Source organism: Longimicrobium sp. (assembly GCF_035474595.1).
Taxonomy (GTDB): Bacteria; Gemmatimonadota; Gemmatimonadetes; order Longimicrobiales; family Longimicrobiaceae; genus Longimicrobium.
In genome coordinates this window covers 1-55,690 of record NZ_DATIND010000025.1, presented here as the reverse complement: position 1 = coordinate 55,690, position 55,690 = coordinate 1, and the positions used below count along the sequence as shown (strand labels likewise).

Sequence of the window (55,690 nt, the reverse complement as noted above, 5' to 3'; positions counted from 1 at the left end):
GAATCCTCTCGATCACCCGCCGCCCCCATGCGTCGGGAGCCGCATCCCTCAACGCGCCGAAAACTCCATCGAGCTTCGCCGTCTCCCTTACCGTGGACGAGATGGGTAGATGGTAGGGGTCCAGCGGCACCGCGTCGGTCCGCGCGCGATAGCTCCGCCCGTACACGAACCGCCCGACCGCACGCCCGGTCCGCGTAACCTCGCGCTCGAACCGGCCGCACGTGACCACCTCCAGCGTCCCCGGCATCTGGAGATAGACGAAGCACTCCGCGCGCTGCCGCATCAGAAGTCGTCGTCCAGCCGGGCGGGCCGGCGCGCGCGCTCCGGCAGCCGCGCGGACTCGAGCGCGATCCCCTCCGCGTCCCGCTCCGGCGCGGCGACGTCCTCGACATCGTGGTCGAGACCGAGCGCCCACAGCACGGCCACGTACGCGCCGATCCCCGTCCCCGTTCTGCCTTGCTCCACCGCGACGAGCGTGGGACGCGTGATGCCGGCCTTCTGCGCCACCTCGGCCTGCGTCATCCCGCGACGCAGCCGCGCGGTCGCGATGTGCGCGCCGAGGCGTGCCACCGCCTGCTCGACCGCCTTGGGAGCCGCGCCGGAACGCAGGGGAGTTCGGTTTGGAGATTTCATGCGCCTCCTTCTGTGTGTAAAAAATCCTATACATAATTCCCCTTTGTGGCAAGAATCATTTACATCATCCTGGAACGCGGAGAGGGCGGAGGGAGAAAACAAAAACCCCGCGCCGCTGCAATTGCAGCGGCGCGGGGTTTCCTTCAGTGCGCCCGACAGGATTCGAACCTGTGACCTTTGGCTCCGGAGGCCAACGCTCTATCCAGCTGAGCTACGGGCGCGCAATTCGGGCGGGAGGCGGAATAAGCCGAGTTCTGTCAGCCCGCGAACGGGCCGAGGATCATTTCTCTGGGACCGATGTTGCCACCGGCCTCGTGCGGCCTACCCGGAACTGTGAAGGACCGGAATCCTTCGCGGCGCGGGCAGCGCCTCGTTCCTGTTCGGCCTTGCTCCGGGTGGGGTTTGCCCTGCCCCCGACGTTGCCGGCGGGGCGGTGCGCTCTTACCGCACCGTTTCACCCTTGCCTGTGCTCCCGGCGGGAGCCATCGGCGGTCTGTTCTCTGTGGCACTTTCCGTCGCCTTGCGACGCCCGGCCGTTAGCCGGCACCCTGCCCTGCGGAGCTCGGACTTTCCTCGACGCCCTCAAGGAGCGCCGCGATCCTCACTCGCCTCCCGACCCGTGTTTTCAAATCCGGCAGTGCCCAGGAGAGGACTCGAACCTCCACGCCGGTTAAGGCACCAGATCCTTAGTCTGGCCTGTCTACCAGTTTCAGCACCTGGGCAAACCAACCACCGGTGCGTGTGCCGCGGACAGTGCTCCCGAGAGGACTCGAACCTCCACGGGCTTGCGCCCACTGGATCCTGAATCCAGCGCGTCTACCAATTCCGCCACAGGAGCATGGCTGTCCACAACAGGCACCGACTGCAAGCGGCGAGCGGGTGGCTCGCCGCAACGATGCTCCGAAAGCGCTTCCAGCTCCCGGCCTTCGAGCCCCGCGACCGGCAGGCCCGCATCGACGAAGGCCGTAAGTATAACGAATCGGCCGATGTTGCGGAAGGGTCCGCGCGAATTTTCCCGCGGCAACGCCGGATTCCGCCGCCCTCCCCCGCCGGAAGCTCCTCCATCCCATCCGCATGCTCCCACCCGCGATTCTGCGGACCGCTCCGGGAGGAGGAGATCGCATCCCGCACTTCCGCACTTCCGCACTTCCGCACTCACGCACTTCCGCACTCCGCCAGGACGTCCGCCGCGACCGCGCGGAGAAGCGTGTCGCGGTCGTCGTTCAGCGCCACGCGCGCGGCGCGGAAGCGCAGCCCCGAGCGCTGGCAGGCCAGGTCGCACAGGCGCAGCACCCGCGCGACCGAGTCCCCGTCGAGCGGCATCTCGCTGCTGGTGAGCGGCGGCGCCACGGTCTCTCCGGCGTCGTGCGCGTCCAGCAGCGCCTGCGTGCGGCTGAGGGTGGCGGCGCGCACGTACAGCTCGATGGCCATGTCGGCCAGCCGCGCCACCACGAACTGCCGCTCCACCACCCCCGCGCCGTGCGTGCGGATCACCCGCTCGGTGGCGGCGCGCAGGTCGCGGGTGTGGTCGGCCAGGTAGTCGAAGTGGCGGCGCAACGCCGGGTGCACGTCGCGGTCGATGCTGGGCTCGCCGCGGCCCAGCGCCATCCGCACCCGGCCGGTGGCGAACTCGCCCAGCAGCCCCAGGCCCTCGATCGGATGCTTCAGCGCCTCGCCGATGCGGCGCAGGTACTCGCCCGGGCCCTGGATCCCCGACAAGCCCACGAACAGGCGCAGCACCTCGTTGGTCCCCTCGAAGATGCGGGTGATGCGCGCGTCGCGGTACATCCGCTCGTACGGGTAGCCCTTCACGAACCCGCGCCCGCCGGCGATCTGCACCGTCTCGTCCACCGCGCGGTCCAGGGCCTCGCTGTTCCACACCTTGGCGGCGGCGCTCTCCAGCGCGTAGTCCACGTCGCCGCGGTCGGCCAGCCCGGTGGTGAAGTACGCCACGCTCTCGGCCGTGAAGGCGTCGGCCGCCATGGCCGCCAGCTTCCCCTGGATCAGCTCGAACTCCGCGATCGGCCGCTTGAACTGGCGCCGGCCGGCGGCGAAGGTGGACGCCATCTCCAGGCACCGCTTCACCCCGCCCGCCGCGCCGGCGGAAAGGCCCTGCCGCCCGGAGTTCAGGATGCGCATGGCCAGCTTGAAGCCCTCGCCCACCTCGCCCAGCACGTTCTCCGGCGGCACGCGCACGCCGCGGAAGTGCAGCTCGGCCTGGTTGCTCCCCCGCGCGCCCATCTTGCGCAGCGGCTCGCCCCGCTCGAAGCCGGGCATGCCGGGGCGCAGGATGAAGGTGGTCACGCGGTCCACCATGCGCCCGTCGCGCTCCACCGGCGTCTGCGCGAAGGTGACCACGATCTCGCTGAACGAGCCGTTGCCGATCCAGATCTTGTCGCCGTTCAGCACCCACTCGCCGGTGTCCGGGTCCAGCTCCGCGCGGCTCTCGATCCCCTGCGCGTCGCTCCCCGCGTTGGGCTCGGTGAGCGCGAACGAGGCGAACCACTCGCCCGCGGCCGCTTTCGGCAGATAGAGCCGCTTCTGCTCGTCCGTTCCCGCGAGCACGATCCCCTTGGTGCCGATGGAAAGGTGCACGCCCAGGATGATCCCCAGCCCCACGTCGTACGCGGTGACCGCTTCGAAGATGCGGCAGTAGGCGCTCTGGCTGAGCCCCATCCCCCCGTACTCGGCGGGGATGGCGATGCCGAACAGCCCCATCCGCGCCAGCTCGGCGACGACGTGCGGGGGCACCTGCTCGTGCTCGTCCACCCACTCGCGGTCCAGCTCGCGCTCCAGGTAGCCCGTCACCCCGGAGAGGAACGCGGTGACGCGCGCGGCCTCGTCGTCCGGGAGGCGCGGGTAGGGGAAGAGGATGGAATCGTCGATGGACCCCGCGAAGAACCCGCGGGTGAGCGACTGCATCTCGTTCGCCATGGTCCGTCCGTGGAGGAGTTGGCCCGCCTGCCGGGCGCCGGAGGGGAGAGCGCCCGTGTCCGCAATAAACCGTCCGGCGGCAACGACGAAGCCCCGACAGCGTGACCGCTGCCGGGGCTTCGTCGGAAAGGTGCGCCCGGAGAGATTCGAACTCCCGACCTTCTGATCCGTAGTCAGACGCTCTATCCAGCTGAGCTACGGGCGCACAAGCCTGCTATCTACGCACTCCAGCTTCGAGTGCACCGGGAAGGAATCGAACCTTCAACCTTGGGATTAAGAGTCCCCTGCTCTGCCAATTGAGCTACCGGTGCGTTTTCAGCACAGGCCGGGAAATCTATCCAAACCCAGCCGCACTGTCAACCCGCCCCAAACCGTGGTCCGGCCGGGCCGGGAGCGCGGCGAGAGGCGCACCGCACGCGGTCGAAGATAGCGAAATCCTCGTGTTGGTTCGACAGGACAACGGGCAAGGCGGGAGATCAAACCGGGCAAAGAAGGATGCAGATGGATCGGCGCACACCCGGAACCTCCGGGAGTCCTCATGAGACATAACGCACCCCAGTGAGACTGGCCAAACAATGCGCATGAGGTCTTGGCGGTCGCTCGTAACGGATCTCCTCCCGTACGTCAGGCGTTTGCCAATTCATGCGAATTTACGCACACTTTAGTTCAGGTCCCGCGACACCGGCAGCGGAGGGGCTCCGCGTGCCGCGCGGTCGTTTTCCCCGTGAACGGAGCGTTGTCATGCGAAAGATCAGTCTCAACGTGGACGCGCTGACGGTGGAGTCGTTCGAGGCCACCGCGGCGAACGCGGAGAAGAGTGGAACGGTGCACGCGCGCGGGTTCACCCGCTACTGGGAGCAGAGCTGCTATCAGAGCTGCACCAACATCGCCGACTGCCTCTGCCTGTCCGAGCTCGGCCAGTGCGGCTGAGCGCGCCACAGCGGGCGGGAGCCGCGCCTGCGTGAGGGATGCGCGCCCGAAGGGCCGGGACACCGCCGCGCCCGGATCGATGCCGGGGATTCGCATCGAGTTGCGGCGCGGCGGGGGCCCGGCGCGGTTGGCAACGGTCGTATCGTTGCCTACCGCGCGCGCAGCCCGGTTTGGCGCCCCGGCGCCAAACACGCCCGAAGCCCGGCCGTTCAACATCGTGGCCCCCGCGCCGCGAGCGCGTTATCGTGCGTCGGTTCGTGCGATGATGATGCAAACCTTCCGAGCGGAGCAGAGCATGGGACGCGAGAAACTGAAGCTGGATTCGATCTGCGTGGAGTCGTTCACGACGTCGGCCACCGAGCAGCCGAAGGGGACGGTGCTGGCGTACGCCTCGAACGAGGCCACCTGCGACACCTGCGTGGGCGACAACTGCACCCACGGCTGCCCCGCCTGACCCTGTCCGGAACGCATGAAAAAGCGAACGTGCGCGGGATCCGGATCCCGCGCACGTTCGGTTTTTTGTTCCGCGGCCGAATCAGAACGCCGCGAAGCCGGTGATGTCGTTGCCCAGGATCAGGCCGTGCACGTCGTGCGTGCCCTCGTAGGTGTAGACCGACTCGAGGTTGGCCATGTGGCGCATGGCCTGGTACTCGACCAGGATGCCGTTGCCGCCCAGCAGCCGGCGCGCCTCGCGGGCGATCTCGCAGGCGATGTTCACGTTGTTGCGCTTGGCGAGCGAGACCTGCTCGGGGCGCAGCGTGCCCGCGTCCTTCAGGTTCCCCAGGCGCCAGCAGAGGAGCTGCGCCTTGGTGATCTCGGTCAGCATCTCGGCCAGCCGCGTCTGCTGGATCTGCGTGGCGGCGATGGGCTTGTTGTCGAACTGGATGCGGTTCTTCGCGTACGACAGCGCCTCGTCGTAGCAGGCCATGGCCGCGCCCACCGCCCCCCACGCGATGCCGTAGCGCGCCTGGGTGAGGCACATCAGCGGGCTCTTCAGGCCGCCGGACTTCGGCAGCAGCGCGGTGTCGGGGACGTGCACGTCCTGCAGCACCAGCTCGCTGGTGTCCGAGGCCAGGAGCGAGAGCTTCCCCTTCTGGTCGCGCGCGGTGAAGCCCGGCGTGTCGGTGGGGACGATGAAGCCGCGGATGGCCTTCGTATCGTCCATCTCGCCCGTCTTGGCCCAGACGATGGCGATGTTGGCGGTGGAGCCGTTGGTGATCCACATCTTGGCGCCGTTCAGCACCCACCCGTCGTCGGTCTTCCGCGCCCGCGTGACCATTCCCCCGGGATTGGAGCCGAAGTCGGGCTCGGTGAGGCCGAAGCAGCCGATGACCTCGCCGGCGGCCATGCGCGGCAGGTACTCGCGCTTCTGCTCCTCGCTGCCGAAGGCGTAGATGGGGTACATGCAGAGCGCGCCCTGCACGCTGGCGAAGGAGCGGATGCCGCTGTCGCCGCGCTCCAGCTCCTGCATGATCAGGCCGTAGCTCACGTTGTCGAGCCCCGCGCAGCCGTACTCCTCCGGCAGGTTGGCGCCGAACACCCCCAGCTCGGCCATCCCGGGGATGAGCTGCTTGGGGAGATAGCGGCCGATGTACGCGTCGTTGATCACCGGCAGCAGGTTGTCGTCCACCCACTCGCGCACGGTGTCGCGGATCATGCGCTGCTCTTCGCTGAGCAGCCCGTCGATGTCGTAGTAGTCAACGCCCTGGAACTTCGCCATTTCAGCGGCTCGTTTCGTCTGGTCGTGAAAGGTCGGAAAGAAGCCGGGGAATATAGGCCGGGGGCGGGTCGGGGCAAGGAAACGGGTGGGGGATCGGCGGAGCAGATTCGGAAGGACCCCACCTCCGCCGCGAACGGTGAATGGAATTCACCGGCTGGAACGGCACAAAGTCCCTGCGGGACTGCGGCCCAGCCATCCTGCAGCTCCGGCCGACGCCCAGCCCGCCGGAGGCTGAGACGGGATCGGAGCCGCGACAGAGGCCGAGGCCGCAGTCCCGCAGGGACTTTGTGCTTTTGTAGCCCGGGGATTCATCCCCGGGAAGCGGACGGTGGCCTCCGGCGCGGAGGCTACTCGATCGTGTGCCCGTGCGTCTCGCTCTCGGGGGTGTCGCGGCGGGATTTGCGGCGGTCGGAGACGGCGTACCAGAGGACGAGGAGGCCCACCAGCGCCGTCGCTCCGGGGACGACGGACGGGTGGTGGACGAAGCGGCCGATGCCGAAGCCCAGCATGATGCCGCCCAGGATGGCGGCCAGCACGTTCAGCCAGGGAGAGGCGAAAAAGCCGGGCACGTCGCTGCGGGGGTGAAGGTCAGGACGCGGGCGGCTTCACGCCGCGGGCGCGGATCACGTCGAAGAACACGCGCCGGGCCACCTTGAAGGCCACGTACGCCAGCGCCAGCCCCAGCGCCATGAACACGATCAGGAAGGTGGAGTTCCACAGCTCGAAGTAGTCCAGCATCCACAGGTACAGGGCGAGTACCACGAACGCGGGAAACATCGCCAGCCACCCGGAGCGGCGCACCAGCGCCTTGCGGCAGGCCTTGCACCAGCCGATGTGGTCGGCCGCCTCGCCGGTCACGCGGTGGCCGCAGTTGCTGCAGTCGAAGCTTTCCGAGCCTGTCAATGCACCCCTCCACCTGATACTTCGGATCCTGTGCCGTCACCAGCCGTTGCTGCAGCCGCAGGCGGTGAACCCGGCTTCGGCAGCAATGCCGCGAAGATTCCGTACAGGATAGCCAGCACGACTCCGTACAGGAAGTAAGCGTCCTGCTTCATCCCGTGCTCGTGCGCCACCGGAGAAATCTCCAAGCCGACACGAGCGAGGATTTCATGCCACCGGGCGGTGGTATCAACAACGCCTTTTGCGAGCGAATCAGCGTACAGCTTGAGCGTGCCGGCGGCGGAGGCCGTGCTTGCCTGAGCTCCCGCGGCTTCCAGACCGCGCGCAAGGGCACCGATGTGCTTCGTTCCGGCAGAGATCGATACGCAGAATGCGATCCAAGACGCGGCAAGAAGCAAGGCGGCCACAGGGTGTACGCGCTTCAGCAGGTCCTTGGTGAACGAAATCGTGATTCCAATGAAGGCTGTAGCGAGCGTGATTTCCTGTTTCGCCAGTTCGAGCGCGAACTGGTTCGCCGTGATGAATTCCGGTGCGATCATCTTTCGCCCTCGCTCTTTGGAGATCTAACGCATTCTATGGACGCGGCTGAGGCTTGGGTGGAGGCGGAGGGATCGGCGGACACTTCGGCGGCGGATTAGGATACGAATCGAGGCAGCCCTTCAGGTCTTCGAAGGTCTGGAGGTTGATCTCCGGAGTGGAGTACCGGTTCTGATACGCGTCGGCTCTCGCGAACATCACCGCCGCGTTCAGAACGTACAGCTCTTCCCTGATCTTCTGCGGTTCCGTTTGCTCCACGGATGAATCACTGGACTGCCGCGACTCGATCAACTCCGCAAGGCTGTCCGTTGCAGCCGGAGTAACAAATACTCCCCGATCGCGAAGCTCTGACCCCACAATCCGGGCGAGCGAGTCCGTCTGTGCGGTGTCGGGGGCAGCCGAGGTCAGGCCCTGGGCATGAGAGAGTGAAGGCACACCGAGAGAAAGCCCGACGATGATTGCACATCCGTGAATGTGTACGCGCATATCGTCCTCCCGTGGGCGGGGAAAAGAGGACTGCTCAGCTCGAGCCCAGCCGGCGCACGACGGCGTCGGTGAAGGTCTGCGTGGTCCCGCTTCCCTTCAGGTCGGGCGTCAGGCTGTCGTTCTCGCGGATGGTGGCCTCCAGCGCGGTGCGGATGCGCTGGGCGGGCTCCTTCTGGCCCAGGTGGTCCAGCATCATCACGGCCGCCATCAGCAGGGCCGACGGGTTCGCCACGCCCTTGCCGGCGATGTCGGGGGCGGAGCCGTGCACCGCCTCGAAGATGGCCGCGTTCTCGCCGATGTTGGCGCCCGGCGCAAGCCCCAGGCCGCCGACCAGCCCCGCGATCTGGTCCGACAGGATGTCGCCGAACATGTTCTCGCAGACGATCACGTCGAAGCGGTAGGGGTCCATCACCAGCAGCATGGCGGTCGCGTCGATGATGCGGTCCTCGAACTCGACCTTCCCCTCGTACTCCTTGGCGATCTCGCGCCCCATGTCCAGGAACAGCCCCTGGGTGTACTTGAGGATGTTGGCCTTGTGCGCCAGCGTCACCTTCTTCCGCCCGTGCTTCACCGCGTACTCGAAGGCGTAGCGGAGGATGCGGTTCACGCCGAAGCGGGTGACCAGCATCACGCTCTCGGCCGCGGCACGCGGGTCGCTGCCGATGCCGATGTAGTGCTCCACCCCGCTGTACAGCCCCTCCGTGTTCTCGCGCACCAGCACCAGGTCGATGTCCTCGTAGCGCCCGCCGACGACCAGCGTGCGCACCGGGCGGACGTTGGCGTACAGCTCGAACTCCTGCCGCAGCGCCACGTTGATGGAGCGGAAGCCGGTGCCGCTGGGCGTGCTGAGCGGGCCCTTCAGCGCCAGGCGGTTCTTCTTGATGGAGTCGATGGTCGCCTTGGGAAGCGGGTCGCCCACCTGCTTCAGCGCGGTCTCGCCGGCGATCTGCTCCTCCCACTGCAGCTGGGCGCCGGCGGCCTCCAGGATGCGCACCACCGATGCGGTGATCTCGGGCCCGATCCCGTCGCCGGGGATCAGCGTGACTGTCTCTGGCATTCCCGTCTCTCTATTTCGTGGCGATGGGCGGTTCCGTGCGCCCCGTGTTCTCGTCCCGATCCCCGTCCGCGCGATGCGGACCCGCGATGCAAACACCGCGCGCGGCGGCGGACATCGCGTCTCGCGGGCGATCGAGCCCGGGAAAATGCGACTGAAGTCGCGGCTACGACGGCACGCAGTCCGCCTGCGCGCCGCCTGCGCGGACTTCTCGCGGGGGTGGGCTCCGGCGCGGGGCGGAACATACGCGGTGCGGGGGGAGATGCAAAACCCCTCGCGTCTGCGCGGCGCGAGGGGCGAGAGGTGATGCGGATGGAAGCCGGCTCGATGTGCTTCCCGGCGGACGTGCTGGACCGGCTCCATAGCCGGTCCTTCGGCCTGCAACGTTCTGCGCGGAAACCGCTTCCTGCGTGGCCGGCCTGAATGGAAAGTTCCGCGCGCAACCGGTCACCGGCGACTAAAGTCGCAGCAACAACTACGGGAAGCCTCGCAAACTGCGCGAGGCTGTTCGGCTCGGCAGCCGGTTCCGCTCGGGAGGACGCCTCCCCCTTTCATCCATCGCGGTCGCGCGAAGCGCGGTGTTCGACTCAGGATGACGTCAGGCGGGTGGGCGCGGAACGGCTGCGATCCGGTCTGTCGCGGAGCGGGAATCAGTACGAGCGCGAGGCGAGCGCGGGGAGATAGCTCCACCAGCCGGACCACTTCAGCACGTCGACTTCCAGGGTCTGCGCGTACGAGCGCTGGCGGTAGAAGGCGAAGGTGTTCCCCTTCTTTACCCCTACGACCTGGGTGACCTTGCTGCGCGAGGCCTCGTACATCGACTGCACCATGATGTAGTTCTGCGGCGTGCGACCGGTGGCGGCCACGACCTTGCTCGCCTCCTGCTTCAGCCATGCGTTCTTGTAGGCACTCTTGAAGAACGCATCGCCGGTGACCCACTTCGTGTAGCCGCCCAGCCCCATCACCTTCTTCCCCAGCCAGTTGAACTGCTCGTCCTCGCTGGGCTGGAGGTGCACCATCGAATACAGGCTCTGCCCCCAGTCCAGGATGAGCACGGTGCAGCCGTTCTGCATCTCCGTGACCCACAGGTCGGCGGGGGTGGCGCCGGCGTCGACTCGCGCGGTGGTTTCGTGGCGCTGCCCCGAGCCCGTGCCCTGCGCCAGCTCCGACCCGCGCATCCGCGAGACGATCATCTTCTTCTGGATGGCGCCGTGGGGGAGGAACTTGGCCCCGGCATCGGTCCACGCCCGGTCGGCCGAGGTGTCGATGGAGATGGTGCGCCCCACGGCGGCGAACCACATGTCCGCCAGGGTGCCGTCGGCCACGGTGGGAAGCTGGTTCACGTGGATGAGCACCTGCTTCAGCAGCGGGACCGTGTGGTTCACCAGCTGGCCGTACCGCTCCAGGCAGGTGTCCCGCGCCCTCCGCAGGTCTTCTTCCAGCTTTTCGTCATCGTCGTCGACGGCGACGGGGGAGAGGTCGCTCATTTCGCGGCTCCGGTGCGGGTTCCTGGCGATCCCCGGGATCTCTCGTGTGAATCTTCCGGCGCAGGGCAGACTGGCTTCCTCACCGGCGACTGAAGTCGCAGCAACAACCACGGGAAGCCTCGCAAACTGCGCGAGGCTGATCCGCGCACTCCGCGGCATTGGCGCTCACGACCGAGTCTCCTTCGGTCACTGGCCGGGGACGAGCATCCGGCCGGCGAGCGCGGAGGCGGCGCTGGCGAGGGCGGCGGCGTCGGGCTCGGGGCGGTTGGCGCCGTCGGCCTCGCCGTACCAGACGACGTTGCCGGTGCGGGTGTCGACGACCACCGCGGCCATGCGCACCGCGCCGCCGCCCGCCGCGGCCGGAAGCCACTCGGCGGACTGGAGGATGAGCGCCATGCGCGTATCCATCAGCGCGGAGTAGCGGCGCAGCAGCCCGCCCAGCGGCTCGACGACGTAGCGCTCGTGGTGGTGCCGGAAGGCATCGGACGGGAGGAAGTCTGGATCGTCGGCGTAGCCGGGCGAGCGGCGGAGCGCGGAGCGGAGCATGTCGGGATCGACCCAGCGGACGCGGGCGTTGCGCTCGGCGAGCGCGAACAGGGCCTCGCGGGTGGCGTCGGCGCGGGTCTGCGGGATGCCGCTGACCGACTGCACCGGGAGCACCAGCACCTTCTGCCCGGAAATGTCCATCGGGCCGACGGTGGGGGCGAGCCTGGGCGTGGGCGCCTGCGCGGCGGCCGGCGGCGCCTGCCCGCCGCACGCCGTGGCCAGCGCGGCGAGCGCGAGGAGCAGCGCGCGCGGGGCGAGCCGCGTGCGGCGCGTGGGACGGCGAGTCGGGCGGGAGAGAGCGTGAGACATTCGGGATTGCGGAAGATTCGGGTGTCGGCGATGGATCCGCGGGGCTCGCCGCGCGCGAGGGCCCTCATTCCCCCGGCCCCTTCTCCCGACAGCAGGAGAAGGGGGAGAACTCAACGTAAGGCTCGCATCTGCGTGAGGGATGCGCGCCCGAAGGGCCGGGACGCCGCCGCGCCGCGGATGCGGCGGACCGGCGGCGATGCTCGTGCGCGGGGGTGGCCCGGCGCGGTTGGCAACAGTCGTATCGTTGCCTACCGCGCGCGCAGCCCGGTTTGGCGCCTCGGCGCCAAACACGCCCGAACCCCGCCGTTCAAAGATAGCGAGAATCAGAGCAGATGGCCGCCGTCGACCGGGATCACGGCGCCGGTGATGTGGCGCGCGTACTCGGAGCAGAGGAACACCACCACGTTGGCCACGTCCTGCGGATCGCCCAGGCGCCCCAGCACGGCGCGCTCGCGGGCGGTGTCGAGGATCTCGGCGGGAACGCCGCTGGTGAGCCGCGTGGTGCGGATGTAGCCGGGCGCCACGGCGTTCACGTTCACGTTGCTGGGGCCCAGCTCCAGCGCCGCCGAGCGCGTGAGCCCCAGCAGCCCCGCCTTGGACGCGCTGTAGTTGGCCAGCCCGAACTCGCTGCGGATGCCGTGGACGGAGCTGACGTTCACGATCTTGCCGTCGTGCTGGCGGCGGTAGATGGGGCTGACGGCGCGGATCAGGTGGAAGGCGCCGGTGAGGTTGGTGTCGAGCACCGAGCGCCACTGCTCGTCGGTGAGCCGCCAGAGCGCGCGGTCGCGGGCGATGCCGGCGTTGTTCACCAGGATGTTCACGCCGCCCAGCTTCTCCACCGTCTCGCCCACGAAGCGGTCGACGGCGCGGGCGTCGCGGACGTCGCACTCCTCGTGGTGGACGCCCACCTCCAGGCTCTTGATCTCGCGGGCGGTCTGCTCGGCCTCTTCGCCCACGTCGCCGCGGGTGTCGTACTGGAACCAGTTGAAGGCCACGTGCACGCCGTGGCGCGCGAACTCCAGCGCGATGGCCTTGCCGATCCCCGTGGCGCCGCCGGTGACGATGGCCACGCGGCCGCGCATGGCCGAGCCGTAGTTCAGCGACTGCGGCTGCGTCTCCTCGGTCACTTCCTCGAGGAGCTGCTCCACGGGGTCGGCCACGCGCAGCCCCTCCATCTGGAGCGGATGGTACTGGGCCGACGGCTTTTGGGGTTCGGGGTCGCGTCCGGGCTCGGATGAGGGCATCAGCGACCTGGCGTGGGGTTCGTGGCTTGTGGGGATTGGACTGCATTGTACTGCGTCGGCGGCGGGGAAGGCAACTTCCGCGCCGGGGACAGGGTGCGAAAGTGCGGGAGTGCGGGAGTGCGGAAGTGCGGAAGTGCGGAAGTGCGGGAGTGCGGGAGTGCGGGAGTGCGGGAGTGCGGGAGTGCGGGAGTGCGGGAGTGCGGGAGTGCGGGAGTGCGTTGGCGGGATGGGGAAGCATCGCGGGATCTCTCGCGGAGACGCGGAGACGCGGAGGACTGATGTGGGCGTCCCTGCGGGAAGCGCGGAGGGGGAGTTGGGGAGGGCTCGGCGTGCGATGAGTTATCGCGGATTTTCGGGTGGGGATGGACTGCGGGGAAAGCGCAGGAGATGGGGATTGCACCATCTCCCCTGATCGATCGGTTTAGATGGGTTCCCATGCGTTACAGGTGACACTCCGGATGGAGGATCGGAGGCCTTAACCTCGCGCGGGGCTTGGGGTTCGTGCTTTCCATGGCGGGGGAGCAAGGTTGGGCATTCCTTGTGCGCAACCGGCGCTTCCCGCCCGGCGAGAGGCCGGTGGGGACGTGCTGCCTGGGTGAAGGAAAGGGATGGCTTCGTTTCGATATTTCAACGCAGCGGCTGCGGCGGCCGCGCTGGCGCTGATGGCTGCCTGCGCGCCGCCGCAGCCGCGCATCTACGGCGGTCCGGCGGCTCCGGCGGGGCCCGGCACGCTGTGGCCGGTGCCCGCGCCCGCGCGCACCCCGCCGCCGGCCGACACCGCGCCCGCCTCGCCCGAGGCGGCGCGGGCGCTGGCGGCGGACGCGGAGACGGCGGGCGGGGTGCGCGAGCTGGCGCTGACGGAGGTGGTGGAGCTGGCGCTGCGCAACAACCCCGCGACGCGCGAGTCGTACGCCACCGCGCGCGCCGCCGCCGACGTCTATGGCTCCGCGCGGGGGCAGCTGTACCCCACCATCGACGCGGACGTGGACCTGACGCGCTCCGTCACCCGGACGTCTGGCGGAGCGAGCGGGGGATCGACGGGCGGTGGATCGACGGGCGGCGATTCGACGGGGACGGGCGGCGGATCCGGCGGCGGGGGATCGGGCGGCGGGGGCGGATCGACCACGGTGCGGCGGCTGACGCTGACGCCTTCCGTCTCCCTGTCGTACCTGGTCTTCGACTTCGGAGGGCGGGCGGGGTCGATCGAGGCGGCACGGGAGCGGGCGATCGAGGCCAGCCTGGAGCACAACGCCACCGTGCGCGACGTGGTGCTGCAGGTGGAATCGGCCCTCTTCTCCTTCCTGGCCACGCGCGCGCTGCGCGACGCCCAGCAGGTGGCGGTCACCGAGGCGCAGGCGGACCTGGCCGCGGCCGAGGAGCGCCATCGCGTGGGGGTGTCGTCCATCCAGGAGGTGCTGCAGACGCGGACGGCGCTGTCGCAGGCGCGGCTGCAGCTGCAGACGCTGGAGGCGGACTACTTCAGCGCGCGCGGCAACCTGGCGGTGGCGATGGGGCTGCAGGCGAACACCCGCTTCACCATCCCCGAGGTGACGGCGGACGAGTCGGTTGCCAACGTGGCCGCGAACGTGGACGCGCTGATCGCGCGGGCGACCGCCGAGCGCCCGGAGCTGGCGCTGGCCCGCGCCGAGGCGCGCGCGCTGGCGGCGGAGGTGCGCGTGGCGCGCTCGGCCGGCTACCCCGCCCTCTTCCTGCGCTCCAACGCCACCGCGACGCGCACCTTTCAGCCGCAGACGGCCACCTCGCGCGGCTACACCATCTCGCTGGGGGTGCAGATCCCCATCTTCGACGGCTTCTCGCGGCAGTTCGACGTGCGCGCGGCCCGCGAGCGCTACGACGCGCAGCTGGCGCGGGTGACCGGCGTGCGGCAGCAGATCTCGCTGCAGGTGTTCACCGACTACTACGCGCTGCAGGCGGCCACGCAGCGCGTCCACACCTCCACCTCCCTCGTCGCCGACGCGGCGCAATCGGCCACCGTCGCGGCGGGGCGGTACCGCTCCGGCGTGGGGACGATCGTGGACGTGCTGCTGGCGCGGAGCGCGCTGGCCACGGCGCGGGCCGAGGCCATCCAGGCGCGCTGGGAGTGGCGCACCGCGCTGGTCCAGCTCGGGCACGATACCGGCTCGCTGGACCTGGCGGGCCGGCCCAACCTGCTGATCGGCACCGACACCACGGGAACGGCACCATGAAGGGATACAGGGGAATGCGCTGGACGGTGCTCGCGCTGCTCGTCGGGTGGTCGGCAGCGTCGGCCGCGTGCGGGAAGAAGGGCGAGGGCCAGGCTGGCGCGGGGGGACGCGGGCGCGGCGGGCCGCCGACGGCGGTGCGCGTGGCGGTGGCGCGCATCATCGACGCGCCGGTGACGGTGACGGCGAGCGGCGTGGTGGACCCGATGCAGACCGTCGCCGTCCAGTCGCAGGTGAGCGGCACGCTGCAGTCGGTGGAGTTCACCGAGGGGTCGTTCGTGCGGCCGGGGCAGGTGCTGTTCCGCATCGACCCGCGTCCGCTGATGGCGGCCGCGGCGCAGGCGCGCGCGGCGCTGGCCCGCGACGAGGCGCAGGCCGAGGCCGCGCGCCGCAACGACACGCGCTACCAGACGCTGGTGCGGCAGGACTACGTGGCCCGCGAGGAGGCCGACCAGGTGCACGCCGCCGCGCTGGCCGCCTCGGCCACGGTGGAGGCGGACCGCGCGGCGCTGGCGGCCGCCGAGGTGAACCTGTCTTACGCGACCATCCGCGCGCCGATCGCCGGGAAGACGGGGGCCATGCTGGTGCGCGCGGGGAACCTGGTCGGCCCGTCGACCGGGCCGCTGGTGGTGATCAACCAGCTGAGCCCGGTGCAGGTGCGCTTTCCCGTGCTCTCGCAGGACCTCCCGCTCCTGCAGTCCGCGGTCGCCCAGCGGGCGCTGGAGGTGACGGCGGTGCGCAGCGACAGCGGCGCGGTGACGGAGACGGGGACGCTCTCGTTCCTGGACAACAGCGTGGATTCGCTGACCGGGACGGTGACCGGGAAGGCCATCTTCCAGAACCGCGGCGGCTTCTTCTGGCCCGGCCAGCTCGTGTTCCTCACCGTGAACGTGGGGGTGCAGCGCGGCGTCCTGGCCATCCCCTCGGCCGCGATCCTCACCGGGCAGCAGGGGAGCTACGTCTACGTCGTCAATCCGCAGACGAAGACGGTGGCGTCGCGCAACGTGGTCGCGGGACGCACCGTGGGCGAGCTGGCGATCATCTCCGCGGGGCTGGGGGATGGGGAGATGGTGGTGACCGACGGGCAGGCGCGATTGAAGCCCGGCGGAAAGGTGGCGATCGTCACCGGCGACGGCTCGGAGAACGGGCCGGGGAGCGTAGCGGGGGGCGGCCCGCCGGGGACGTCGGACGGGCCGGACGGGGCGGTGGCCGCGGGGAGCACCGGCGGCGGAGCGCGCGGCGGCGGGGAGGCGGCCGGCGGCGCGCCCGCGGGCGGCGGCGGACAGCCGGGCTCGGTGACGGCCGGCGTGCAGGGCGCGCGCACCAACGGCGCGGCGGGGCAGACCGGCGTGGCGCGGACGGGCGGCGGCGCCTCGGTCGCGAACGCGGGCGCGCCGGCGACGACGCCCACGGGCGCGCGCTCGGGGACGGGGAACGGCAGCGCACCGGTCGCCTCGCCCCTTCCCGCCCCCGTGCGCGGGGTCACGGGCGGAGCGCGGCCGGCGGGCGGCGCATCGAGCGGGGTGACGGGGGGGACGGCGGGCGGAGGGGCGGCGGGAACGCCGGCGGGGGGAGGCGCGCGGCCATGAGCTTCTCCGGGCTGTTCATCCGGCGGCCGGTGATGACCATGCTGGTGATGGTGGCCATCGCCGTGTTCGGCATCGCCGCGTACCAGACGCTGCCGATCAGCGACCTGCCGACGGTCGACTATCCCACCGTCTCCGTCAGCGCCTCCCTTCCCGGCGCCAGCCCGCAGACGATGGCCTCGGCCGTCGCCACGCCGCTGGAGAAGGCGTTCAGCACCATCCCCGGCATCGACAACATGACGTCGACCAGCACGCTGGGGTCGACCAACGTCACCATCCAGTTCTCGCTGAACCGCGACGTGGACGCGGCCGCGCAGGACGTGCAGTCGGCCATCTCCAAGACGCTGCGCCAGCTTCCGCCCGACATCCAGCCGCCCTCGTACCGGAAGGCGAACCCCGCGGACGCGCCCATCATCTACTACGCGCTGACCTCGCCCACCGTCTCGCTGCAGCAGATGGACGAGATCGCGGAGACGACGATCGGCCAGCGGTTGTCGACGGTGGAGGGGGTGGCGCAGGTCTCCGTCTATGGCTCGCAGAAGTACGCCGTGCGCGTGCAGCTGGACCCGACCGCCCTGGCCTACCGCAACCTCAGCATCGACGAGGTGGTGAGCGCCATCGGCCAGCAGAACGCCAACCTGCCCACGGGCGTCATCGCCGGGCGGACGACGTCGCTGACGGTGCAGGCCAACGGGCAGCTGCACGACGCGGCGGGGTTCCGCACGGTGACCGTCGTCCACCGCAACGGCGCGGCGGTGCAGCTGGGCGCGCTGGGGCGGGTGCTGGACGACGTGCAGGACAACAGAACGGCGAGCTGGTTCAACGGCACGCGCGCCATCGTCCTCGCGGTCCAGCGCCAGCCCGGCTCCAACACGGTGGACGTGGCGGAGAAGGTGCGCGCGGAGGTCGATTCGCTGCGCTCGCAGGTGCCGGGGAACGTGCAGCTGAACCTGCTGTTCGACCGCTCGGTCAGCATCCAGGAATCGGTCCACGACGTGAAGCTGACGCTGCTGCTGACGCTGTTCCTGGTCGTGGCCGTCATCTTCCTCTTCCTGCGCAACCTGTCGGCGACGGTGATCCCCGCGCTGGCGCTGCCCATGTCGATCCTGGGCACCTTCGCGGTGATGAAGTTCCTGGGCTACTCGCTGGACAACCTGTCGCTGATGGCGCTGACGCTGGCGGTGGGCTTCGTGGTGGACGACGCCATCGTGATGCTGGAGAACGTCGTCCGGCACCTGGAGATGGGAAAGCCGCCGATGCGGGCGGCCATCGACGGCGCGAAGGAGGTGGGCTTCACCATCGTGTCGATGACGGTGTCGCTCGTGGCCGTCTTCATCCCCCTTCTCTTCCTCTCGGGGATCATCGGCCGCCTCTTCCGCGAGTTCGCGGTGACCATCGCCGTCGCGATCCTGGTCTCCGGGCTCGTCTCGCTGACGCTGACGCCGATGCTGGGGAGCCGCTTCCTGCGCTCGCACGCGGGGGAGACGCACGGGAAATTCTATCAGAAGACGGAGGCCGCGTACGACTGGGCGCTGGCGAAGTACCAGTCGTCGCTCGACTGGGCGATGCGGCGGCGCGGGGTGGTGATGCTCTTCTCGCTGCTGGTACTGGTGGGCACGGTGGTGCTCTTCCGGCTGGTGCCCAAGGGCTTCATCCCCGACCAGGACACGGGGCAGCTGAACGTGAGCACGCAGGCGGCGCAGGGGATCAGCTTCACCGAGATGGTGAAGCACCAGCGGCAGATCGCGGCCATCGCGCAGCGCGACCCGAACATCGCCGGGGTGATGTCGTCCGTCGGCGGCGGAGGCGGGGGCGGCGGGGGATCGAACTCGGGGCGGCTGCTGCTGACGCTGAAGCCGCGCGGCGAGCGGCTGCCGGCGCAGGAGATCGCGAACGAGCTGCGGCGCAAGCTGGGGCGGACGCCGGGGATCAACGCCTTCGTGCAGCTGCCGCCGGCCATCCAGATCGGCGGCCGCAGCTCGCGCAGCGCCTACCAGTTCACGCTGCAGGGCTCCGACATCGAGTCGCTGTACCCGGCCGCGGCGAAGCTGGAGGGCGAGCTGCGGCAGAGCGACCTGATCCAGGACGTGAACAGCGACCTGGAGGTCAGCAACCCGCAAGTGACGGTGCAGATCGACCCGCTGCGCGCCGCGGCGTACGGGGTGACCAGCGAGCAGATCCAGAGCACGCTGTACGATGCCTACGGCAGCCGCCAGGTGAGCACCATCTACGCGCCCGAGGACGAGTACTGGGTGGTGCTGGAGCTGCTGCCGCAGTACCAGCAGGACATCTCGGCGCTGGGCTTCCTCTACATCCGCTCGCAGACGGGGGCGCTGGTGCCGCTGAACGCGGTGGCGTCGCTCAGCCGCACGGCGGGGCCGGTGGCGGTGAGCCACTCGGGGCAGATCCCCTCCGTGACCCTGTCGTTCAACCTGAAGCCCGGGGTGGCGCTGGGCGCGGCGACGGCCGAGGTGGAGCGGCTGGCGGCGGCGAACCTGCCGGCGGGGGTCACCACGCAGTTCTCGGGAACGGCGCAGGTGTTCCAGAGCACGCAGGCGGGGCTGCTGGTGCTGGTGTGGATCGCCATCTTCGTGATCTACATCATCCTGGGGATCCTGTACGAGAGCGTGATCCACCCGCTGACCATCCTCTCGGGGCTCCCCTTCGCGGCCTTCGGGGCGCTGCTGGCGCTGCTCATCTGCCGCGCGGAGCTGTCCGTCTACGCCTTCGTGGGGATCATCCTGCTGATCGGGATCGTGAAGAAGAACGCGATCATGATGATCGACTTCGCGGTCGAGGCCGAGCGCGACCAGGGGATGAGCGCCGAGCACGCCATCGTGCACGCGGCGCACGTGCGCTTCCGGCCCATCATGATGACGACCGTCGCCGCGCTGGCGGGCACGCTGCCGATCGCGCTGGCGCTGGGCGCGGGCGCCGAGACGCGGCGGCCGCTGGGGATCGCGGTGGTGGGCGGGCTGGCGTTCAGCCAGATCATCACGCTGTACGTGACGCCGGTGATCTACACCTACATGGACGGCTTCAACCGCTGGATCGAGACCAAGGTGCGCCGCAGGAGCCGCGAGCAGGCGGGCGCCGGCGGCCAGCAGCTGGAGCTGCCCGTGCGCGGCACCCGCGACGGCAGCGGCGATGGCGATTCGGCGCAGGCGGCGGATTGAGGCGATTGTGCATCCGTCAATGAGCCGCGGGGGTTCGCCTCCGCGGCTTTCCTGTTTTCAGTTCGCAACGCGATGGCGATCGGATGATGACGAATGCAGATTGGCTCCAATCCACGCGACCGCTACTGATCGGAGTCATGGACTCACCGCCGAATCGTCCGCTGCGACTGAGGTTTCCCGACGCCGAGTTCCGGTTGGAGGCAAACGAGCGGGGAAAGATCATTCGGGGATTCGACGCCGATGCGCTGGAGCGCCTGCTCGCATCCGTCACCCCGGATTTTCGCGCAGACATCCTGAGCCACTTCCAGATGCCCGCCGGGGCATCCGCTCGCAAGGGAGCGCTGACGGAATTCTTCGATCCCGTCCTGCAATCGATTCTAGAAGAAGTCTGGGCGCCGATGTGGCACGACGCGTCCGACGAGGCGCTCGATGCACCGGACGCGGAAAGCCATTCTCCCGGCCGCAGGCTCGCCCGCGAGCGGCGGGAGGCCTCGCGGGCACGGCACGCCGAATTGGAATAGAGCGCGATTGCGGCTGACCTCTGCGGTTTGGATGCATGGAAACGCGGGGCCGCTGGGATCACGTGCTACGCGGGCTGGCGTTCAGCGCGCGCCATGCGCACGACTAGTTTTGCTGTTCGGCGCACCCGCGGCACTCCACCTGCCCGGCTCTGCAGGCTGGGGCATTCCTGCGGAAGCGTGAACCTCGCGGCGTGCACCCGTGCCGTCACCCGCGGCGGCATCCCTCCCGTGGCCCGCCCCGCGCTACCAGTAGCACTCGGCTCCGTCGCCGTCGGTCCAGCTGCAGTCCTGGCACGTCTCGGTTTCGCGCGGGCACCATACACATGACGCGACGCCGCTGTTCTGGCATCCCCACGCGCCCGGTTCCATGGTCGGGCACTCCCGGCCCACCGTGTACTCGCGGCCGTGCACAGTGCCCGCCTTCCCGCTCGCGTGGTCGGTGGCGAACGACTCGACCTGCAGGTTCTCCACGTCCAGCCTGATCTTGCGCATGACGTCCTCTGCCGGGTCAGGGGGAGGAAGAACGCGGATCGCGCTCTTCCGTACAGAAGATCATACTCAACAGCAAAAACAGGCGCAATCCGGGACGAAGCGCATCCTTCCCGCCGGGCGTGAGAACCTGAGGCGGCCCGGGAAAGATCGGGATCCGGTTCACGCAGATGGCAGAGGAACTCTACTTCGGCTCGGAGTCCCGTCACCGGTCCATGATTGGGAGGTAGGCGCGCCAGGGGCCTACCGCCTCGCGGTACTGCCTGGCCATGACGCGGGCCGTCTGCGCGATGTTGCCGAGGTCGTGCGCCACCCAGGCCAGCAGTTGGCGCAGCGTGACCGCGCCGAACGCGGGATGCTCTCCTTCCCAGCCGCGCGACAATGGGCATCGGTCAGGCGCCAGCCGGCGCGTGCGGCCAAGAGCCCGGCTCAGCGGCACGCGAAGACGTGCGCGACTGAAAGCGTGAGAACGGAACCGGCGCCAGCCCGGCCGCTGGGAGATCGACCTCACCCGCGCGCCGTCGGCCGCCGCCAGCCGGGCACCGGCCGCGGCGGACGGACCCGCCGGCCCGGCGATGCTGGCGGGCGTGGAATACCTCCGCGCGCCGAGCGCCGCGGCGGCGGCGTACCACGTGGACCTGATCCTGACGCTGCCGGAGGATTCGACGCTCGCCAACTTCACCCTCCAGCTGGCCGTGGACTACCGCGCGCCGGCGAACGTGGTGGCGGGCGCGGCCGCCGTGCCGCCGGCCTCGCGCTCGCGGGTGAAGAGCGGGACCATCAACCTGCTGGACGACGGCGTGCCGCGGGCGCTGTCGTTCGCGCTGAGCTGGGGCGCCGACGTGGACGTGGACCTGCACGTGGTGACCGCCGGCGGCACCCGCATCGGCTTCGACCACCCGCAGGCCGACGGCGGCCGGCTGTCGGTGGACGCCAACGCGGGGTGCGGCGCCAACCACGACCGCGCCGAGAAGATCGAATGGGGCACCGCGTCCGCGCCGCGGATGGGCATCTACCGCGCGGGGCCCAACTACTACGAGGCGTGCGGCGGCTTCGCGCAGGAGGTGGCCGTCACCCTGGTCATCAACAACGGCCGCTTCTTCCAGCGCTGCTACCGCTTCGCGCTCTCCCCCGCGGACGAGAACCAGGACGCGCGGCTGGACGAGCCGCTCAGCATCTACACCGGCGTGCTCCCGCCGCGCGGCACGGACCTGGGGCTGCTGGCGCGGCTGCTGGTGAACGAGAACCCGCCGCCCGGCACCGTGCCGCGCGACCAGCTGAAGAAGGGGATGCAGGCCGTGCAGGCGGTGGTGTTCAACCGCCTGGCGTCGAAGGAGCAGCGGATCACGAATGCGCCGCCCACGGCCACCCTGGGGCAGGTGATCACGGCGTCGGGCCAGTTCCAGGGGTTCAGCGGGGGGATGGAGAAGGCAACGGAAAGGCGGGTGGACGAGCGGATGACGGTGCTGGTGCCGCTGCAGGCCGTCTCCCGCCCGTACTGGGAAGACCTGTTCGCGGTCCTGAACGGCGACGCCAGCGACCCGTTCGCCGCGCTGGACAAGATCGGCGCCGTCTCCGTGCGCAAGGGGGCATGGGCCCTCTACACCTTCAGCGAGCTCCGGAACACCCCGCGGGGGCCGGGCGGAAGCTACGTCCCCATTCCCGCGGCCCAGGACGGGGTGATCGCGGGGAACCAGTTCTACACGCTCCCCGCGGACTACTGACGGGCCTGGTTGGAGATGCAAGCGCCGCGGGGCGAACGAGCCCCGCGGCGCCTTCGTTCGGACCCGCGATAGGGATCGTCTCTTACCGGATTCGGAGATCGATCGTGCAATCCGGAAGCGCACGTGCGACCTCGCCCATGGATCCTTCGGCCTGCAATCGCTCGTGCAGGGGCAACGAAGGTATGGCCGGCCTGAATAGAAAGTCCGCGGCGCGGCCGGTCACCGGCGACTGAAGTCGCAGCAACAACTACGGGAAGCCTCGCAAACTGCGCGAGGCTGATCCGCTCATTCTGTGGCATCAGCGCTCACCACCAATCTCCTTTCATCCTCCGTGGTCGCGCGCAGCGCGGTGTTCGACTCAGGATGACGTCTCTCTGTGCGTTTGTAATGCACAGATGATAGCCAGATCCGGTATCACCGGTCCATGACGGGGAGATAGGCGCGCCAAGGGCCTACCGCCTCGCGGTACTGCTTGGCCATGACGCGGGCCGTCTGCGCGATGTGGCCGAGGTCGTGCGCGACCCAGGTGGCCAGCAGCTGGCGCAGCGTGACCGCGCCGAACGCGGGATGCTCGCCCTCCAGCGCGAGCTGGGCATCGGTCAGGTGCCAGCCGGCGAGGGTGGCCAGGCTCCCGGCGCGGAGGCGCGCGAACTCGTCGAGCAGCTCGGCTAGCGACTTCCCCTCGCTTTCGCGGAACTGGGCGAGGCGGTCGAAGGGGGCGAAGCGGCGGTCGGGTCCCCGCGCCAGGATGATCTGCGCGCGCGGGATCCAGTCGGCGCGCTCGGCGTGGATCAGGTGGCCCACGATGACATACGGGCTCCACGTCTCGGGGCCCTCGGTGGCGTCGAGCCACGCGCTCGGGAGGTCGGCGAGCATCGCGCGCAGAGTGCCGGGCGTGCGCTCCAGGATCGCGGTACCGGTCGCCAGATCGAAGTCCATGTGCTTCCCATATCACGAGTTATCACCCGCCGTCGGCGCTTCCGGTCGAAACGCCATCGGCGGCACGTTTCGCAGGTCGGCATCATCCGCCAGACGAGATCGCCTCGGTGAGGCGGCGCCCGAATCTACGGCTGCTCGACGGCGCCTGCATCCCGCGCGAACGCGATTCATCCCCCACCCTGCCGTTCGCCTCACCCTCCGTGCGAACAACCCCACGCACCTCCGCACGAAAATTAATGAAAACGGTGTTTGACAGACGGCGGGCGGGTGACTACAATCCGTTGTACACAACCACAGCCGTGGACTGCGCTTGACCCGTCGGCCACAGCAGGCCGATCCCCCCGGGGCCGCGCAGCGAGATCCAAACCAATCCAGCCCACCCGGGCGCGGGCGGCCACGCCGTGCGCTCCGGTACACGCGAGAAGCAGCGATGCGATCTCCCAACCTGCTTGCGCTCGTCGCCGCCGGCATCGTCGTCGGCGCGGGCATCGGCCAGGCGCGCGGAACCGTCCCGGGGGGACTGGCGCGCACCGCCGTCGCGAACGAGGCCGCAGTGCCCGTGACCGCGCCCGCCGCCGACCTGGCCCCGCGCCCCACCGCCCGCCCCACGCTGGCGCCCGCGCGCGCCCACCCCGACACCGCGCCGCGCAGACGCGGGAGCACGAGCCGGTCGTCGTCCAGCGGGCGCGCCGCGGCGGTGCTGCGGACCTCGCGCGCGGTGCTCGCGGCCGCGCGGGTGGAGACGGGGCCGCAGGGGCTGCGCGTGCAGCGGGCGCTGGCGCGGCTGGGCCCGCGGGTGAACACCAGCGACCGCGACGCGCTGCGGATGGCGTTCCGCGCGTACTACGCGTACAAGGCGGCGCACCCGGAGCACGTGCGCAAGCCGTACCTGTACTTCGTGGACTACGGGCTGGATGCCGAGACGCCGCGCGGCTACGTGTTCGACATGCGCGAGCTGCGCATCGTGGAGGGGCCGTTCCCGGTAGCGCACGGGCGCGGGAGCGCGCCGCGCGGCGGGGTGCCGCGGCGCTTCAGCAACCGCCATGGCAGCGAGGCCACGTCGCTGGGGCTGTTCGTGGCCCAGGAGACGTACCGCTTCAGCGGCCACGCCAACGGGCGGCTGTACAGCTCCATCGGGCTGCGGCTGCGCGGCGTGTCGGGGCGCTTCAACGCCCGGGCGCGCGAGCGCGGCGTGGTGGTGCACGGCGCGCCGTACGTCACGCGCGAGGGCGCGGGCCGCAGCGAGGGGTGCCCGGCCGTGTCGCCGGCGCGCGCCCGCACGCTGATCCCGCGCATCCGCAACGGCGGCCTGGTCTTCCTCTACTCGCCGCACGACCGCACGTGGAAGAGCGAGGATCCCTGGGCGAACCGCGGGCGGGGGTGAAGGAGAAGAAGTGCTGAGTGCGCAGTGCGAAAAGAATGTGGGCCGCGGGATGATGCGCGAGCCGCGGGATGATGCGCGAGCCCGCTTTCTTTTTGACTCAGAGGAACCGGAGGACCAGGAGGAAGCGGATGCGGCTCTGGTGCCCTTGTCCTCTTATGATTCCTCGAGTGACTTCGGTAGTAGTTGCGGCAGGAGATGGGGCAAAGAGGGGAGGGGAACGGGTACCTATTCAATAGAGCCACGCCGACGCGGACAACGATCATACGTTCTTTCGACGGAACGACTTCGCACCGCGGTTTCGCCTTTGGCGAAGATGCCCACTGTGCCGAAGTCACCGGTCCCGGAGTGATAATCGTGAAGAAGAGCGAAGGCCGCGAGGTACGCAGCGTCGCGACCGCGCCGCAACCTGTCGCGCCGCCACCTGCTGGGGTTCGCGGCCGCCAAGGCGGCGGAGGGCGGTTACGACTGCGCCTTCATCCTCGGTGTGAACGTCCGGCAAGCTTGTGCGAGAGGCTTACTCCCATAGGAGAGCGGAGGAAACGGTTTCAGGACGCGCTAACCGTAAGAACTCGTATCCGATTCCGGTGCAGCCCTGAAAGAATGTAGGATTGAAGAATGGCAAGGAACCACAACGATATGCACCCGAAGATCGCCCCAGCGCGAGAACCTCCGCAGCAGTAGCGTGCGCATGCTGAAGCAATTGCGGTCGTTGAAGGACCAAGCCTGATGTTAACAGGAACTCGACGCGGCCCATGTTTCCGCAGCAGACGTGGTCGCTATCGCCCAAGTCACTGATCATGCAGGTGCGGACCGCACTGTCGATGTCGTGACGAATAGAAGGAGTGTCGAGAATTTTCAGACCTCCCAACCGTGCGAGGCCTATTCCAGGGGCTCCGTTACACCATCCCTGCGCATAGGCCTCATCCTCATCTTCTTCCGGACATCTGAGGTCCAGCCAATTCCCCTGCTCGGGAACAAACATAGAATCTTCGAACGCTACGGCGTTTGTAGCCGCTTCGAGGTACTGGTCCGCAGACGTAGCTCGGTATAAGCGCAGAAGGGCATAGGCGATCCCGGCAGCACCATGGGAGAATCCAGTTTGCAGGTTTGACCCTACACTTGGCCAACCCCAGCCGCCTCCCGGGTGTCTGCGGGCGTTCTGGAGAAGGTGGTCGCCGCAGCGGCGGAGCTTTGATAAAAGCCATCCGTCAGGAGCGTCCTCACAGAAGGTCAATAGCCCCAAAATTGCCCCTGCCGCTCCGGACAACACGTCGTATTTAACGTCTGCCGCAATTGCTTCGTCCGTTATGTGCAAGGCGACGCGCCTCGCGTCCTCGATTACTCCCTGGCTATCGATCAGTCGTCCGATTTTGGCGAGGGAGTATAGAATCGATCCGTAGCCTATTCCACCTCCGATAGGAGTTCCAAGGACAGGAAGGTGACGTATCGCACCATGCAAGGGCTGCAGTGCTCGAAGGGCTAAGTCTCCATATCGCTCTACACCACTTACGACAGCAAGATAAGACAAGAAAACTGCCACACCGCAAGACCCATCAAAGAAGTTTGGGCCTAACGTTGTATATTGTGCGTAGTTATTCTTGGGGCTATACCGCGGGTGTATCCACACGGACCCGCCGAATAGTGGGATCGCAGTGCGGGAAAGCATTTCGCCGATATCTATGGCAGCATCGACAAACTGGTCAAGTTCTGTTCCGCCATTCGCGGTAGCATGGATAGGTTCGCTTGTGATCCATGGCACGCGATGCAATAGATAGCCTCGCTTCGCGAAAAGAGCTCCAACAATCAATCCGATCTGCTCCTGCAAATCTCGTTCACTCAGCCCGGCGAGCCTCTGCTTTACCCGATCATATGCGGAGTCTCGAAAAAGCGAGGGAACATCGCGTTCCTCCAGTAACGAAAGGTCTGTTGTCGCGGGCGTGACCTGAAATAGTGGGATGTCGAGGCAGGCCAGGGTGTTCCGCTCAGCTTGCACCAGAGGCCAGAAAGATGGTCTCTTATCGAAACAAAGCCCAGCATGAGCTAAAGCTTCGAGGGTGATAGAAAAATCGATTCCATCCCGCAGCGATTGAGGTGCCGTGGCTCTTTTCAGAATCCTTGCATATGCGGCCGTAGCACGGAAAACGAGCCGTAGAATCGTTTGCGAGAGCGGAAAGATCGGACCTTGGTCGGATAGTAAGATGGATTTGTTTGCAACAAGGAAGCGGTAGCTAGCGTCAAAGCCCTTCAGTATGCTGGCACAATCGCACGAAATGATTCCGACGTCCGGTATGCCTGAGCAAACGTGAGAAGCATCCCAGAACCGGGAAAACCCGCTGAGATCGCGCTCATCTGCAAGTCCAATGTTCCAAAGCGGCAGCAAGCCCGTGCGAAGCACCGAATCGTAGGCAGCACCTGGTTCCGCAGAGCCAGAGAAAGACGGAGCATGGGGGCCAGTGCCGATCTCGGGATGCATGATCGTCTCCAGATCGACGATCAAAGGATGATCACCCGATGATATCAGGTTCTCGCCGTGCAGATCAACAGCACCGAGAACGTAGGCGAGGCATAGAAGAGCACCCAAACGCTCAGCATAAGACGACCGGTCCTCACAATTGCGGGTGTCAACGAACGAAGTCCAGCCATAGCTACCTCGGTCAATGACTTCGAAGGTCTGTAGTTTCACCGGAAATCTGTTTGCGTCGAGCCATGAAAGCAGATTGTTAAATGCCTTCTCCACCCCCACGTGCTTGGGCTTGTAAACAAACCGCGACCCGGACGAACACTCGACTTCGATGACTGACCGTCCTCCATTGTGTCGGTCCGAGAGGCGGCATTGCAGATGCTTGATAATTCCGAGAGCACCACCGGTGTGGCCTACCATGCACTCAATCGCAGACCGGTCCTGCTTGAATCGTAAGAAAAACTCCACGACAGTGTCGATCCACTGAACGGCGACAGTACCAGCCAAACGCATTAGCACAGGATACTCTTGCAGAACCTTTGCTAGCAGACCACGAGGCATCTCGGTGAGATAGCTTGACAGAGCAGTTGAGGCGTCATGCTGCGAAGCACGAAGCGCGGCGGAATGGGTGCACGCCACGAATACCTCGAACTCCAATTGGAGCGTTGCATGGCCAAGTTCGGATAATGTGTCGAGCAGCCACTCCTGAAGCGAGACATATGCTTCGGATGTAATTAGATCTGCCAAATCAGGCACTTCCGACCGGAGTCTGGCGTCTGCTACCGCTACCAGAGGTTCCCACGCACTCGAAAATAGTCGGGTCGGGTTGGACAGATCTGCAGGACGCTCACGGAATTCCCTCTTCTTTGCCACCTCACTGCTCGTGTCAAAAAGCGCTGATCGTACGATGCGAGCCCAGTCAGGCACATCCGCGCAGGATTCCGCAGGAACGCGACAGATAATTTCCGTGACTTCCTCCAAACTTAGTCCATCGAAGTTCAGGATTGTACGGAACTTGGCCCAGTCTCCTTCCGCGACGATCTGGCACCACCGCGACAGGCGATCGTCGGCTGTGCGCGGGTCCGCACCATCAGCGAAAGTGATCGCGAGCTGAAGTCTTTCACAGAGAGATCTCGCGCGATACGAAATGCGCTGAAGCTCGTCCTCGGACCAAGCCAAGGTATTCATGTCGCTAATCTCGCGTGGAGGCGATGAAACCTATTGGAGAGTGGCTTTGCAGTAGGTACACGCAGCTTGGAAGCACCACCAATCGCGCTGCGTCCCAGGTTTATCGGCACACAGCGGTCCGTATATTGTACGGTCGTCCACGGGAACACCCGATTGCAGTACCTCTACGAAAACGGGATCGATATTCACCCGGGCCCAAGCAGCGTCGGTACCCACCGGGTCCCAACTGCGGCTTCGCTCCGGGAGGATGATGTAGACCGTATCAGATTTCTCGACCAAAGTCTCGATGCTCAACTCAGCAGGAAGATTCAGACCCAACCACTGCTCGATGGTTTCTCTCGGATTACTGACGAGCGCTCCAGCGAACGCGTTATCGGTCCAAGCCTTCGTGATGAGTTGCACACACTGATCTTCATTCAGCAGAGTACTCCGATGCCATGTCAGAAGCCATTCCATTCTTTCTCGAGTCGCCGGCATTTCTTCGTTGCTGTGCCACGGATCGTGAGGGATGACCAGATATACGTTAGCTCCACTTTCTTCAAGCACATGAATGCTAATGTCTTCGGGAATGATCAGCCCGGTTGTTTCTTGAATCAGACTGCGGGCGTCCTCGAGAAGCCGCTGTCGGTAGCGCTGATCCCGAATGGCATTTGCTACCAGCATTATCTCGAGATCCTTTCGCCGCATCAGCCCAATTCTGCCGTGCGGCGGCTCGATGGGAATTCCCCAGAGGTAGAGACCATCATACGCCGCGGCGAGGTACTGCGTGAAATCGGACATTTGTCCTCCGTTTTTTCCCCAAGGTCCGAAATTTGAACACTAACAGGCAGTGAACAATCGGTTCGTTTGGGAATATACTCGTGAAGAGGAGTGAAGACATGGGCAAGTTCTACCTACGGGGCAACGCGGAGGGATTCAGGAGCGAGGCACTTCAGGTTGCGTGTATGCCACCCAATCAAACGCCTGAGGGGGGTACATTACGTCTCTTGATTCGAGTCCTCGAAGCATGCGAAAGGGACTGCATGCTGTTGGCCGGAAACGGCTCGGTCCTTTGGATGAGCCAAGGGCTGAATCTAGGAAGGTCGGGGCTTCTCGAAACGATACTCGAACACCTAACCGGCAACGGGTATCCGCCAAGCTCCAACGGCCACGATAAGTCCACGGGGACCGGCTTCTGGATTTATGACATCGCGGAAGGAATGGGGAATATCGGTCGTATATTCCTGGTTGTATTTAAGCGGATCCATTCCGGTTTCATGGTTTGGCCAGAGATGCAACGCAGGTTTGGCCTCACCCAGCGGGAATCCCAAGTGGCCGAACTACTTCTGGTCCGAAAGAGTAATTGGGAAATCGCGCATGAACTGGGAATTAGCGAACATACAGCAAAACATCACACGGAAAAAATACTGGCTAAGTTCGGAGTTAATTCTCGGCGTGCTGTCGAAGCGATCGTACGCAAGTCCCTCTTGCCTGTATTTGTGAGCGACGGATAACCCGAAACGAATATTCGCGGGGCGATCGACCTAAAGAAGCACCTTCCCTCGCACAAACTGGCTGGACATTCAGGAGGCGTCGAGGCGCAGCCCGTGCTTGATGTTGCGGCCCTCGACCAGGAAGACCACGTCCTCGGCGATGTTCGTCGCCAGGTCGGCGATGCGCTCCAGGTTGCGGCTGACCAGGAAGAGCGAGAGCGAGGGGCCGATGCGCCGCGGGTCCTCCATCATGTGCGTGAGCAGGATACGGAAGAGCGAGTCCTGCATCTGGTCCACGCGGTCGTCGCGCTCGATCACCTCCAGCGCCCCCGGGGCGTCGGCGCGCACGAAGCAGTCGAGCGCGTCGGAGAGCATCTCCCTGGCCATCCGCGCCATCTCCTCGATCTCCGGCAGGTCGCTGAACATCGGCGCGTCGGCCAGGTGCGGCACGCCCTCGGCGATGTTCACCGCGTGGTCGCCCACGCGCTCCAGGTCGTTGCTGATCTTCATCGCCATGGTGATCAGCCGGAGGTCGCGCGCCATGGGCTGCTGCAGGGCCAGGAGATGGATGCACAGGTCGTCCATCTCCGTCTCCATCAGGTCCAGGTCGCGGTCGCGGGCGATGACCATGGCCGCCTTCCCCCCGTCGCGCTCCTGCAGCGCCTCGACCGCCGCGCCCACCAGCTCCTCGGCCAGCGCGCTCATCTCCAGCAGCCGCGACTTGAGCCGCGCCAATTCCTCGTGGAAGTGGCGGACACCGGGCACCGGGCTCATCCGAACCTCCCGGTGACGTACGCCTCGGTGCGCTCCTCGCGCGGGTTGGTGAAGATCTGCTGCGTCTTTCCCACCTCCACCAGCCGGCCCATGTAGAAGAAGGCGGTGAGGTCGGACACGCGCGCCGCCTGCTGCATGTTGTGGGTCACGATCACGATGGTGTACTCGTCCTTCAGCTCGTAGATCAGCTCCTCGATCTTCTGCGTGGCGATGGGGTCCAGCGCGCTGGCCGGCTCGTCCATCAGCAGCACCTCGGGGCGCACCGCCAGCGCCCGGGCGATGCACAGCCGCTGCTGCTGCCCGCCCGAAAGCCCCAGCGCGCTCTTCCCCAGCCGGTCGCGCACCTCGTCCCAGAGCGCGGCGCGCTTCAGCGACTGCTCCACGATCGCGTCCAGGTCGCCGCGCTTCCGGGCGAGCCCGTTCACCCGCACGCCGTACGCGACGTTGTCGTAGATCGACTTGGGGAACGGGTTGGACTTCTGGAACACCATCCCCACCCGCCGGCGGAGATGGACGACGTCTTCCCCCCTGTCGTACACGCTGCGCCCGTCCAGGCGGATGTCGCCCTGGTGGCGCACGCCGGGGATCAGGTCGTTCATGCGGTTGATGGAGCGCAGGAAGGTGCTCTTCCCGCACCCCGACGGCCCGATCAGCGCCGTCACCCTGCGGTCGGGGATGGCGAGGTCGATGCCGTGCAGCGCCTGCGTGGCGCCGTACCAGAAGGAGAAGCCGCTCGCCTCCACCGCGGGGACGGACTTCGTGTCGCCGGAGCGGAACACGGCGTCGCGCGCCTGCGGCGCCGGGCGGACGGGCGCGGCGGCGGGCGCCGGAGCGGCGGGCCTCGACTGCAGAGGCTGAGCATCCATGGTCTTCATCGTCTCGTTCATGCGTTCTTGTGCGCGCGGCCCAGCACCAGCCGCGCGCCCAGGCTCAGGCCCAGCACCAGGAGGATCAGCACCAGCGCGCCGGCCCAGGCCTGCCGGTGCCAGTCCTCGTACGGCGAGATGGCGTAGGAGAAGATCTGCAGCGGCAGCGCGGCGGTGGGGTGCCGCGGGTCCAGCTGCCAGAACTGGTTCCCCAGCGCGGTGAACAGCAGCGGCGCCGTCTCCCCCGCGATGCGGGCGACGCCCACCAGCGCGCCGGTCAGGATCCCCCCGCGCGCGGCGGGAAGGACCACGCCCAGCATGGTGCGCCAGCGCGGCATCCCCAGCGCCAGCCCGCCCTCGGTGAGCTCGCGGGGAACCAGGCGCACCATCTCCTCCGTGGTCCGCGTCACCATCGGCACCAGCATCGTCGCCAGCGCCACCGAGCCCGCCAGCGCGCTGAAGCCGCCCGTGGGGACGACGATCAGCAGGTAGACGAAGATGCCCACGGCGATGGAGGGGACGCCGTTCAGCACGTCCGCCGTGAAGCGCACCACGGTGGCCAGCCGGCTCCCCTCGGCCTCGGCCAGGTAGACGCCCGCCAGCACGGCGACGGGGAGGCCGATCAGCGCCGCGAGCCCCACCATCTCCAGCGTGCCCACGATGGCATTCCCCATCCCCCCGCCCGCTTCCCCCGTCGGCCGCGGCGTGTGGATGAAGAAGGAGAGGTCGAGCGACGACGCGCCCTCGCGGAGCAGGTAGCCGAAGATGAGGACGAGCGGGACCACGGTGAGCACCGCGGCCACGCCGGTGAGCGCGAGCATCACCGCGCTGGTGGCGCGCCGGCGCCGGTCGCGCAGGGTGACCGTGCTCACGCGGCCCTCCCTTCGCTGCCTCGCCCCCGCGGGCCCTCTCCCTGGCGCTGTCCGGCGCGACTCCCGTCGCGTCCGGGCAGCGCCTGTCCCTCCCCCAAAACCGCCTGGGGGAGGGACGGCTCGTGCGCCCTGCGGCCGGCGGCGCATGCGTCGGGCTGCACGGTGGCCGGATGGTTTGTGAGCCCGTGAATCCTCACGCGGCCCTCCGCGTTCCCGCGTTCACGCGCCACACCAGCGCGCGCGCCATCGCGTTCACGACCAGCGTCACGCCCAGCAGCAGCAGGGCGACCAGCATCAGCGCGGAACGGTGCACGTCGCCGCTGGCCTCGGCGAACTCGTTGGCCAGGACGCTGGCCATGGTGTACGCGGGGGCGAAGAGCGAATGGGGGATCTGCGGCGTGTTCCCGATCACCATCGTCACCGCCATGGTCTCGCCGATCGCGCGGCCGAGGCCCAGCATCACCGCGCCGATGAGCCCGGCGCGCGCGGCGGGGAGCACCACCTGCCAGGTCGACTCCCACCGCGTGGCCCCCAGCGCCAGCGCCGCCTCGCGCTGCGCCGGCGGCACCGCGGCGATCACCTCGCGCGACACGGCGGAGATGAAGGGGATGATCATGATGGCCAGGATCACCCCGCCCGCGAGGAGCGACGGGCCGTACGCGGGACCGGCGAAGATGCCGAGCGTGCCGCCGATCCCTTCGGACAGCGGCGTCTGCACGTGGTCGCGGAGGAAGGGAACGAGCACGAACACCGCCCACAGCCCGTAGACCACGGACGGGATGGCCGCCAGCAGCTCGGTGGCGAAGGCGATGGGCGCGGCCAGCCAGCGGGGCGCCAGCTCGGTGAGGAAGAGCGCCAGGCCGATGGAGAGCGGCACCGCGATGGCCACGGCGATCACCGACGAGCCGATGGTGCCGAAGATGAACGGCAGCCCGCCGAACTTGTCGCTCACCGGGTCCCACTCGCTGCTGCCGACGAAGCCGCCGCCGAAGCGGGAGATGGCGGGCATGGCCCCGCGCCACAGCAGCAGCGTGATCCCCAGCAGCAGCAGGGGAATGCTGAGGCCGAACGCCACCAGCACCCCGCGCCATGCCAGGTCCGACGCGCTGCTGCGGTGCCACCCCAGCGCGAACCGCCCCCGCGCGGGCGGCGGCAGCGCGGCTTCTACGACGTTCGCCATTCCTCTCCTCGTTGAGAGCTGTTCCGCGAGGCCATCCCGGCCTTCGCTCGATGCATCCCGAGACAGCACGGAAGTGCATGAGTGCGTGAGTGCTCAGCACTTGAAACTTGGCACTTGGCACTTGGCACTAGGCACTTGGCACTAGGCACTTGGCACTCAGCACCTCCGCGCGGTCAGTGGATCAGCCGGATCTTCGCCTCGTCCGCGGCCACGATCGCCGCGGGAAGGGGCGCGTAGTCCAGCGCCGGGCCGAAGCGCTGCCCCTCGTGCACCGCCCAGGTCAGGAAGTCGCGGATCTGCCGCGCCTTCGCGTTGTCGCGCACGTCGGCGTAGGTGATGATCCAGGTGAACGAGGAGATGGGGTACGCGTTCGCCCCCGGCCCGTTTACGATGGAGATCCGCAGGTCGCTGTTCGCGGGGACCGCGACCCCGGCGGCGGCGGCCGTGGTGGACTCGGTGGTGGGCATCACGAACTGCCCCGCGCGGTTGCGGATGGCCGCCACCGGCAGGCGGTTCTGGTTGGCGTACGCAAGCTCCACGTAGCCGATGCTTCCCGGCGTCTGCTTCACGATCCCCGCGACTCCCTCGTTCCCGCGGCCGCCCAGCCCCACCGGCCAGCTCACGCTCTTTCCCGTGCCGATGGTGCGCCGCCACATGGCCGAGGCGGAGGAGAGGAAGTCGGTGAAGATGTAGGTGGTGCCGGAGCCGTCGGAGCGGTGCGCCACCAGCACCGGGCGGTGCGGCAGCGCCACGCCGGGGTTCAGCGCGCGGATGCGCGCGTCGTCCCAGCCGCGCAGCGTGCCGTTGAAGATCGACGCGATCACCTCGGGGGTCAGCTTCAGCCCGCCGGCCACGCCGGGAACGTTGTAGGTCACCGCCACCGCGCCCAGCGTGGTGGGGATGTGCAGGACCTGGCCGCCGCGCGCCGCGGCCATCTCGGCGTCGCTCATGGGGCCGTCGGTGGCGCCGAAGTCCACCGTCATCTCCTGCAGGTTCTTGATCCCGCCGCCCGAGCCGATGGCCTGGTAGTTCACGGCCACCCCGTGCGCCGCGCGGTACTCGGCGAACCAGCGGGTGTAGAGCGGCGCGGGAAAGGTGGCCCCCGCCGCCGTCAGCGTCTGCGCCCGGGCGGCCGCGGGAAGGAGCGTGGCGGCCAGCGCGGCCGCGGTGAGGATGCGCTTCATGGACCCTGTCTCTCGTCGTGGTGGGTGGGAGTTCAGAACCAGATGCGGAGCATGGACTTGAAGGAGTGCACGCTTTCGCCCGCGCCGCGCCCCAGGTCCAGCCCGTCGCCCGGGCTCACCACGTCGTAGTTGAACATCAGCCAGGTGCGGGGCGAGAAGTACACGTTCAGCCCCGGCGTCAGCAGGGTGGACGAGATCTCCGTGTTGCGGGTGTCGGGGTTGGTGCGGTCGAAGCGGAAGACGGGGCCCACCGCCCACAGGTAGCCGTTCTCGGGAAGGAGGAACCGGTACTCGCCCACCACGTGGAAGGTGGTGAACCGCGGCTCCAGGGTGCTTCCCGCCGGCACCGGCACCGGGCGCAGGCCGGCGATGGCCGGGGTGAGCGCTCCCACGCGCCCCTCCCTGCCGAACGCCGCGTCGGCCATCACGTGCAGCCCGCGGTCCAGGTTGCCCCACTCGCCGTCCACCCCGAAGGCGGTGGAGCGGCCCGCGCTGTCCACCGCGAGCTTGCCGCCCACGGTGATGGGGTCGTCGTGGCTCATGAACGACGCGCCCAGAGAGAGCCGGTTGCGGATGGGGCTCACCACCAGCCGCCCGCCGAAGGTCTTGGCGTCGTTGACCTCGCTCACGTCCTTCCCCGCCCCGTTCCACACGCCCAGGCGCAGGGAAACGGGGATGCGCGCGTCGGCCGCGCCGTGCAGCTCCAGCGAGGTGCCCACGTCGTGGCTGGCGAACCCGGCGGCCACCAGGAAGTTGTTCTGCGAAACCAGGTTCGGGTTCTTCAGGCCGTTGATCTGCGCCCCCCGCTCCACCGTGAGGTACGAGTTCGAGGAGTTCAGCTCCTGGCGCTCCATGGGCTTCTTCTCCTGCCCCACGCGCCAGCTCAGGAACCGCCCCAGCCCCACGTCCACGTAGGCGTCTTCCAGGTTCACCGTGCGGCGGGTGAAGTTCACCTCCAGCTTGCCGGTGATGTTCGACGCGAGCTGGGCGCCGAACTCCAGGTAGGCGCGGCGGATGAAGAACTCGTTCCCCACCACCTGGTTCAGCGCGGCGTCGGTGCCGTCGGCGTTCTGGGTGTGGATGTCGGACGTCCGGAACTCGCCCTGCAGCCGGCCGTGCAGCGAGCCCGTGGGGTACTGCGCCAGCAGCGTGGCCGGTGCGCCCAGGGCCAGGGCCGCGGCGGCGCAGAGCAGGCGGGGGATTCGCACGTTGCGAAGGTTCATCCGGCAGATCCTCTCAGGTCTGTCGTGCGTAGCAAGGGTTTCCGGGGGATCTCCCCGGCGGGACAGGGGGAAGATGCGCCCCGCCCTTCACGCTCTTCCCCTCGACGCGTCACGGCTCCGTAACGCCGTCGCCCGCCCTCGCCGCCGTCCGCCACCGGCCGGGCCGGGCCGGGCCGGACATCCAAAGTTTCCGTGCTCACCACCGCGCCTGGATCACTCTTTCGTCACGGTGATGTAACGATGGCGGAGGGCCGGCTTCTTCCCGCATCCGGGCTGAGCGGTGAATGGAATTCACCGGCAACAACAGCACAAAGTCCCTGCGGGACTGCCGTCCAGCATTTCGGCAATGAGCTGACATTGGTGCTGCGCTGCGTTCTCCCCTCCCCGCGGAGCGGGCGGAGGGGCCGGGGGAGGGGGCCAGCCAGGCGGGCAGGATGTCCCCGCTCCACCCCGAAAGCCTCTCCTCACGGTGAGGTCTCCCCCTTCTCCTGCTGTCGGGAGAAGGGGGCGGGGGGGATGAGGGCTCTCGGCGCGAAGCGCCCCGCTGTCGCATGGCATCCGGAGATGTCGTGGGTGATGTCCCCGATAATCGCCCTGGGATGCGAAACGACGGGGCGGAGGATTCGCTCCCCCGCCCCGCCGCTCATCCCCATCTCGTCGATCGCTTTACCGATCGATCACCCATCGCTCACCGGCCGGTCACGCCGCGGGCTGCACGGCCTGGTTGTCCGCGCCGCAGGTGAGGGTGCCGAGCTTCTGCATCACCCCCATGCGCACCTGGTCCGGCAGCGGCGCGTAGTCCAGCTGGCGGGCCGCGTCGTCGCCCTGCGCCAGCGCCCAGCTCACCAGCCCCACGAACGCCCGCGCCTTGCCGCAGTCCTGCCAGTGCGGGGGGACGAGCAGGTACGTCCAGGTGGAGATGGGGTACGTCGTCGCCCCCGGCGCGTTCACCAGCGACACGCGGAAGTCGCCGCCCGCCACGCGCTCGGCCACGCCCGCGGCGGCGGCCGCCGTCGCGTCCACCGACGGGGCCACGTACTGGCCGGCGGCGTTCTTCAGCGACGCCATCGACAGCCGGTTCTGCATGGCGTACGCAAGCTCCACGTAGCCGATGGAGCCGGCCGTCTGCTTCACCGCGCCGGCCACCCCCTCGTTCCCCTTCGCCCCCAGCCCGGTCGGCCACTTCACCGACTTCCCGTTCCCCACCGCCGCCTTCCACTCCGGGCTCACCTGCGCCAGGTAGTCGGTGAACACGAACGTCGTCCCGCTCCCGTCCGAGCGGTGCACCACGGCGATGTTGCTCGCCGGAAGCTGCACCCCCGCGTTGTCGGCGGCGATCGCGGGGTCGTTCCACCGGGTGATCTTCCCGAGGAAGATGCGGGCGAGCACGTCGCCCGACAGCTTCAGCGGCTGCGCCAGGCCGGGAACGTTGTAGATGACCGTCACCGCGCCGAGGACCGTGGGCAGCTGCAGGATGCCGGGGACCCTGGCGCTCTCCTCGGCGGTCATCGGCGCGTCGCTGGCGCCGAAGTCCACCGTCCCCGCCGTCACCTGCTGGATCCCGCCGCCGGAGCCGATGGACTGGTAGTTCACCTGCACCGCGTGCGCCTGCCCGTAGTCCGAGAACCACTTGCTGTAGATGGGGGCCGGGAAGGTGGCGCCGGCGCCGGTGAGCGTGACCTTTCCGCCCGCGCCGCCCGCCTTCGCGCCGTCCGCGCCGGGGGCCTTTTCGTCGCCGCCGCCGGCGCAGGCGGAGAGGAACGCCGCGAGCGCCAGGGCGCCGGGCAGGAGCTTCTTCATCGTCAATGTCTCGTCGGTTCGCGGTTGGGTACGGAGCTGCATCCGGACGCCCCAACATGCCCCGCCGCCGTCACGTACCCACCCGCGCCCCGTCACGCTTTCGTAACAAACCTTCGATCTCCCCGTCACCGCTCGCACCGCGCTCTTTCCGGCCGCGCGGGCGAGACGTAGCTTTCGCGCGCTTCGGGGCCGGGGAGGGGCCGTTACACGCGGCCCGCCGCCATCCGGCGCCGAAGCCCCAGCCGTTACAAATCCGCTCCCACACCGGAGGATGGGACCGTGCGCCTGATCCCGCGCGACGAGCAGTTCTTCCCCATGTTCGGGGACCTCGCGCAGAAGCTTTCGATCTCCGCCGACCTCCTGGCCAAGCTCTTCGCCGAGCCCGACCGGCTGCAGGAGCTGGTGCAGAAGATCAAGGACGTGGAGCACGAGGCCGACGTGCTGACGCACGACATCATCGTGCGCATCGACAAGAGCTTCGTCACCCCCATCGACCGCGAGGACATCCACCTGCTGGCCTCGCGGCTGGACGACGTGATCGACGTGGTGGACGGCGTGGCGCGGCGGGCGCAGATGTTCCGCATCCGCGAGTTCCGCCCGCAGGCCGCGGAGCTGGCCGGGGTGCTCTGCCGCGCCGCGGTGGTGCTGGCCGAGTCGGTGCAGAACCTGAAGAAGCCCAAGCTGATCCTGCAGCGCAGCGGCGAGCTGAAGCGGCTGGAGGAGGAGGGCGACGCCATCTACCACTCGGCCATCGGCGGGCTGTTCGACGACGGCGCCGAGGCGCTGGAAGTGCTGAAGTGGAAGGAATTGTTCGACAAGCTCGAGGACGCGGTGGACCTGTGCGACGACGTGTGGAACGTCATCGAGTCCGTCGCGATCAAGAACTCGTGAGCCGGCCGTGATCGCCTACGTCCTCGTCATCATCCTGGTGGCGTTCGCGTTCGACTTCGTGAACGGCTTCCACGACTCGGCCAACTCCATCGCCACGGTGGTGGGCACGCGCGTGCTCTCGCCCTTCAAGGCGGTGCTGTGGGCGGCGCTGTTCAACTTCGTGGCGGCGTTCACCACCGGCACCATGGTGGCCAAGGCGGTGGGGAGCGGCTTCATCGACGTGAAGGTGCTGGACCCGAACGTGGTGTTCGGCGCGCTGCTGGGCGCCATCGCCTGGAACCTGATCACCTGGGTGTACGGCATCCCCTCCAGCTCGTCGCACGCGCTGATCGGCGGCATCACGGGCGCGGGGCTGGCCAAGGCGGGAACCAGCGCCGTCACCTGGGGGCACAAGTGGACCGAGACGCTGGCGGCCATCGTCGTCTCCCCCATGCTGGGCGCCACCATGGGCTTCCTGCTGATGGTGGCGGTGTACTGGATCTTCCGGCGCGCCGCGGCCAGCCGGGTGGACCGCTTCTTCCGCGGGGCGCAGCTGGCCAGCTCGGGGTTCCTGTCGCTGGCGCATGGCAGCAACGACGCGCAGAAGACCATGGGGATCATCATGGCGCTGCTCGTGGCCACGCAGGACATGTTCGCCAGGGAGACGGGGATCCTGAGCCACCTGTACGTGCGCAACTTCGACCACGTGCCGTACTGGATCGAGCTGGGCGCGTACACCATGATCTCGCTGGGCACGCTCTTCGGCGGGTGGCGGATCGTGCACACCATGGGCTCGCGCATCACCCGGCTGCGGCCGGTGGGCGGCTTCTGCGCCGAGACGGGGGGCGCGCTGGTGATCTACATGGCCAGCCACTTCGGCATCCCGGTGAGCACCACGCACACCATCACCGGCTCCATCGTGGGCGTGGGCGCCACCAACCGGCTGTCGGCGGTGCGCTGGGGGATCGCGGGGCGCATCGTGTGGGCGTGGGTGGTGACGATTCCCGCGGCGGGGGGGATGGCGGCGATCTCGTATCTCATCCTGCGGAGCATCATCAAGTTCTGACCGGCGAAGAAGTACGGGAGTACGGAAGTACGAAACTGCAGAGGCCGCCGCGTCCGGATGGGGATGCGGCGGCCTTGGTCTTGTGGCGGGGAAGGCCAGGGAAGGCGAATGAATTCGCGGCAACAACGGCCCGAAGTCCGCCTTCGCGGACTCCCTCTCCGGCATCTGCTCGCGGATCCAGCATCAAGGCAGTTCGGGAGATCGCGGCGCCGCCGTGCGGTTGAAGCCTCGCGCCGTTTGCGAGGCTTTCCGTCGTTGTTGCCGCGGCCGCGGCTTCAGCCGCCCTTCGCTGCCGATCAGCGGCAGCTGGGCGAGAAGCCGAGCTCGTCCCGGTCGGGGCAGGTGAAGAGCGATTCGCCGCCGGGCGCCTCGTCCGCGGCGAAGTAGGCGGCCAGGGCGTGGCGGGCCCAGCGGCGGCGCAGCGCGGCAGAAGCGTTTGCGATGCGCGCCTCCGCTCCGGCCCCGCGCTTGGCGCGCAGGAGCGACACCAGCAGCGGCGCCGCGCCCGGCTGCACCTCGCGCACGGCCGAGGCATCCAGCACCAGCGGGCGCCGGCCGCCGGCCAGCATCCCCGCCAGCACCACGGCGGGCGTGTCCACCACCTCGGGCAGCGGCAGCGGCGGGACCTCGTCCGCGCCGCCGTTCAGGCTTTCCAGCATCTCCAGCATCGTCGTCTCCATGTCGCAGGTCATTGTCGGATGCCGGAATGTGGCTGGGCTCCGTCTCGCGCATCCCCCGATCGCGTCACGATCACGTATCCGCAACGGAAGGTCTCAACGTCCGTTGAGGACGCGCGCCGTTCGAGGATGCCGGGCACGGAGATCGCATACGCCGCTTCGGCCCGACGAACGACATTCGGCTCGCCCGCGGTCGCAAGGTGCGAACACACCGCACCGCTGCCACACCTTCCGCAGAGAAAACGAGATGCCCGAAGTCTCCGCGATCCAGGCCGTGCTGGCCGAGGATGAAGCCCGGCTGCTGGACGACTGGATGCGCGAGCAGTTCGCCGCCTCCAACGTGCGCCGCGACCTGATGAGCGACGCCGAGCTGCGCCAGCAGTCGGCCGAGTTCCTGGCCGTGCTGCGCACCGCCGTGCAGACGGGGCGGCTGGACAGCGTCGCCGGCCCCGAGTGGGCGCCGGTGCGCGACGTGCTTTCGTCCATCTCGCGCAGCCGGGCGCTGCAGGGCTTCAGCCCGTCCGAGACCGCGCGCTTCGTGTTCTCGCTGAAGCAGCCGCTGTTCACGCGGCTGCGCGAGCAGGTGCCGCCCGAGCGGCTGGCCGACGAGATCTGGGGCGCCAGCTCGATCCTGGACGCGCTGGGGCTGCACACCACCGAGTTCTACCAGAAGAGCCGCGAGGAGGTGATCGCCCGCCAGCAGCAGGAGCTGCTGGAGCTGTCGACCCCCGTGGTGAAGGTGTGGGACGGCGTGGTGGCCGTGCCGCTCATCGGCACGCTCGACAGCGCGCGCACGCAGGTGGTGATGGAGAACCTGCTGGGGCGCATCGTGGAGAACGAGGCCTCGGTGGCCATCATCGACATCACCGGCGTTCCCACCGTCGACACGCTGGTGGCCCAGCACCTGATCAAGACCGTTGCGGCCGCGCGGCTGATGGGCGCCGAGTGCATCATCTCCGGCATCCGCCCGCAGATCGCCCAGACCATCGTGCACCTGGGCGTGGTGCTCGAGGACGTGACCACCAAGGCCTCGCTCGCCGACGCCATCCTCCTGGCGCTGCGCAAGACCGGCTTCACGGTCACGCGCATCCAGCCGCGCGCCTGAGGCCGGCGCATGGACCGCATCCCGATCCTGAAGATGGGCCGCTTCCTCCTGGTCACCATCCAGGTGGACATGCACGACCGCCTGGCCCTGGCGCTCCAGGACGACCTCACGCAGCGCATCGTGAAGGAGGGCACGCGCGGCGTGCTGATCGACATCTCGTCGCTGGAGATCGTGGACTCGTTCATCGGCCGCGTGCTGGGGAACATCGCCGCCATGTCGCGCGTGCTGGACGCCGAGACGGTGGTGGTGGGGATGCAGCCCGCCGTGGCCATCACCCTGGTGGAGCTGGGGCTGTCGCTCCCCGGCGTGCGCACCGCGCTGAACGTGGAGCGCGGGATGGAGCTGCTGCGGGCCTCGCTCGACGAGCTGTCCTATCCGGAGGTGGATGGCTACGCGGAGTGAGACGCGCCCGCTGCGCAGCGAGGAGGACGTGGTGTACTCCCGCCAGGCGGTGCGCAGCTGGGCCGTGGAGATGGGGTTCTCGCTCATCGACCAGACCAAGCTGGTGACCGCCGCCAGCGAGCTGGCCCGCAACACCGTGGTGTACGGCGGCGGCGGCACCCTGCGCCTGGAGCAGCTGGAGGAGGGGATCCGCCGCGGCCTGCGCCTGGTGTTCGACGACCAGGGCCCCGGCATTCCCGACATCGAGCGCGCGCTGCAGGACGGCTTCACCTCGGGGGGCGGGCTGGGGCTGGGGCTGGGCGGCGCGCGCAGGCTGGTCAACGAGTTCCACATCCGCTCGGCCCCGGGCGAGGGGACGAGCATCACGGTGGTGAAATGGAAGTAGCGGGCGAGGCCGTTCCCGTCGCGCCGGGCGACGCCAGCGCGGCGGGCGAGGTGCGGCGCCGCGTGGCCAGGCTGGCGGCGGTGCTGGAGCTGGACGAGACCGCGGCCGGCCGCGCGGCCATCATCGCCACCGAGGCCGCGACGAACCTCGCCAAGCACGCGCGCGCCGGCGGCACCGTGTTCGTGCGCGGCTGCAACCGCGGCGAGGTGCTGGGGATCGAGCTGCTGGCGGTCGACTCCGGTCCCGGGATGGCCGACCCTACGGCCTGCATCCGCGACGGCTTCAGCACCGCGGGAAGCCCGGGAACGGGGATGGGGGCGCTCCGGCGCCAGTCCGACGAGTTCGAGCTCTTCACCCTGGCCGGGAGCGGCACCGTCGTCCTTTCCCGCGTCTGGGCCACCCCCCCTCCCGACGAGGCGGTCCCCGGCCTGTCCGTGGCGGCGCTCTCCATCCCCAAGCCCGGCCAGGAGGTGTGCGGCGACGCGTGGGCCAGCGCGTCGACGCCGGGACGGACCGTGGTGATCGTGGCCGACGGGCTGGGGCACGGCCCCGACGCCGCCGCGGCCGCGCGCGAGGCGGTCCGCGTCTTCCGCGCGCACGCGGCCGAGCGCCCCGCCGCGCTGCTGGAGCGGATGCACCGCTCCATGCGCTCCACCCGCGGCGCCGCGGTGGCCGTCGCCGAGGTGGGCACCGCGTCGGGGCGGGTGCGCTTCTGCGGCGTGGGAAACATCTCCGCCGCCGTGCTCACCCCCGGCCGCGACCAGAGCATGGTGTCGCACAACGGCATCGTGGGGCACGAGATGCGCAAGGTGCACGAGTTCGAGTACGCCTGGAGCCGCGCCTCGCTGCTGGTGATGCACAGCGACGGCGTGGGCACGCGGTGGGACCTGGGGCGCTACCCCGGCCTGCAGACGCGCGACCCCGCCGTCGTTGCCGCCGTCCTGTACCGCGACTTCACCCGCGGCAACGACGACGCCACCGTGGCCGCCGCCCGCGAGCCCCCCGCGTGAGCGCTTCCCCCTCTTCCGCGCTCGTCGCCCTGGAGCTGCGCGCCGACGCCGACGTGGTGACCGCGCGGCAGCGGGCGCGGCAGGTGGCCGAGCTGCTGGGGTTCGACGTGCAGGACCAGACGCGCTTCGCCACCGCCGTCTCCGAGATCGCCCGCAACGCCGTGCGCTACGCCCGCTACGGCCGCATGGAGCTGCGGGTGGACGGCCCGCCCGGCGCGCAGCTGCTGGCGGCGCGCGTGGAAGACCGCGGCCCGGGGATCGCCGCGCTGGACGAGGTGCTGGACGGGCGCTACGTCTCCCGCACGGGAATGGGGATGGGGATCGCGGGCACGCGCCGGCTGATGGACACCTTCGCCCTGGACTCGCGCCCCGGCGAGGGAACGGTCGTGGAGCTGGGGAAGCGCATCCCCCGCACCGCCCCGCCGGTGGACGACGCGGCGCGGGCGCGCGTGGCCGCCGAGCTGGCCCGCCAGGCCCCGCCCAGCGCGGTGGACGAGGTGCAGCGCCAGAACCGCGAGCTGATCGCCGCGCTGGCCGAGGCACGCTCGCGGCAGGAAGAGCTCCATTCGCTGAACAAGGAGCTGGCCGACACCAACCGCGGCGTGGTCGCGCTCTACGCCGAGCTGGACGAGCGGGTGGACCAGCTGCGCCGCGCCAACGCGCTCCGGGCGCAGTTCATGAGCTACATGAGCCACGAGTTCCGCACCCCGCTGGACTCCATGCTCGCGCTCACCGGCCTCCTCCTCGACCGGGTGGACGGGGAATTGACGGAGGAGCAGGAGAAGCAGGTGGCGTACGTGCGCCGCTCCGCGCGCGACCTGCTGAACCTGGTCGACGACCTGCTCGACACCGCGCGGGTGGACGCGGGGAAGGTGGCGGTGCACGCTTCGCGCTTCACCATCCCCGACCTGTTCGACCTCCTGCGCGCCACGCTCCGTCCCCTGCTGGCGGGGGAGAAGACGCAGCTGGTGTTCGAGGACGCCTCGGCGCTCCCCGAGCTGGAGACCGACGAGGCCAAGGTCGCGCAGATCCTCAGGAACTTCATCTCCAACGCCCTGAAGTTCACCGAAGGGGGCGAGGTGCGGGTCACCGCGCGCATGGCGGAGCCGGGGCGGGTGGCGCTGGTGGTGGCCGACACGGGGATCGGCATTGCCGCCGAGGACCTGGCGCGCATCTTCGAGGACTTCGGCCAGGTGGACGGCGCGCTGCAGCGGCGCCGCCGGGGAACGGGGCTCGGCCTCCCGCTCTCGCGCAAGCTGGGCGAGCTGCTGGGCGGGCGCGTCTCGGTGGAGAGCCGGGTGGGCCAGGGCTCCACCTTCACCCTGGAGCTCCCGGCCACCTACCAGCGGCCCGAAGGAGAAAGCGACGGCGGAGTGGACGATGGCAACGCTTGAGCGCACCGGAGGCGTGCACGGCGACGTGCACCGCCACATCCTGGTGCTGAACGTGGACGACTACGAAGCGGGCCGCTACGCCACTTCGCGCGTGCTGCGGCAGGCCGGCTTCGACGTCATCGAGGCCGCCACCGGCATCGACGGGCTGCGCCTGGCCACCGAGGAGGCCGGGCGGCTGGACCTGGTGCTGCTGGACGTGAACCTCCCCGACGTCGACGGCTTCGAGGTCTGCCGCCGCATCCGCGCCAACCCGCGGCTGGCCAGCCTTCCCGTCCTCTACCTTTCCGCCGCCTACCGCACCTCCGAGCACCGCGTGCAGGGGCTGGAGCTGGGCGCCGACGGCTACCTGACGCAGCCGGTGGAGCCGCGCGAGCTGGTGGCCACGGTGAACGCGCTGCTGCGTGCCCGCGAGGTGGACGAGGCCATCCGCCGCAGCGAGGAGCGCTTCCGCGCGCTGGTGGCGGGAACCAGCGACATCCTCTGGACCGCCGGCGCGTCGGGCGTGCACGAGACGTCGGAGGGGTGGACCGCGTTCACGGGGAGCGACGCGGCGGGGGACGGGTGGCTCGCCGCGGTGCATCCCGCCGAGCGCGACCGCGCCGCCGCCGCGTGGACGCAGGCCGTGGCCGCGGGAACGCACTACCGCGACGAGTACCGCCTGCGCCGCGCCGACGGCGAGTACCGCGACACCCTGGCCATCGCCGTCCCCGTCCCCCTGGCCGACGGCGGCGTGCGCGAGTGGATCGCCTCCAGCGTGGACGTCACCGGCCGGCGGCGCGAGGAAGAGTGGCAGCGCCTGTTCGGCGAGGCGGGCGCGGAGCTGGGCTCCACGGTGGAGCCCGAGTCCACCCTCCCCCGCATCGCCGCGCTGGCGCTGGGAAGGCTGGCGGCCTGGTGCGCCGTCGAGCTGTGCAGCGAGGACGGCGAGCCGCGCCCCTCGGCCTCCGCCTCCGCCAGCGCCTTCCCGCCGGAGGTGGCGGACGCGCTGCGCAGGCTCGGCCGCTCCGGCACGGTCGACGTGCGCGCGCCGGGGCCGCGCGCCCTGCGCCCCGTGCGCACCGCCCCGGAGGAGGGGAGCGAGGCGGCCGCCGCGGGGGTGCGCTCCGTCCTTTCCGCGCCCATGGTGGCGCGCGGCCACCTGCTGGGCGTGGTCACCCTGGCGGCCACGGAGGGGATGACGCCGTACGGCGAGCGCGACCAGGCGCAGCTCGAGGAGCTGGCGGGGCGGATGGCGCTGGCGCTGGACAACGGGCGGCTGTACCAGTCGGCGCTGCAGGCCAACGCCGCCAAGGGGCAGTTCCTGGCGGTGATGAGCCACGAGCTGCGCACCCCGCTGAACGCCATCATCGGCTACGCCGACCTGCTGGACGCGGGGGTGGCCGGCGACCTGAGCACCGTGCAGCGCGAGCACCTGGGCCGCATCCGCGCGGGCAGCAAGCACCTGCTGCGCCTGATCGAGGACGTGCTCCTCTTCTCGCGCATCGAGGCGGGGCGCGAGACGGTGATGACGGACGACGTGGAGCTGGGTCTCGTGGTGCGCGAGGCCGCGTCGATGGTGGAGCCGCTGGCCGTGCAGAAGGGGCTCCGCTTCACCGTCGTGACGCCGGACGAGCCGGTGCACGCAGCGACGGACGAGGGCAAGCTGCACCAGATCGTGCTGAACCTCCTTTCCAACTCGGTGAAGTTCACCGACGCGGGCGAGATCCGGGTGGAGCTGTCGCGCGCCCCCGGCGGCGAGGCGCGCATCTCCGTCTCCGACACGGGGATCGGCATCGCGCCCGAGAACCTGGAGCGGATCTTCGACGCCTTCTCGCAGGTGGAGCAGGCACCCACGCGGCGCGTGGGCGGCACGGGGCTGGGGCTCTCCGTCACCCGCAACCTGGCCCGCCTCCTGGGCGGCGACGTGGAGGTGGAGAGCCGCTTCCCCGGCGGCAGCATCTTCACCGTCCGCATCCCCCCGCCCTTCCAGCATCGCTAGGTCTCACGCGGAGACGCGGAGGCGCGGAGACGCTCGCCAGCCACTTCCGCGTCTCCGCGTCTCCGCATGAGATCCATCTGTAAAAAGACCGCCCGTCCCCCGATGCAGGGACGGGCGGTCGATGTTTTCTCCGGGACGGGAGATCAGCGGCTGGCGACCTCGCGGCTCAGCCGGTACATCTCGGCCGCGCGGTCGTGGTTCCCCTTGCGGTCGTACGCGATCCCCATGGCGTAGTAGGCCTTGCTGCTCTCGGGCTGGATGCGCACCGCGGCCTCGAGCACCTCGATGGCGGCGTCGCTCTCGGCCATCTGGTTCAGCGCCTCGCCCAGCAGCACGTACGCCTGCCCGCCGTCGGGGTCCAGCTCCACCGCGCGGCGCAGAGAGGCGGCCGCCGCGGGGTAGTTGCCGCGCTTCAGCATGGCCGAGCCCAGCTGCAGGTGCACGGCCGCGTCGTCGGGGGCCAGCTTCTCGGCGCGGCGCAGCTCCTTCTCGGCGGCCTCGTACTTCCCCTGCGCGGCCAGCTCCGTTCCCACGCCCAGCAGCGCGCGCACGCTGTCGGGGCGCAGCGCCACCACCGCCGCATAGGCCTCGGCGGCCTCGGCGTGCGCGCCGCTCTCGGCCAGCGCCTCGGCGCGCTCCAGCCGCTCGGCCACGGCCTGGTCCACCGCGGGGTCGGCCGGGGCGGCCGCGCGAGTGCGCCGGGGCGCGCGCGCGGTCTTCCCGTTCGCCTCGGCGGCGGGGGCCTCGGCCGGCGCGGGGGCGCCGTTCCCGGCTTCGGGGTTGTCCAGCTCCTGCGTCTTGCGGGGCATCACTTGCTCGGGTGTCGCGGGGGTCACGCCGTCCTGCTCGGCTCCTGCTCCGTCTTCCGACTGCAACGCGGGGCTCCGGGTCACGCGCCGCCGCCCTCCGTCTCCTCCGCCACCCACCGGCAGTAGGCCGCCAGCCCGCCGGCCACCGGCACCGCCAGCAGCTCGGGCACCTCGTACGGGTGCAGCTCGGCGGCGCGCGCGAAGAGCCGCTCCAGCAGCGCGGGCCGCGTCTTCATCACCACCAGCAGCTCGGCCGCTTCCTCCACCGCGCCCTCCCAGCGGTAGATGGACGTCACGCCGGGGACGAGGCTGGCGCAGGCGATGAGCCGCTCCTCCACCAGCGCGCGGGCGATGCTTCGCGCCGTCTCCGCGTCCGGCGCCGTCATCAGCACCACGGCCACGGCGTCCGCGTCCACGCCCGTCAGAGGTCCAGCCGCAGGTCCGGCGAGCCGGGGGCGGCGTCGTCCACCTCGCCCTCGCCGGTCAGCTCGGCCAGCGTCTTCTGCGCGTGGGTCACGTGGCGCTGCGCGGTGGCGTGCTGCGGCGGGCGCGCCAGGAAGGCGCGCAGGTGCGCCACCGCCTCGTCGGTGTTTCCCTGCTGCAGCAGCAGGAAAGCCAGCCCGTAGTGCGCCCCGCTGGCGTGCGGCTTCAGCTCCAGCACGCGGCGGTAGGTGCGCGTGGCCTCGTCGGTCATCCCGATGCGCGTGTACGTCACCGCGATCTGCTGCAGCACGTCGGTGTCGTTGGGGCTCTCGCGCAGCGCCAGCCGGAAGGAGGTCAGCGCCTCGTGGTACTTCTCCTCGCGGAGGAGCACCGTTCCTTCCTCGTAGTAATCCGGGTCCTTCGCCGCGGGTCCGGAGCGGCCGTTGATCAGCTTGGTGAACCAGGACATTGTCGCGTTGCCGAGAGACCGTGCGGGACCCGGGAAGTGCCGCCTGCGGAGCGCGCGGGAAGGGCCTGACAGGGCCGTTCGGGCGCGGCCCGTGAATCTGCAAGTTACCCGCGCCACCCCGCCGCGCGCAACCGATTCGGACGGGTCAGCGGAGGGCGTTCACCCGCAGCCGCACGGGCTCGCCCACGGCGCGCGCGACCACGGTTCCCTCCTGGTCCAGCATCACCTGCGCGCCCATGGCGGCCAGGCGCTCCGCCGTCCCCGGCGCGGCCTGCTCCACCACCAGCCGCGCGCCCGGCTGCAGCACGCGCAGCCCCTCCATCAACACCGTCTCATCCCCCCCGCCGGCCAGCGCCACGCCACGCAGTGTCCCGCTCCGGAAGGGGAACCGCCCCCCGCCCGCGATCCGGCTCACCCCGGGCCGCTCGCCGCCAGTCGATGGCGGCTCGGCCGCGAAGGCGACGACCTCCACCTCGGGAACCAGGTCCGCGACGGCACCGGCAAGCATCGCGCCGGGGCCGGCCAGCAGCACCGTCCCCCGGGCGTCCGCCAGCCCCAGCAGCGCCGCCAGCCGCACCGCCGCCTCGCCTTCCCCAACGGCGTTTTCGGGAGATGGGGATGGGGATGCGGGCGCGTCCCCCGCCGTCCGCACGTTCAGCACCCCGTCGTGGATGGGATACTGCTCGCGGCAGTTGGGGCACCCCAGCCGCCCTTCCATCACCCGCCGCTCGTCAATGCGGTCGGCGAGGAGCACCAGCCCGAACTCCGGCCCGCAGCGGGGACAGGCGAGGACGTCGGTCAGCAGGAGATACATCTTCGCGTCTCCAGGGATCGCTGGATCTCACGCGGAGACGCGGAGACGCGGAGACGCGGAGGTGCATGGTGAACGCCTCCGCGTCTCCGCGTGAGCCCCGTCACCACGTCGGCTTCAGACTGTACTGGGCGTACTGGTTCGGCGTCTCCCACACGCGGACGTAGACGAGATGATCCGCGAGCGGGCCCAGGAGATCCCGCATCTCCCCGAAGATCCAGCGCGCCTGGTTCTCGGCGCTCGGCTCGATCTCGGTGAAGGGCGGCAGGTCGTTGATGTTCTCGTGGTCCAGCCGGTCGGCCACGGCGCGGAGATGCCGCTTGGCCTCGCCGAAGTCGTACGCCATCCCGCCGTCGCCCACGTCGTCGAAGGCCAGCCCGGCCTCCACCTCGTAGCGGTGGCCGTGCAGCTTCTCGCACTTGCCGTGGTAGTTGCGCAGGAAGTGCGCGGCGTCGTAGTGCGCCTTCACGTTCAGCAGGAACATTCCGCCCTGGGTCTACCCCGCGGCCTCGACCGCGATGGTGGGGATCTGCACGTGCCGCGGCTGGGCCGCGGCGAACATCACCACGCGCGCCACGTCGGCGGCGCGCAGCATGGCCTGGCGCGGCGGGAGCCCCGGCCGGGCCCCGACGGCGTCCCACAGCGCGGTGTCGGTCGCCGCCGGCTCCACCAGCGTCGCGCGCACGCCGGTGCCGCGGATCTCCTGCAGCAGCACCTCGTGCAGCCCGCGCAGCCCGAACTTGCTGGCGCTGTACGCCCCGTTCTCGGGAAAGGCCACGCGCCCCGCGACGGAACCGACGTGGATCAGGTGTCCCGCGCGCCGCCGCAGCATCAGCGGCAGGAAGGCGCGGACGAGGAGAAAGGGGCCGCGGAGGTTCACGGCCACCTGCCGCTCGAAGTCCGCCGGGTCGGTCTCCGCCAGCGGCGCCAGCGAGAAGGCGCCCGCGGAGCTCACCAGCACGTCGGGCGCGTCGCCCAGCAGCTCGGAGACGTAGGTGGCCACGGCGTGGACTCCCGCCGGCTCGCCCACGTCGCCGGGGATGGCGTGGCCGCCGACCTCGGCCGCGGCGCGGAGAAGCGCGTCGCTGCCGCGCGCCACCATCCCCACCCAGGCGCCGGCGCGCACCATCTCGCGCGCCACCTCCAGCCCGATCCCGCGCGAGGCGCCGGTGACCACCACCGTCTTCCCCGCCAGCTCGCCCGCCGGCGCGGAGCCGCGCGCCGGCGCCGGCTCCCCCCCGATCATCTCCTCGTGCTCCGTCATCCTCCCCTCCCGTCCGTCCGGTCCGCGCCCGGATGCCGGGGCGGGGGCGCACAAGATAGTCGCGCCACCCAGGCGGCGCGACTCTCGTCCCGACATCCACCGTCCCCTCCGCCGCCCCGCCGCGCGGCTTACCCCCGCACCGGCGGCTGAAGCCGCAGCGCCGCGGCTTCAGCCGCCCTTCGATCGCTCGGGAGGATACTTCACTGCTCCGCCCCTTACATCCCCCCGTGCGTGGAGTGCACCAGGCGCAGGAACTCCTCGCGGGTGCGGATGTCTTCCAGGAACACGCCCTTCATGGCGCTGGTGATGGTCTTCGAGTTCTGCTTCTCCACCCCGCGCATCATCATGCACAGGTGCGCGGCCTCGATCACCACGCCCACGCCCTCGGGGCGCAGCACGTCCATCAGCGCGCCGGCGATCTGCTCGGTCATGCGCTCCTGCACCTGCAGCCGCCGCGCGAACACCTCCACCACGCGCGGCAGCTTGCTGAGCCCCACGATCCGCCCGTTGGGAATGTAGGCGATGTGCACCTTGCCGAAGAAGGGGAGCATGTGGTGCTCGCACATCGAGTACATCTCGATGTCCTTCACGATCACCATGTTGTGGTGGCCCTCGTCGAACACCGCGCCGCCGACGGCCTCCTCCACCGACAGGCCGTAGCCGCGGGTGAGCCATCGCATGGCCTTCTCCACCCGCTCGGGGGTGCGGCGCAGGCCTTCGCGCTCCGGGTCCTCGCCCAGCGCCAGCAGCATCCGGCGCACCAGCTCCGCGTACTCGCCGCCGCCCGCCTCGTCCTCGCGGTGGGCGCTCGCGTGATCGTGCAGGGTCAGCTCCGCCATCTCAGTCTCCCTCGTATTCCGCCCAGTTGCGGGGCGTCTCGTACAGCACCAGCCGCGCCAGCCGCCCCCGCGGGATGCGCGGCGCCAGCTGCCGCCAGAGCGCGACCACCAGGTTCTCGGTGGAGGGGATGACCCCCTCCAGCCACGGCACGTCGAGGTTCAGGTTGCGGTGGTCCACCTCCTTCAGCACCTCCCCGGCCGCGTCGCGCACCTCCCCCAGGTCCACGAGATACCCCGTGCGCGGGTCGGGCTCGCCCTCGACGGTGATGTCCAGGTCGTAGTTGTGCCCGTGCCAGTTGGGGCTGTTACACAGACCGTAGATGCGCCGGTTCTCGTCGTCGCCGAGCGCCGGATTGTGCAGGCGGTGCGCGGCGTTGAAGTGCACCCGCCGGGTCACGCGTACGGTGGGCAAGGCGGTCTCCCTGAAAGCTTCTGCCTGTGGAAAAGGCCGGCCCCGGTTTGCGCGGAGCCGGCCTGGTACGGAAACGACGGGGAGGATTTTCGAAGCCTCGTGCGAACACGGGTGGGTGGCCCCTCCCCGGCTTCCGCCTTCCCGTGCAGGGCGTGGCGTGGGCCGGTGAACGAAGCCCCCGGCTTCAAAGGCGTTGGCTCAAAAATGGAGCTCCCCGCCACTTCCGGTGGCCGAAAATCTAGCCGGGCCCCCGCGGCCGGTCAAGCAAACGGGCCGCGCGGGAGAGCGGGAAGATGATGAACACGGTGGACGAACGGCGCGTGGCATGTATATTGTCTCTCTGCTGCCGTCCACGGAATGCCATTTCCGTGTAGCACTCGTCCGCTGACCCGTATTTCCGGCCCGTGTCTCCCACCGCATCCGATATCTTCGACCAGCTTGGCCGCCGAGGGCAGCGGCTGACGCGCGCCCGCCGCGCGGTGATCGAGTCGCTGCTCGCGTCCAACGGCCCGGCCAGCGTGCGCGACCTGCACCTGGCCGCCGGCCCCGTGGACCTGGTGACCGTGTACCGCGCGCTGCACTGGCTGGTGGAGCTGGGGCTGGCGCGGCAGGTGCCCGGCGGCCCCGGCGGCGAGCGCTACGAGCTGGTGGACGATGCGGCGCACACGCACCACCTGCACTGCGACGGGTGCGGGCGGATGTGGACCGTCCCCGTCTGCGGCATCCCGCGCGCGACCTTCGAGACGATCCAGCGCGAGTACGGCTTCACCGTCACCGACCACCGCCTCACCTTCCACGGCATCTGCGCGGACTGCGCCGCGGGCCGCGAAGCGAAGCGGCCCTAGCGTCTCCCGACGATCTGTGACACGGGAAGGGTGGCGGGTGTTAAGCCGGAGAAATGGATCTGCGCGCGGCGGCGGGGGGGAAGGCGAATAAATTCGCGGCAACAAAAGCACAAAGTCCCTGCGGGACTGCAGGGCGAGATCTGCTCGCCTGCGAAGCATCTGTCCGCCAGTCTGGCCCATTCCCGCTCCGCAATAGAGGAGGAAGAAAAAATTCAGCACCAACCTCCGCTTGTCGTGACCATGCCGGATAGCAGTCCCGCAGGGACTTTGTGCTGTTGTTGCCCCCGAATTCCATTCGGGGTGCCGCGACAGGGCCCCGATCCGCATCCGCGAATCGGGGCCCCTAGTCCATCAGCAGACGGCCGTGACGGCGCCGCGGCTCAGCTCACCGTCACCCCGACGGACGGCGACTGGTACACGGTGAAGCCGCCCTGGATGTACTGCACCCGCAGCGTGGTGGCGCCCTGCGAGCCGCCGGTCAGCGTGCCGTGCAGCACGTTCGCCTGCTGGCTGTCCAGGTGGAAGCCGGCCACCACCGTGTTGGTCACGTTCACCCGCACCTCGTCGCCCGGCCCGATGCCGGCGGGGACGTTGGTATCCGTCAGCAGCCGGAGGATCAGGTGGCGCTGGCCGCCGGTGGGAACGGCGATGCCGCCCTGCACCGTGCCGTCGGCGAACACCTGCGCGTACACCTGCTGCGTGGCCTCGTCGTAGATCAGCACCTGGTACTTGCCCTGCTGCGCCGGCTGTCCCGTGCCGGACGTGTCGGAGCAGGCGGCGGCCAGCAGGCACGCCGCGGCGGCCAGGGTGCGGAAGATTCTGGAGATTCGGGTCATCGGCGGATCGTACGTCGGTGGTCGAAAGCGGCGCGTGCCGCGGTGTAATCTACCGCGGCACGCGCCGAAGGTTCAATCGCCCCCGGGATGATGGCTACCGCCGCAGCGCGCGGATCCCCCAGGCCAGCAGCGCCAGCAGGCCGGAGACGCAGATGATCGCCGGCCCCGTGGGCAGGTCGTACGGCACCGACAGGGTGAAGCCGATCACCGCGGCCAGGATCGCCGACCCGACCGACCACGCGAACACGCCCGCCATCCCCCGCGCCAGCAGCAGCCCCGTCACCGCGGGAAGGACGAGGAAGTTGAACACCAGCATCACCCCTGCGAACTGCATGGCGAAGGCGATCACCAGCCCCAGCGTCAGGTACAGCAGCAGGTTCCATCCCCCCACGCGGTACCCCAGCGTCCGCGCCGTCTCGCGGTCGAACGAGACGAACAGGAACTCCTTGTAGAACAGGAGATGCACCAGCAGCACGGGGATGGACACGCCCAGCAGCACCAGCGTGTCCGTCCTCGTGATGCTCAGGATGTTGCCCTGCAGGAAGATGTCGTGCGCCTCGCCGGTCGCCGCCTTCGCGACGAGCAGGATCCCCGCGGCCGCGGCGACGGCGTAGGTGACGCCGATGGTGGCGTCCGGCGGCACCGGCCCGCGCCCGCCGCCCTCCACGCCGAAGAAGAGCGCGCCGGCCAGCGTCACCACCAGCGCCAGCGCCACCGGGTGCGCGCCGAGCGCCGCCATCGCTCCGTAGCCGGAGAGGAAGAGCGCCAGCGCGATCCCCGCGGAGGAGAGCTGCGCCAGCGCCGCGCCGACGAACACGATGCGGCGCAGCACCACGTAGACGCCGAGGACCGAGCAGGCGAGCGCGATCACCAGCGCCCCGTACAGCGCCTCTCGGAAGAGAAGGACGGCGTCAAGCACGGTGCGCCTCCTGTCCGGGGGCGAAGCGGCGCGCCAGCACGATGCGGTGCCCCTCGAACGAGTCGACCTCCACGGGAATGCCGTACATCTCGCTCAGCACCGGCTCGGTCATGATCTCGTCCACCGTGCCGATGCGGAACCCGCCGCCCACCACCAGGGCGATGCGCTCCACGTAGTTGGCCACCTCGTTCAGCGCGTGGCTCACCATGATCACCGTGAGTCCGTCGCGCTCGTGCAGCTCGCGCACGAGCCCCAGGATCTGCGTCGTCGACACCAGGTCCATCCCGTTGGTCGGCTCGTCCAGCACCAGCACGTTGGGCTCGCCGACCAGGGCGCGGGCGATCAGCGCGCGCTGCTTCTGCCCGCCCGACAGGTCTTTCAGCTGCCGCCCCGCCAGCTCGGGGATGCCCACGTGCTCCAGCGCGGCCATCGCCCGCGCGCGGTCGTCCTTCCCCGGGCGGCGCCCCAGGCCGATGCGGTCGTAGCGCCCCATCAGCACCACGTCCAGCACCTTCAGCGGAAAGTTGTAGTCCACCTGGTCGCGCTGCGGCACGTAGCCGAAGCGCAGCGCGTCCGAGCGCACGAGCGTGCCCTCCTGCGGCGCCAGCGTGCCCAGGATGGCGCGCAGCACCGTGGTCTTCCCCGCCCCGTTCGGCCCCACCAGCCCCAGGAAGTCGCCCTCCGAGACGGCGAAGCTCAGCCCGGAGAGGATGGTGCGGCGCCCGTAGCCGAGCGCCACCCCGTCGAAGCGCACCAGGTCGCTCATCTCACCGCCGCGGCAAGCTGGCCCACGTCGTACTGCATCAGCTGGATGTAGTCGGTGATCGTCCGCACGCCGCCCACGGAAGGGGGAAGGACGAGCACCCGCGCGCCCGTCCGCTGCGCCACGAAGTCCGCCGTGCGCTTGTCGTAGTACGGCTCCATCACGATCACCTTCGCCCCCGTGCGCCGCATCGTGGCGATGAGACCCGCGAGATGCGAGGGTGACGGCGGGACCCCCGGCTTGGGCTCCATGAAGCCCACGATGTTCATCCCGTTGTACTCGGCGAAGTAGCGCCAGCTCGTGTGCCACGCGACCACCGGCTTGCCGCGGATGGCATCGAGATCGGCTTGCCAGCTCTTCTCCGCGGCGTTCAACCGCTCCTCGAACGCCCGCTCGTTCCGGTCGTAGACGGCGGCGTTGGCCGGATCGAGCTGCGCGAACTTCGCCTCGAACAGCCGCGCGATGCGCCGGCCGTTCTCGGGATCGAGCCAGTAGTGCGGATTGCCCAGCGGGTGCACGTCACCCATGCTGCGGTCGACGTTGCCCTGCGGTCGGTCGAGCACGGGGATGGCCCTCGATACGTCGAGGTA

General features: G+C 69.3%; 54 protein-coding genes, 5 tRNA genes and 1 other RNA gene (1 of these 60 cut by a window edge). 18 read left to right on the top strand and 42 right to left on the bottom strand.

The features are described from left to right. From VLK66_RS04200 to VLK66_RS04160, 9 genes are all read right to left on the bottom strand, one after another. Window positions 1–283 carry the start of a type II toxin-antitoxin system HipA family toxin gene (locus VLK66_RS04200; RefSeq protein ID WP_325308119.1) on the bottom strand. It extends 995 nt beyond the left edge of the window, so only the first 283 of its 1,278 coding nucleotides appear in the window; it begins with the start codon at window positions 281–283; its stop codon lies off the left edge, out of view. Then, a complete protein-coding gene (locus VLK66_RS04195) occupies window positions 283–570 on the bottom strand; it encodes a helix-turn-helix transcriptional regulator (RefSeq protein ID WP_325308118.1) in 288 nt (95 codons plus the stop codon). The genes VLK66_RS04200 and VLK66_RS04195 overlap by 1 nt, the downstream gene beginning before the upstream one ends. A gap of 210 nt (window positions 571–780) precedes the next feature. Further along, a tRNA-Arg gene (locus tag VLK66_RS04190) sits at window positions 781–854 on the bottom strand. A gap of 6 nt (window positions 855–860) precedes the next feature. Continuing rightward, window positions 861–1,248, bottom strand: an RNA gene (gene rnpB, locus VLK66_RS04185) — RNase P RNA component class A. 23 nt (window positions 1,249–1,271) lie between these two features. Next, window positions 1,272–1,355: transfer RNA gene (locus VLK66_RS04180), tRNA-Leu, on the bottom strand. 32 nt (window positions 1,356–1,387) lie between these two features. After that, window positions 1,388–1,471 (bottom strand) — tRNA-Leu (locus tag VLK66_RS04175). 317 nt (window positions 1,472–1,788) lie between these two features. Beyond that, window positions 1,789–3,567, bottom strand: coding sequence for an acyl-CoA dehydrogenase family protein (locus VLK66_RS04170; protein WP_325308117.1), 1,779 nt, complete (start codon window positions 3,565–3,567; stop codon window positions 1,789–1,791). A 131-nt stretch (window positions 3,568–3,698) separates the two neighbouring features. Next, a tRNA-Arg gene (locus VLK66_RS04165) sits at window positions 3,699–3,772 on the bottom strand. Between the two features lie 33 nt (window positions 3,773–3,805). Continuing rightward, window positions 3,806–3,878 (bottom strand) — tRNA-Lys (locus VLK66_RS04160). A gap of 430 nt (window positions 3,879–4,308) precedes the next feature. Here VLK66_RS04160 and VLK66_RS04155 point away from each other — a divergent pair. Next, entirely contained in the window at window positions 4,309–4,497 is a 189-nt protein-coding gene (locus VLK66_RS04155) for a hypothetical protein (RefSeq protein ID WP_325308116.1), read from the top strand. A 295-nt stretch (window positions 4,498–4,792) separates the two neighbouring features. After that, on the top strand, window positions 4,793–4,951 hold the full coding sequence (locus VLK66_RS04150) for a hypothetical protein (protein WP_325308115.1): 159 nt from the start codon (window positions 4,793–4,795) through the stop codon (window positions 4,949–4,951). Window positions 4,952–5,032: 81 nt separating this feature from the next. Here the strand turns inward: VLK66_RS04150 and VLK66_RS04145 are convergent, their stop codons facing one another. From VLK66_RS04145 to VLK66_RS04110, 8 genes are all read right to left on the bottom strand, one after another. Beyond that, a complete protein-coding gene (locus VLK66_RS04145) occupies window positions 5,033–6,217 on the bottom strand; it encodes an acyl-CoA dehydrogenase family protein (protein ID WP_325308114.1) in 1,185 nt (394 codons plus the stop codon). A 347-nt stretch (window positions 6,218–6,564) separates the two neighbouring features. Then, window positions 6,565–6,786: a hypothetical protein gene (locus VLK66_RS04140; protein WP_325308113.1), complete on the bottom strand. Its 222-nt coding sequence runs from the start codon at window positions 6,784–6,786 to the stop codon at window positions 6,565–6,567. Between the two features lie 19 nt (window positions 6,787–6,805). Beyond that, window positions 6,806–7,120, bottom strand: a complete 315-nt coding sequence (locus VLK66_RS04135; protein WP_325308112.1) for a hypothetical protein — start codon at window positions 7,118–7,120, stop codon at window positions 6,806–6,808. Continuing rightward, window positions 7,117–7,656 (bottom strand): hypothetical protein, encoded by a 540-nt coding sequence (locus VLK66_RS04130; RefSeq protein ID WP_325308111.1) that lies wholly within the window; start codon window positions 7,654–7,656, stop codon window positions 7,117–7,119. The genes VLK66_RS04135 and VLK66_RS04130 overlap by 4 nt, the downstream gene beginning before the upstream one ends. Window positions 7,657–8,174: 518 nt before the next feature. After that, complete coding sequence (locus VLK66_RS04125) at window positions 8,175–9,197, bottom strand: isocitrate/isopropylmalate dehydrogenase family protein (RefSeq protein ID WP_325308110.1); 1,023 nt, start codon at window positions 9,195–9,197, stop codon at window positions 8,175–8,177. Window positions 9,198–9,844: 647 nt separating this feature from the next. Further along, a complete protein-coding gene (locus tag VLK66_RS04120) occupies window positions 9,845–10,681 on the bottom strand; it encodes a hypothetical protein (protein WP_325308109.1) in 837 nt (278 codons plus the stop codon). A gap of 186 nt (window positions 10,682–10,867) precedes the next feature. Further along, window positions 10,868–11,536, bottom strand: coding sequence for a hypothetical protein (locus tag VLK66_RS04115; protein WP_325308108.1), 669 nt, complete (start codon window positions 11,534–11,536; stop codon window positions 10,868–10,870). 323 nt (window positions 11,537–11,859) lie between these two features. Beyond that, window positions 11,860–12,780 carry an SDR family NAD(P)-dependent oxidoreductase gene (locus tag VLK66_RS04110; protein WP_325308107.1) on the bottom strand — a complete coding sequence of 307 codons (921 nt, stop codon included), beginning with the start codon at window positions 12,778–12,780 and terminating at the stop codon, window positions 11,860–11,862. A gap of 608 nt (window positions 12,781–13,388) precedes the next feature. Here VLK66_RS04110 and VLK66_RS04105 point away from each other — a divergent pair. The 4 genes from VLK66_RS04105 to VLK66_RS04090 all read left to right on the top strand — a co-directional run bounded on the left by VLK66_RS04105 (window position 13,389) and on the right by VLK66_RS04090 (window position 20,267). Continuing rightward, window positions 13,389–14,987 (top strand): TolC family protein, encoded by a 1,599-nt coding sequence (locus VLK66_RS04105; protein WP_325308106.1) that lies wholly within the window; start codon window positions 13,389–13,391, stop codon window positions 14,985–14,987. Beyond that, on the top strand, window positions 14,984–16,573 hold the full coding sequence (locus tag VLK66_RS04100) for an efflux RND transporter periplasmic adaptor subunit (protein WP_325308105.1): 1,590 nt from the start codon (window positions 14,984–14,986) through the stop codon (window positions 16,571–16,573). Before VLK66_RS04105 ends, VLK66_RS04100 begins: the two co-directional genes overlap by 4 nt. Continuing rightward, window positions 16,570–19,746 (top strand): efflux RND transporter permease subunit, encoded by a 3,177-nt coding sequence (locus VLK66_RS04095; protein WP_325308104.1) that lies wholly within the window; start codon window positions 16,570–16,572, stop codon window positions 19,744–19,746. Before VLK66_RS04100 ends, VLK66_RS04095 begins: the two co-directional genes overlap by 4 nt. 137 nt (window positions 19,747–19,883) lie before the next feature. Next, a complete protein-coding gene (locus VLK66_RS04090; RefSeq protein WP_325308103.1) occupies window positions 19,884–20,267 on the top strand; it encodes a hypothetical protein in 384 nt (127 codons plus the stop codon). A gap of 243 nt (window positions 20,268–20,510) precedes the next feature. On the opposite strand, the gene VLK66_RS04085 is transcribed toward VLK66_RS04090, so the two are convergent. After that, window positions 20,511–20,759 carry a hypothetical protein gene (locus VLK66_RS04085; protein ID WP_325308102.1) on the bottom strand — a complete coding sequence of 83 codons (249 nt, stop codon included), beginning with the start codon at window positions 20,757–20,759 and terminating at the stop codon, window positions 20,511–20,513. A 202-nt stretch (window positions 20,760–20,961) separates the two neighbouring features. Next, window positions 20,962–21,138: a hypothetical protein gene (locus VLK66_RS04080; RefSeq protein WP_325308101.1), complete on the bottom strand. Its 177-nt coding sequence runs from the start codon at window positions 21,136–21,138 to the stop codon at window positions 20,962–20,964. A gap of 205 nt (window positions 21,139–21,343) precedes the next feature. On the opposite strand from VLK66_RS04080, the gene VLK66_RS04075 reads away from it, so the two are divergent. Next, on the top strand, window positions 21,344–22,480 hold the full coding sequence (locus VLK66_RS04075) for a hypothetical protein (protein WP_325308100.1): 1,137 nt from the start codon (window positions 21,344–21,346) through the stop codon (window positions 22,478–22,480). 414 nt (window positions 22,481–22,894) lie between these two features. Here VLK66_RS04075 and VLK66_RS04070 read toward each other — a convergent pair whose 3' ends face one another. Next, window positions 22,895–23,419: a DinB family protein gene (locus tag VLK66_RS04070; RefSeq protein ID WP_325308099.1), complete on the bottom strand. Its 525-nt coding sequence runs from the start codon at window positions 23,417–23,419 to the stop codon at window positions 22,895–22,897. Between the two features lie 430 nt (window positions 23,420–23,849). Between VLK66_RS04070 and VLK66_RS04065 the strand changes: the two genes are divergently transcribed. After that, window positions 23,850–24,803 carry a murein L,D-transpeptidase catalytic domain-containing protein gene (locus VLK66_RS04065; RefSeq protein ID WP_325308098.1) on the top strand — a complete coding sequence of 318 codons (954 nt, stop codon included), beginning with the start codon at window positions 23,850–23,852 and terminating at the stop codon, window positions 24,801–24,803. A gap of 514 nt (window positions 24,804–25,317) precedes the next feature. Here the strand turns inward: VLK66_RS04065 and VLK66_RS04060 are convergent. Further along, a complete protein-coding gene (locus tag VLK66_RS04060) occupies window positions 25,318–28,452 on the bottom strand; it encodes a type 2 lanthipeptide synthetase LanM family protein (RefSeq protein ID WP_325308097.1) in 3,135 nt (1,044 codons plus the stop codon). 30 nt (window positions 28,453–28,482) lie between these two features. Further along, window positions 28,483–29,232 carry an NHLP leader peptide family RiPP precursor gene (locus tag VLK66_RS04055; protein WP_325308096.1) on the bottom strand — a complete coding sequence of 250 codons (750 nt, stop codon included), beginning with the start codon at window positions 29,230–29,232 and terminating at the stop codon, window positions 28,483–28,485. Window positions 29,233–29,507: 275 nt separating this feature from the next. On the opposite strand from VLK66_RS04055, the gene VLK66_RS04050 reads away from it, so the two are divergent. Further along, window positions 29,508–29,945: a helix-turn-helix transcriptional regulator gene (locus VLK66_RS04050; RefSeq protein ID WP_325308095.1), complete on the top strand. Its 438-nt coding sequence runs from the start codon at window positions 29,508–29,510 to the stop codon at window positions 29,943–29,945. Between the two features lie 69 nt (window positions 29,946–30,014). On the opposite strand, the gene phoU is transcribed toward VLK66_RS04050, so the two are convergent. The 7 genes from phoU to pstS (VLK66_RS04015) form a co-directional block, all read right to left on the bottom strand. Next, a complete protein-coding gene (gene phoU, locus VLK66_RS04045) occupies window positions 30,015–30,698 on the bottom strand; it encodes a phosphate signaling complex protein PhoU (RefSeq protein WP_325308094.1) in 684 nt (227 codons plus the stop codon). Continuing rightward, a complete protein-coding gene (gene pstB, locus VLK66_RS04040; protein ID WP_414676453.1) occupies window positions 30,695–31,441 on the bottom strand; it encodes a phosphate ABC transporter ATP-binding protein PstB in 747 nt (248 codons plus the stop codon). The genes phoU and pstB overlap by 4 nt, the downstream gene beginning before the upstream one ends. A gap of 140 nt (window positions 31,442–31,581) precedes the next feature. Next, a complete protein-coding gene (pstA, locus tag VLK66_RS04035) occupies window positions 31,582–32,436 on the bottom strand; it encodes a phosphate ABC transporter permease PstA (RefSeq protein ID WP_325308092.1) in 855 nt (284 codons plus the stop codon). 193 nt (window positions 32,437–32,629) lie between these two features. Further along, the gene (gene pstC / locus VLK66_RS04030; protein WP_325308091.1) at window positions 32,630–33,616 is read right to left on the bottom strand and encodes a phosphate ABC transporter permease subunit PstC; all 987 of its coding nucleotides are present in this window, start codon (window positions 33,614–33,616) and stop codon (window positions 32,630–32,632) included. 173 nt (window positions 33,617–33,789) lie between these two features. After that, the gene (gene pstS, locus VLK66_RS04025) at window positions 33,790–34,800 is read right to left on the bottom strand and encodes a phosphate ABC transporter substrate-binding protein PstS (RefSeq protein WP_325308090.1); all 1,011 of its coding nucleotides are present in this window, start codon (window positions 34,798–34,800) and stop codon (window positions 33,790–33,792) included. Window positions 34,801–34,832: 32 nt separating this feature from the next. Continuing rightward, window positions 34,833–36,023, bottom strand: coding sequence for a porin (locus VLK66_RS04020; protein WP_325308089.1), 1,191 nt, complete (start codon window positions 36,021–36,023; stop codon window positions 34,833–34,835). Between the two features lie 699 nt (window positions 36,024–36,722). Beyond that, the gene (gene pstS / locus VLK66_RS04015) at window positions 36,723–37,823 is read right to left on the bottom strand and encodes a phosphate ABC transporter substrate-binding protein PstS (RefSeq protein ID WP_325308088.1); all 1,101 of its coding nucleotides are present in this window, start codon (window positions 37,821–37,823) and stop codon (window positions 36,723–36,725) included. Window positions 37,824–38,102: 279 nt separating this feature from the next. Here pstS (VLK66_RS04015) and VLK66_RS04010 point away from each other — a divergent pair, with 279 nt between their 5' ends. Both VLK66_RS04010 and VLK66_RS04005 read left to right on the top strand, forming a co-directional pair. After that, a complete protein-coding gene (locus VLK66_RS04010; RefSeq protein WP_325308087.1) occupies window positions 38,103–38,714 on the top strand; it encodes a DUF47 domain-containing protein in 612 nt (203 codons plus the stop codon). 10 nt (window positions 38,715–38,724) lie between these two features. Beyond that, window positions 38,725–39,759, top strand: coding sequence for an inorganic phosphate transporter (locus VLK66_RS04005; RefSeq protein ID WP_414676452.1), 1,035 nt, complete (start codon window positions 38,725–38,727; stop codon window positions 39,757–39,759). Window positions 39,760–40,055: 296 nt separating this feature from the next. Here VLK66_RS04005 and VLK66_RS04000 read toward each other — a convergent pair whose 3' ends face one another. Continuing rightward, a complete protein-coding gene (locus VLK66_RS04000; RefSeq protein ID WP_325308085.1) occupies window positions 40,056–40,439 on the bottom strand; it encodes a hypothetical protein in 384 nt (127 codons plus the stop codon). 244 nt (window positions 40,440–40,683) lie between these two features. Between VLK66_RS04000 and VLK66_RS03995 the strand changes: the two genes are divergently transcribed. From VLK66_RS03995 to VLK66_RS03970, 6 genes are read left to right on the top strand one after another with little or no spacing between them, the layout of a single operon-like run. Next, complete coding sequence (locus tag VLK66_RS03995) at window positions 40,684–41,541, top strand: STAS domain-containing protein (RefSeq protein ID WP_325308084.1); 858 nt, start codon at window positions 40,684–40,686, stop codon at window positions 41,539–41,541. Window positions 41,542–41,550: 9 nt separating this feature from the next. After that, complete coding sequence (locus VLK66_RS03990; RefSeq protein WP_325308083.1) at window positions 41,551–41,943, top strand: STAS domain-containing protein; 393 nt, start codon at window positions 41,551–41,553, stop codon at window positions 41,941–41,943. Continuing rightward, entirely contained in the window at window positions 41,927–42,328 is a 402-nt protein-coding gene (locus tag VLK66_RS03985; protein WP_325308082.1) for an anti-sigma regulatory factor, read from the top strand. The genes VLK66_RS03990 and VLK66_RS03985 overlap by 17 nt, the downstream gene beginning before the upstream one ends. Next, window positions 42,319–43,338, top strand: a complete 1,020-nt coding sequence (locus VLK66_RS03980; protein WP_325308081.1) for a SpoIIE family protein phosphatase — start codon at window positions 42,319–42,321, stop codon at window positions 43,336–43,338. Before VLK66_RS03985 ends, VLK66_RS03980 begins: the two co-directional genes overlap by 10 nt. Next, window positions 43,335–44,732 (top strand): ATP-binding protein, encoded by a 1,398-nt coding sequence (locus VLK66_RS03975; protein ID WP_325308080.1) that lies wholly within the window; start codon window positions 43,335–43,337, stop codon window positions 44,730–44,732. The genes VLK66_RS03980 and VLK66_RS03975 overlap by 4 nt, the downstream gene beginning before the upstream one ends. Further along, entirely contained in the window at window positions 44,719–46,710 is a 1,992-nt protein-coding gene (locus VLK66_RS03970; protein ID WP_325308079.1) for an ATP-binding protein, read from the top strand. The genes VLK66_RS03975 and VLK66_RS03970 overlap by 14 nt, the downstream gene beginning before the upstream one ends. Window positions 46,711–46,853: 143 nt before the next feature. On the opposite strand, the gene VLK66_RS03965 is transcribed toward VLK66_RS03970, so the two are convergent. The 8 genes from VLK66_RS03965 to VLK66_RS03930 all read right to left on the bottom strand — a co-directional run bounded on the left by VLK66_RS03965 (window position 46,854) and on the right by VLK66_RS03930 (window position 51,737). Continuing rightward, entirely contained in the window at window positions 46,854–47,519 is a 666-nt protein-coding gene (locus tag VLK66_RS03965; RefSeq protein ID WP_325308078.1) for a tetratricopeptide repeat protein, read from the bottom strand. Window positions 47,520–47,599: 80 nt separating this feature from the next. Beyond that, window positions 47,600–47,905 carry a divalent-cation tolerance protein CutA gene (gene cutA, locus VLK66_RS03960; protein ID WP_349260479.1) on the bottom strand — a complete coding sequence of 102 codons (306 nt, stop codon included), beginning with the start codon at window positions 47,903–47,905 and terminating at the stop codon, window positions 47,600–47,602. A gap of 35 nt (window positions 47,906–47,940) precedes the next feature. Further along, a complete protein-coding gene (locus VLK66_RS03955; RefSeq protein ID WP_325308076.1) occupies window positions 47,941–48,411 on the bottom strand; it encodes a tetratricopeptide repeat protein in 471 nt (156 codons plus the stop codon). A gap of 145 nt (window positions 48,412–48,556) precedes the next feature. After that, the gene (locus VLK66_RS03950) at window positions 48,557–49,225 is read right to left on the bottom strand and encodes a Trm112 family protein (protein ID WP_325308075.1); all 669 of its coding nucleotides are present in this window, start codon (window positions 49,223–49,225) and stop codon (window positions 48,557–48,559) included. A gap of 100 nt (window positions 49,226–49,325) precedes the next feature. Next, a complete protein-coding gene (locus VLK66_RS03945; protein WP_325308074.1) occupies window positions 49,326–49,706 on the bottom strand; it encodes a 6-carboxytetrahydropterin synthase in 381 nt (126 codons plus the stop codon). A gap of 12 nt (window positions 49,707–49,718) precedes the next feature. Next, window positions 49,719–50,486 carry an SDR family oxidoreductase gene (locus VLK66_RS03940; RefSeq protein ID WP_325308073.1) on the bottom strand — a complete coding sequence of 256 codons (768 nt, stop codon included), beginning with the start codon at window positions 50,484–50,486 and terminating at the stop codon, window positions 49,719–49,721. A 215-nt stretch (window positions 50,487–50,701) separates the two neighbouring features. Continuing rightward, the gene (gene folE, locus VLK66_RS03935) at window positions 50,702–51,325 is read right to left on the bottom strand and encodes a GTP cyclohydrolase I FolE (RefSeq protein ID WP_325308072.1); all 624 of its coding nucleotides are present in this window, start codon (window positions 51,323–51,325) and stop codon (window positions 50,702–50,704) included. A 1-nt stretch (window position 51,326) separates the two neighbouring features. After that, window positions 51,327–51,737, bottom strand: a complete 411-nt coding sequence (locus VLK66_RS03930) for a 6-pyruvoyl trahydropterin synthase family protein (protein ID WP_325308071.1) — start codon at window positions 51,735–51,737, stop codon at window positions 51,327–51,329. A gap of 404 nt (window positions 51,738–52,141) precedes the next feature. On the opposite strand from VLK66_RS03930, the gene VLK66_RS03925 reads away from it, so the two are divergent. Then, window positions 52,142–52,582: a Fur family transcriptional regulator gene (locus VLK66_RS03925; protein ID WP_325308070.1), complete on the top strand. Its 441-nt coding sequence runs from the start codon at window positions 52,142–52,144 to the stop codon at window positions 52,580–52,582. A 380-nt stretch (window positions 52,583–52,962) separates the two neighbouring features. Here VLK66_RS03925 and VLK66_RS03920 read toward each other — a convergent pair whose 3' ends face one another. The 4 genes from VLK66_RS03920 to VLK66_RS03905 all read right to left on the bottom strand — a co-directional run. Next, window positions 52,963–53,418, bottom strand: a complete 456-nt coding sequence (locus VLK66_RS03920) for a hypothetical protein (protein ID WP_325308069.1) — start codon at window positions 53,416–53,418, stop codon at window positions 52,963–52,965. Between the two features lie 94 nt (window positions 53,419–53,512). Further along, complete coding sequence (locus VLK66_RS03915; protein ID WP_325308068.1) at window positions 53,513–54,337, bottom strand: metal ABC transporter permease; 825 nt, start codon at window positions 54,335–54,337, stop codon at window positions 53,513–53,515. Then, window positions 54,330–55,103 (bottom strand): metal ABC transporter ATP-binding protein, encoded by a 774-nt coding sequence (locus VLK66_RS03910; protein WP_325308067.1) that lies wholly within the window; start codon window positions 55,101–55,103, stop codon window positions 54,330–54,332. Before VLK66_RS03910 ends, VLK66_RS03915 begins: the two co-directional genes overlap by 8 nt. After that, a partial coding sequence (locus VLK66_RS03905; RefSeq protein ID WP_325308066.1) for a metal ABC transporter substrate-binding protein occupies window positions 55,100–55,690 on the bottom strand: 591 nt, incomplete at its 5' end. The genes VLK66_RS03910 and VLK66_RS03905, both read right to left, overlap by 4 nt.

Excerpts from the sequence above, each read along its gene's own strand:
- VLK66_RS04170 (WP_325308117.1), bottom strand. The coding sequence starts at position 3,567 with ATGGCGAACGAGATGCAGTCGCTCACCCGCGGGTTCTTCGCGGGGTCC.
- VLK66_RS04155 (WP_325308116.1), top strand. The coding sequence starts at position 4,309 with ATGCGAAAGATCAGTCTCAACGTGGACGCGCTGACGGTGGAGTCGTTC.
- VLK66_RS04150 (WP_325308115.1), top strand. The coding sequence starts at position 4,793 with ATGGGACGCGAGAAACTGAAGCTGGATTCGATCTGCGTGGAGTCGTTC.
- VLK66_RS04145 (WP_325308114.1), bottom strand. The coding sequence starts at position 6,217 with ATGGCGAAGTTCCAGGGCGTTGACTACTACGACATCGACGGGCTGCTC.
- VLK66_RS04130 (WP_325308111.1), bottom strand. The coding sequence starts at position 7,656 with ATGATCGCACCGGAATTCATCACGGCGAACCAGTTCGCGCTCGAACTG.
- VLK66_RS04125 (WP_325308110.1), bottom strand. The coding sequence starts at position 9,197 with ATGCCAGAGACAGTCACGCTGATCCCCGGCGACGGGATCGGGCCCGAG.
- VLK66_RS04120 (WP_325308109.1), bottom strand. The coding sequence starts at position 10,681 with ATGAGCGACCTCTCCCCCGTCGCCGTCGACGACGATGACGAAAAGCTG.
- VLK66_RS04115 (WP_325308108.1), bottom strand. The coding sequence starts at position 11,536 with ATGTCTCACGCTCTCTCCCGCCCGACTCGCCGTCCCACGCGCCGCACG.
- VLK66_RS04110 (WP_325308107.1), bottom strand. The coding sequence starts at position 12,780 with ATGCCCTCATCCGAGCCCGGACGCGACCCCGAACCCCAAAAGCCGTCG.
- VLK66_RS04105 (WP_325308106.1), top strand. The coding sequence starts at position 13,389 with ATGGCTTCGTTTCGATATTTCAACGCAGCGGCTGCGGCGGCCGCGCTG.
- VLK66_RS04100 (WP_325308105.1), top strand. The coding sequence starts at position 14,984 with ATGAAGGGATACAGGGGAATGCGCTGGACGGTGCTCGCGCTGCTCGTC.
- VLK66_RS04095 (WP_325308104.1), top strand. The coding sequence starts at position 16,570 with ATGAGCTTCTCCGGGCTGTTCATCCGGCGGCCGGTGATGACCATGCTG.
- VLK66_RS04090 (WP_325308103.1), top strand. The coding sequence starts at position 19,884 with ATGGACTCACCGCCGAATCGTCCGCTGCGACTGAGGTTTCCCGACGCC.
- VLK66_RS04085 (WP_325308102.1), bottom strand. The coding sequence starts at position 20,759 with ATGCGCAAGATCAGGCTGGACGTGGAGAACCTGCAGGTCGAGTCGTTC.
- VLK66_RS04070 (WP_325308099.1), bottom strand. The coding sequence starts at position 23,419 with ATGGACTTCGATCTGGCGACCGGTACCGCGATCCTGGAGCGCACGCCC.
- VLK66_RS04065 (WP_325308098.1), top strand. The coding sequence starts at position 23,850 with ATGCGATCTCCCAACCTGCTTGCGCTCGTCGCCGCCGGCATCGTCGTC.
- VLK66_RS04060 (WP_325308097.1), bottom strand. The coding sequence starts at position 28,452 with ATGAATACCTTGGCTTGGTCCGAGGACGAGCTTCAGCGCATTTCGTAT.
- VLK66_RS04055 (WP_325308096.1), bottom strand. The coding sequence starts at position 29,232 with ATGTCCGATTTCACGCAGTACCTCGCCGCGGCGTATGATGGTCTCTAC.
- VLK66_RS04050 (WP_325308095.1), top strand. The coding sequence starts at position 29,508 with ATGAGCCAAGGGCTGAATCTAGGAAGGTCGGGGCTTCTCGAAACGATA.
- phoU (WP_325308094.1), bottom strand. The coding sequence starts at position 30,698 with ATGAGCCCGGTGCCCGGTGTCCGCCACTTCCACGAGGAATTGGCGCGG.
- pstC (WP_325308091.1), bottom strand. The coding sequence starts at position 33,616 with ATGGCGAACGTCGTAGAAGCCGCGCTGCCGCCGCCCGCGCGGGGGCGG.
- pstS (WP_325308090.1), bottom strand. The coding sequence starts at position 34,800 with ATGAAGCGCATCCTCACCGCGGCCGCGCTGGCCGCCACGCTCCTTCCC.
- VLK66_RS04020 (WP_325308089.1), bottom strand. The coding sequence starts at position 36,023 with ATGAACCTTCGCAACGTGCGAATCCCCCGCCTGCTCTGCGCCGCCGCG.
- pstS (WP_325308088.1), bottom strand. The coding sequence starts at position 37,823 with ATGAAGAAGCTCCTGCCCGGCGCCCTGGCGCTCGCGGCGTTCCTCTCC.
- VLK66_RS04000 (WP_325308085.1), bottom strand. The coding sequence starts at position 40,439 with ATGGAGACGACGATGCTGGAGATGCTGGAAAGCCTGAACGGCGGCGCG.
- VLK66_RS03995 (WP_325308084.1), top strand. The coding sequence starts at position 40,684 with ATGCCCGAAGTCTCCGCGATCCAGGCCGTGCTGGCCGAGGATGAAGCC.
- VLK66_RS03990 (WP_325308083.1), top strand. The coding sequence starts at position 41,551 with ATGGACCGCATCCCGATCCTGAAGATGGGCCGCTTCCTCCTGGTCACC.
- VLK66_RS03985 (WP_325308082.1), top strand. The coding sequence starts at position 41,927 with ATGGCTACGCGGAGTGAGACGCGCCCGCTGCGCAGCGAGGAGGACGTG.
- VLK66_RS03980 (WP_325308081.1), top strand. The coding sequence starts at position 42,319 with ATGGAAGTAGCGGGCGAGGCCGTTCCCGTCGCGCCGGGCGACGCCAGC.
- VLK66_RS03970 (WP_325308079.1), top strand. The coding sequence starts at position 44,719 with ATGGCAACGCTTGAGCGCACCGGAGGCGTGCACGGCGACGTGCACCGC.
- VLK66_RS03965 (WP_325308078.1), bottom strand. The coding sequence starts at position 47,519 with ATGCCCCGCAAGACGCAGGAGCTGGACAACCCCGAAGCCGGGAACGGC.
- cutA (WP_349260479.1), bottom strand. The coding sequence starts at position 47,905 with ATGACGGCGCCGGACGCGGAGACGGCGCGAAGCATCGCCCGCGCGCTG.
- VLK66_RS03955 (WP_325308076.1), bottom strand. The coding sequence starts at position 48,411 with ATGTCCTGGTTCACCAAGCTGATCAACGGCCGCTCCGGACCCGCGGCG.
- VLK66_RS03950 (WP_325308075.1), bottom strand. The coding sequence starts at position 49,225 with ATGTATCTCCTGCTGACCGACGTCCTCGCCTGTCCCCGCTGCGGGCCG.
- VLK66_RS03945 (WP_325308074.1), bottom strand. The coding sequence starts at position 49,706 with ATGTTCCTGCTGAACGTGAAGGCGCACTACGACGCCGCGCACTTCCTG.
- VLK66_RS03940 (WP_325308073.1), bottom strand. The coding sequence starts at position 50,486 with ATGACGGAGCACGAGGAGATGATCGGGGGGGAGCCGGCGCCGGCGCGC.
- folE (WP_325308072.1), bottom strand. The coding sequence starts at position 51,325 with ATGGCGGAGCTGACCCTGCACGATCACGCGAGCGCCCACCGCGAGGAC.
- VLK66_RS03920 (WP_325308069.1), bottom strand. The coding sequence starts at position 53,418 with ATGACCCGAATCTCCAGAATCTTCCGCACCCTGGCCGCCGCGGCGTGC.
- VLK66_RS03910 (WP_325308067.1), bottom strand. The coding sequence starts at position 55,103 with ATGAGCGACCTGGTGCGCTTCGACGGGGTGGCGCTCGGCTACGGGCGC.